Below are 56,165 nucleotides of genomic sequence, written 5' to 3' on the forward strand. Positions count from 1 at the left end.
CGGTCCCGAAGCAGACCAGCCGACCCCGATCTCGAGGTAAACCAGCCGCGAAGGGGCGGGCTGTGTTTTTGGAGCCGCTCCGCGGCTCGAGGGCGGGGCCCTATTAACCCGGTTCTTCACTTCCGGCGCTCAGTCGCTGCGCTCCTTCGCTCTGGTCGCTCCAGAACCGGGCGGGCCCCGCCCGGGAAGGTTGGGTCAGGCGGCATGGTCTAGGAGGGCGTGGACCTGGGGGCGGAGGCGGGTGAGGGCGGTGGGGCCGCCGAGGAGGTCGGTGGTGGTCTGGTTGGGGGCGCGGACGATTGCGAGGAGGATGTGGCCGGTTTCGATGGTCCTTTCCTTGCGTGCCACCGCTTCCCGGAGGGAGAGTTCCACGATTTTCTTGGATTCCCGGCTGAATGGGATATGGCCCAGCCGATAGCGGCGGCCTTGGGGCCGCGAATCTTCCGGAGCCGGCGCGCGATCGAGTGCGTCCGCACCGAAACTCGCGTCCAGACTTTCGCGTACGGCGTCGAGGTCGATCCCGATGGAGCGCAGGGCTTCGGCATCCTCCGGGCCGAGTGGCTCGTCGCGGGCTGCCGCGGTGAGGTCGCGTAGCACCGAATCGAGGGTGACTCCGTGCTGTTCCAGCAGAGTGCGCAGCTCGGGTTCTGCCTCGTCCAGCAGTCCGAGCAGCAGGTGCTCGACCCGGATTTCCGGCGACCGCAGTTCGCGCGCCTGTTCTTGTGCGGTGACGACCACCGACCTGGCGCTCTTGGTGAATCTCTCGAACATCTATCGGTCCCTGCCCTTCCGGTTGTATTTCTGATGCACCGCCTGCTTGCTGACCTCGAGTGCGTCGGCGATGGCTTGCCAGGACCAGCCCTGGTTCCGCGCGTTGCCCACCTGGATCGACTCCAGCCGGTCGAGCAGCCGGCGCAGCGCCAGCACTGCCCGTAGACCCACGGCGGGGTCCGGGCTGCCCGCTGCCGCGGCGAGTGTGGTTGCTTCCGTCATTCGTCAATTTTGATTGACGTCGGCCAGCTTGTCAACAAAAATTGACGAAAGGTGCCGCAATCGCGGTGCAAGAGCCGTGCAAGACAGGCAGGCGACCGTAGGACCTATGACGAATCACGTATCAGCGGCGACGCTCGCCATCGAGGCGACCGACCTGGTCAAGGTGTTCGGCACCCAGCGCGCCGTCGACGGGGTGAGCCTGGCGGTACCGCAGGGCTCCGTCTACGGCGTCCTCGGGCCGAACGGCGCCGGGAAGACCACCACCATCCGTATGCTCGCCACCCTGCTGGGGCCCGACGGCGGGAACGCCCGCGTCTTCGGCCACGATGTGGTCCGCGAGCCCTCCACCGTCCGCTCGCTCATCGGCGTGACGGGCCAGTACGCCTCGGTGGACGAGGATCTGACAGCCACCGAGAACCTGACGATCTTCTCCCGGCTGCTCGGGCTGAGCCGGTCCGCGGCCCGGCGCCGCACCGCCGAGCTACTGGAGGAGTTCGGGCTCACCGAGGCCGCCGCCAAACCGCTGAAGAACTTCTCCGGCGGTATGCGCCGGCGGCTGGATCTGGCGGCGGGCCTCATCGCCACACCCCCGCTGCTGTTCCTCGACGAACCCACCACCGGATTGGATCCACGCACCCGCGCCCAGATGTGGGAAACCATCCGCAAACTGGTGCGCGGCGGTACCACGGTGCTGCTCACGACCCAGTATCTCGACGAGGCCGATCAACTGGCCGACCGGATCGCGGTGATCGACCACGGCCGGGTGATCGCCGACGGCACCGCCGACGAACTCAAATCGTCGATCGGCGGTTCGTCATTGCAGCTGACGCTGGCCCAGCGGTCCCAGCTCGAATCCGCGCGCCGGATCATCGGTGAGGTCCTGGGCACCGAACCGCAGACCACACCGGAGGCCGGGCGGCTCACCGCGGCCCTGCCGGACCCGAACGACACCACCGAACTGCTGGTCAGGTTGCGCGAACAGCGCATCGCGGTGGACGAGATCACCGTGACCAAGCCCAGCCTCGACGAAGTCTTCCTCACACTCACCGGCCACCCGGCCGATACCGATACCGAACGGACGGCGGCATGACCACCACCCTCGTAGAACCACAGACCGCGCCGGCACCCGCACTGCCGCTACCGGCAGCCCGGATCGGCCTGCGCCGGACCGTGGACAACACCTTGACCATGGCCTATCGCGGCCTGCTGAAAATCAAACACAATCCCGAGCAATTGTTCGACGTCGTGATCCAGCCGGTGATCTTCACCCTGATGTTCACCTATATCTTCGGCGGCGCCATCTCCGGCGACGTACAGAGCTATCTGCCGGTGATCATCCCGGGCATTCTGGTGCAAACCGTGGTGATGACCTCGGTGGTCACCGGAGTCCAGCTGAAAGAGGATATGGAGAAAGGAGTTTTCGACCGGTTCAAATCCCTGCCCATAGCCCGGATCTCGGCACTGTCCGGCGCGCTCACCGCCGATATGGTCCGCTACGGTATCGCCTCGGTGCTGACCGTGGTGATGGGCCTGCTCATGGGCTTGCGGCCGAATGCCGCGGGTGTCGTGGGGGCCGTCGCGCTGGTCGTCGTCTGCTCGTTCGCCACCAGCTGGATCTGGGCGTTCTTCGGTGTTATCGCGAACAAGGCCTCCGCGGTGCAGGGCTATTCGATGCTGGTCATGTTCCCGCTGACCTTCGCCTCCCCGGCCTTCGTCCCGAAGGAGACGATGCCCGGCTGGCTGCAGGCGTTCATCGATGTCAATCCGGTCTCGCATCTGGTGTGGGCCTGCCGGGAACTGATGAACACCGGGCACGTCGGCATGCATGTGGTCTGGTCGCTGGTGGGTGCCGCGGTGATCGTCGCGGTCTTCGCGCCGCTGACCGTCCGGGCCTATATGCGCCGGGCGTGAATATCCGCCGGATCCGTTCGCTCGGTAGTGCGCCGCGCGAACGGATCCGGCGTTCGCACGTTCAATTCCCGGACCACCTCCACTATCCGCTCACCCGCCGCCTCGCGGCGCAACCTACTTGCGGCGGCCACGGCCGCCCCGAAGTAGTCGGGCCCGACCCGTTCGCGCCACAAATCGTGATGGCGCTCCCACTGCATCACCGGATAGTCCTGCCGCGGTGAAACCACCGAAGCCAGCGCCAGCAACTCGACCCCGGTCGCCGGCTGCTCGTCCAGCGCCAGCAGGCCCGAGCCGAGCGCGCAGGCCGCCGTACCGAGCTGCGGTAGATCCAGCACGTAGCTCAGCCGGCTCCGCGTGACCTCGATGAGTTCGGGCAGCAGCGCAGCGACCACTTCGGTGCGCTCGAACAGCACATGCGCGTCCAGCGTCGCGGAACCCATCAGGAGCGTGCCCGGTCCCGCCTCCAGGGCGAGACCGGGCCAGCCCTGCAGTTCCAGCGCACGCCGGAAGTGTCCCAGCCCCGCCTCGATATCGCCCTCGGCGAGCTCGATTCCGGCTACTCCCGCGGCGACCATCGCCAGCCGATGATTGCGGCTGATACCGGGATCATCGATCAATTCCGTTCTCGCCGTACCGGATCCGGAAAGTCCGAGAGCGGTGTCCAGTTCGCGCCGGGCTCGGGCCGGGTCGCCGCTCGCGGCCAGCGATACTGCCAGATAGGAGTGCACCTCCAGGCTTTCCTCGTAGGCTCGTATCCGGCCCAGTAATTCGGCCGACTCTTCGTAATGCCCTACCGATTCGCGGTATCGCGCGGTCTGGCCGGCCAGCGAGCCGAGATGCTGAGCCAGCATCGCCCGGCTCCACACCTCGCCATCGGTGAGGTACCTCACGGCAACCACGGCATCCCGGCTGGACCCGTGTATCCGGCCCATGTTCTCCCAGATATTCGCCCGGGCCAGCAAAGCGATGCATCGGGTCAGCCGGTCCGGCGAGCGCGCACCGCGGGCCAGTAACCGGGCGAGCCGGATCGCGTCGGGCGGACAGGACATCAGCAGTCCCATGAACCGGAACGGTTCGCTCATTCCCGTATCGCCGCGCAGCAGCGCGCGGGCCCGGATCCGCACCACGGCGAGCTCGCGCATGCTGCGGGTCATGAACGCGAGATGCAGCGCGATCAGGGAATGTACGAGCATTTCCAGATCGGCGTATACCCCGTGGCTCCGCGGCGGCGGCGCCAGCGCGATCAGCCGGGGAAGCCAGCCCAAGAGCTCCATATTCGCGCCGTGCACCACCCACCGCATCGCCGCCACGGGGAACACCGCGTACATGGTGTCCCGGTCTCCGCACGCGTCGGCCCGGCGTAGCACGGCCGCGAGATTGTCCAGCTCCTCCGCCGTGGTCAGGGCTGGTCCCAGCTGGTCGCCGGCGCGGTATCGCTCCGCCATCCGGACCGCGAATTCCCGCCCCCAGCGGGCCATCCGCGACTCCACCAGATCGATCTCGGATCCCGGCCCGGTATCCACCGCGGCCAGTTCCTGTTCACCGAATTCGCGGACCGTTTCCAGCATCCGGTAGCGCACCCCCAGCCCGGCCCCGGGATCGGCGTTCTCGTCCTCCACCACCGTGAGCAAGGACTGGCTCACCAATCCGTCCACCGCCGCCGCGATATCGGTGACCTCGGGTCCACCCGCCACCGTCTCGGCCGCCGCGAGACCGAAACCCGCCGGGAACCGGCACATCCGGCGCAGGGTGATCTGCTCGGCGGGTTCGAGCAGGTTCCAGCTCCAGGCGATCACCGCGTGCAGGGTGCGATGCCGCTGCGGCGAGGTCCGGTCGCCGGTGCGCAACAGCGCGAAACGCTGGTCCAGCCGCTGCTCGATATCCTCCACGCTCATGGTGCGCACCCGGGCGGCGGCCAGTTCGATCGCCAGCGGTAGCCCGTCCAGGGTCCGGCAGAGCCGGGCCACGACCTCCATATCGAGCCGGACCGACGGTCGTACCGCCCGCGCCCGCGCCGTGAACAGGTCTGTCGCGGGCGATCCGGCGGGGTCGATCGCCAGCGGCGCCAGCGAGTACACCGTCTCAGCGGTGATCGCCAGCGGCGCCCGGCTGGTGGTGAGTACCGTCAACTGCGGACAGTCACCCACCAGATCGGCCACCACCGCCGCCGCGGCATCGATCAGATGCTCGCAATTGTCCAGCACGAGCAGCATCGGGCGGGCCGAGAGCGCGTCACGTAACCGGCGCCCGGTATCCGGGGGCGAGCCCGGTTGTGCCAGCCCACGCTCCCTCCTGACCTCACCGAGTCCCATCGTCGCGGCGATCGACGCCTCGATATCGACAACTGCCTCCGCCGCCACGCCACCGGGCCGCACCGAGGCCAGTTCCACCAGTACGACCGGCTGGGCGCCGGCCACTCGCACGGCGAGCGCATTGGCGACCCTCGTCTTTCCGGTGCCCCCGGGCCCCAGCACGGTGGTGACTCGCGAAACCCGGAGCAGCCGGGCGAGTTCGGTGAGATCCTCGTCGCGTCCGAGCAGCGCATTGGGCGCGGCCCGCACACCGACCGCCGAGGGCAGCGCGGAAGCGGTACCGGGATCCGGCGTGGCCGGAGTGGGACGCGGCGTGAACCGGCCCCGGAGTATCGCGGTGTTCAACTCGGTGATCGCGGCACCAGGGTCGGTCCCCAGTTCGGCGCCGAGCCTCGCGCGCAGAGCCGCGAAAACATCGAGCGCCTCGCTGTCGCGCCCGGCGGTCGCGAGCAGCCGCATCAGGGTCCGGGCCCGGGTTTCGTCCCGGGGACGGGCACGCACCTGACGGCGAGCTATGGCTATGGCCGCGTCGAGGTCGCCGGACGCCTCCCGGGCCGTCCGCTCGATATCGTCGAGTGCCTCGGCCTGCGTCGCGGCCGCGGCAGCCAGTTCGTCGGCGAGACGGCCCGGGGACAGATCGGCTCCCGGCTCACCGGACCACAGCGCACGGGCCCGATCGACCGCCATTTGCGCATCGCCGGCCGCACCGGATTCGAGTGACGTGCGGGCCTCCCGCACAAGCACTTCCACCGCGGTGAGATCGACCTGCTCCCGGCGCACCGCCAACCGGTAGCCGCCGGGCCCGGCCTCGAGCACCCCGTCGGGTAACGCCGCCCGCAGCCGGGAGATCTGGGTGTGCAGGGCGTTCGCCGGAGCCCGTGGCGGATCGTCACCCCATATCTCCTCGATCAGCGCCGTGGCACCGCGAGTACGACCCGGTCGCAGGGCGAGCGCCACCAGCAGCGCCCGCGCGCGAGTACCCGGTAACGCCACCAGCGTGGCGTTCCGGCGCAGGGCGATCCGGCCCAGCAGGGTGACCACGAGCGGGTCGTCCGCCGGTGCCGGAATCACGGGAACACGGCCGTCCGAGCGGCCCGGATCGAGATCCATACCGGAGTCATCGTATGCGTTCGTCCGGTATCGGGATCCGCGTCGCCCGGGTCAGCCGGTCCAGCGGCCGGTGGCGAGGAATTCCTCGAGGACGGCGGTGGGTGATGACAGGTCCCAGCCCTGACCGGTGATCCATTCGTCGCTGAAGTAGGTATCGGCATACCGCTCACCCCCATCGCACAGCAGCGTGACGACGCTGCCGCCGCGCCCGGCGGCCAGCATTTCCGCGATCAGCGCGCACGCACCCCAGAAGTTGGTGCCGGTGGATCCACCGACTCGGCGGCCCAGACCGCGGCCGGCGAACCCCGCGGCCGCGATCGATGCCGGATCCGGCACTTGGATCATCCGGTCCACCACCTCCGGTACGAAGGACGGTTCCATCCGGGGCCGGCCGATCCCTTCGATCCGTGACGGCATACCGGTCGTGTAGTCGCGGCTGCCGGTCTCATAGGCGCCGTAGAACGCGGAATTGTCCGGGTCCACCACTGCCAGGCGCGTCGCGTACCGGCGATAGCGCAGATACCGGCCGATGGTGGCACTGGTACCGCCGGTACCGGCACCGACGACGATCCACTCCGGTACCGGATTGGTTTCCAGCGTGAGCTGGTCGAAGATCGATTCGGCGATATTGTTGTTCCCCCGCCAATCGGTGGCCCGTTCGGCGTTGGTGAATTGATCCAGATAATGCCCACCGCATTCGGCCGCCAGCCGCGCCGCCTCGGCGTACATATCCGGCGGTCGCTCCACGTAGTGGCACCGCCCGCCCTGCGCTTCGATCAGGGCGATCTTCTGCGCGGAGGTGCCCGCCGGAACCACGGCCACGAAATCCAGGCCGAGCAGTTGCGCGAAATACGCCTCGCTCACGGCCGTCGATCCGGACGAGGCCTCCACGATCGTGGTGCCCTCGGTGATCCACCCGTTGCACAACGCGTAGAGGAACAGCGACCGGGCCAGCCGATGTTTCAGGCTCCCGGTGATATGGGTCGATTCGTCCTTGAGATACAGCTGCACATTCCACTCCGCCGGAAGTGGATAGCGCAGCAGATGGGTGTCGGCACTGCGCTGCGCATCCGCATCGATGAGCCGGACCGCGTTATCGGCCCAGGCCCGCGGATTACCGCGAGTACACGACCTCACGCCGTGCCGCCGGAACCACCCGGCTCCTTCGGAGTCGCCTCCCCTTGCGATCGTTCCGCGGTGCCGGGTCCATCCGGGTCGGAGTCGCCCGGCTCCGGATCACGCGATCCGGTATCCCCGGACTCCCCTCCTTGCGGCCCGGATTCCCCTTCTTCGACCGGCTCCGCTTCGCGCGACCCACCGGCTGCGGAGCCGCCGGGGTCGCTCGCGGCCGTATCCCCCCGCAGCCGGGCTCGCAGTTGAGCCTTGTCCTGCCGCCGGCGCTCATCGACCGCGGCGATATCGGAGTTCACCTTCGCACGCAGACCCTTGAAGAGTGTGAGCGAGAGCGGCATGGCGATAACGATGGCGAAGAGGACGGCGACGATCAGCGGCACCTGTACGGATACCAGCCAGGCACCGGCCATGATCACGGCGGTGAGTATCGCGACCAGCACCAGCCGGGCCAGGGTGTAGAGCGCCAGGTTGCGGGCGAGCCGTCGGCCCGGCGATGTGCCGGACGGGGTGGTCGGGTCCTCGGAGGGGTTCGCTTCGCTCACCTGACCAGCGTAAGCGAACCTCCGCCGCCCGCCGCCCGGCGCATCCGATTTGTCCATTACCTCCGCTTTACCAACAGTAGGTGGTTCGAACACCCAGGGGTCGCGGTGCCACTATGTCGGAATCCGATGAGAAAACGTGACGAAACAGAAAGGTTTGCCATGACCGCGATTGCCGTCGGGGCCCAGGAGAACCTGCTGACCCCCGGCCAGGTTGCCGCCCTGTTCCACGTAGACCCCAAGACAGTTACCCGCTGGGCACATGCGGGACGGCTCGGCTCCCTGCGTACCCCGGGCGGACATCGCCGGTTTCGGGAATCCGAGGTGATGAGCCTGCTCGAATCACTCACCACCGAAGCGACCGTGCGCGGCGCCTGATACCGGACTCGCACGGCGTAGTGAGCCGCCCGGGACACCTCGGCCGCACAACGATTGCGCGACCGAGACAGACCCCCTGGCTGTGATACTCGCTTCCGGAGACCGGCGGGTTCACCCACAGTCAGCTCCGGGAGCTAACCTCGATAGAGGAGGTGAGCCACGTGATGTACGTGTTGGCCCTCATCGTGATCGTGGCGATCGCGGTGCTGTGCTGGAAAGCATTCGGCCCGGAACGCCCCATATCCGCTCCGGGACCGGCCCGTAAGCGTGTAGTCGGACCGGACGACGATCCCGATTTCCTCTGGCGCATTTCGCACCAGCAGAAACATACCGACGGCGATCCGGAATCCACCGAACACTGATTACCGGGCACTGACGCTACGACCGGATGGGCGGCGCGTATTGCCCGGCGCCTCGCCCTAGTCGGCCGTGCTGTCGACCTGCGGCAGACCCTCGACCGCACGCAATTTATCGGCGACCCCAGCCAAGCGGTCCAGTGCCTCGGCGGGCAGTCCCACCGCGGTACGCACCAATCTGACCAGGGAATCCGGTTCGAGACCACAGATGAGCGCGGAATTCGCGGTCTCGGACGCACAACAACCGGCGTCGATACCGGTATCCGAACTGAGATTCTCCGAATCCACTACCGTTCTCCTCACTGTTCGACGTGGCTTTATCCACGTGGGGAGGGGAAATGACCCGTTACCCGATTTCCGCAGGATTACCGGGGTTTATCCAGTTCAGCTATTACCCGAACGAAACAATAGCAACTGAGCATTGCGGCCGAGTAACGATCATCAGCGAGTGCGAACGCCGTGTCGGAATCAGGTCAGGCCCGAATAACTGTGCAACCCCGAAACGACCAGATTGATGATGAAGAGGTTGAACAGCATAGCCACGAATCCGGCGATATTGATCCACGCGGCTTTCGTGTCCCGCCAGCCGGAGGTCGCTCGCGCGTGCAGATACGCGGCATAGAGCACCCAGGCGATGAACGAGCAGGTCTCTTTCGGGTCCCAGCCCCAGAACCGCCCCCAGGCCGCCTCGGCCCAGATCGCGCCGAGAATGACGCCCGCGCCGAAGATCGGGAACCCGATGATGGTCGTGCGGTAGGCAAGCCGGTCCAGGGTGCGGGCATCCGGAAGCCGGCGCGCGATCGCGCCGAGAATATTGCCCGATTCCGACCCCTCGGGCTGCCGCAGCCGGTAGAGGAACAGCAGGCTGGCGACACCCGAGACCAGGAAAACACCGCTGCCGATACTGACGATGGTGACGTGCAGCGGCAGCCAGAACGAACGCAACGCGGGCACCACCGGGGCAGCATCGGTGTAGAGCACCGTCCCGGCGAGGAACATCAGGACCATCATCGGTACGAGCAGGAAGGCCCACATCCCGCGATAGCGGTGGTCGCGCATGAAAACGAGACCCACCACCGCGGCGGTCGCCGTCGCCATGCAGACGAACTCGTACATATTGCCCAGGGGGAAACGGCCGGTCGAGAAGCCCCGCAGCACGATCGACGCGATATGCAGGCCGACGGCGACGAAGAGCACCGAGAACGCGATATTGCCGAGCCGCTCGGACAGCGGTGGGCGGGGCGTTTCGCTGATCTTGCCCGGGATATCACTACCCGCGCTGACTCCGCCCGCGGCAACCAGCTCCCGTTCGGTCACCTGCCGGGTGCGCGCGGACGCGTACTGCACGATCAGTAGCACCAGCACCAGCGCGTACACGACGATCGCCGATTTGAAGGCGAGGTCGCTGTAGCCGGCGAGAGTGGCGTCGATCGGCATCATTGTTCTCCCGTGTCGGTACCGCGGTGCCCGGTGGACACCCGCGCCGGCCGTACGCGGCCGGGCACGCTTTCTTCTACTGGCCCCGCGTTCAACGGCCGGACGCGTCCAGCAAACGCTGCCGCAGGCGGTCGAACTCCCCGCCCCAGCCGGCTTGATCGGTGCGGGCCAGCCCACCCATCTCTACTACGACGCGTCGTTGGTCTACGGTACCCTCCGGGGTCACCCGCAGCCAGACCCGCCTCCGGGTAACCAGCAGCGAGACCAGCAGGCCGGCCATCATCACCACGGCGCTCACCAGCACCCACTGCTGTGCGGGATCGTGCGAAACCTGGATATTCGCGAATTCCTTCGCACCGTCGAACCGGACCTCGGCGCCGCTGGGCAGCGTGGTCGACTCGCCGGGCCGCAGATTCACCCGGGCCTCCTTGGCCAGCCGTCCCTGCCGCACCATCTCCTGGTCCAGCGCGAAAATCGACTGCGGCCGGCCGGTGTCCAAGCCCGTATCCCCGCGATAGATATCCACCGCCACCGCCGGATCCGTCATCCCGGGATAGACGGAGGTGAGCAACGACCCGTGGAAACCGGCGGTCGGCGCGAACAGGCCCTCGATCGCTATCTGATTCTGCCGTCGCTCGGCATCGGTGGAGTACATGCCGCCGGGCGGGTCGATTCGCAGCACACCGCTGGACAGGAAGGTGCTCATATCGGTGGGCTGCCACTGCATCGTCTCCGTGCGGGTCTCACCGTTCGGGAAGGTGACGGTGAACGTCGGGGCGTATCCGTGGCCCTGCAGATAAACCCGGTCGCCGCCGACCCGCAGCGGATGGTTCACCTGGATGGTCGTATCCCGCCAGGTGTTCTCGGTCAGGTCCGCGCCCGCCTGGTATGAGATATCGGAGGTGAACATCTCGGCCTGACCGTTGTCGAGATAGTCGGCCCGGAAATTCTTCACCTTCACACACATCGGGGTCATGCCGGTGCCGTCGTTGACGTTCCCGGCACGGAACGAATCGAAAGCCGCCGGGGAAGTGGTGCAGAAGCCGGGGCCGCCGTCTGCGACCACGATCACATTGCCCTCGTAGCCGAACAGCTTGCCCACCGCGATGGCCACCAGCAATCCCACCAGCGCGAGATGGAAAACCAGATTACCCAGTTCGCGAATGTAGCCCTTCTCCGCGGACAGCGTCATCTCACCGGGGTGCTCGCCGGGGCGAACCTCGGTGCGCCAGCGGCGTAACCGCGACCGCGCCCGGTCGGTTATCTCCTCCACGGTCCCGTCGACGACCACGCGATGATGGTGCGGTAACCGGGCCAGATTGCGCGGCACCCGCACCGGCGGGGTCCGCAGCGCGCGGTAATGGTCCACGGTCCGCGGCAGAATGCAGCCCACCAGCGAGATGAACAGCAGAACGTACACCGCGGTGAACCAGAAGCTGGAGAACACGTCGAACAGCTCGAAGCGGTCCATCCACTGGCCGAGCACAGGGCGGTCGGCGATGTATTTGTCGACCTTCTGTTCGTTCAGGCTCCGCTGCGGCAACAGCGCCCCGGGAATCGCGGCCAGCGCCAGCAGGAAGAGCAATACCAGCGCGGTACGCATACTGGTGAGCCCGCGCCAGCCGTTGCGGACAAACGCCCAGGCACGGCCCAACGGAGACTGCCGGGGCGGACGGACTGTCGCCTCGGAATGGTCGGTCACGGTCATATCGGCAACGTCACCTCGGCGACGAAACCGTCGCGCACCCAGCCGATGAACAGGTCCCATGCCCCGGTCACCAGGGCCACACCGACCGCTACGAGCAGAATTCCACCGATCACCTGAATGGTCCGCGAGTTACGCCGCAGCCAGCCCACCCCGCGCAACGCACTGGCCGAACCGAAGGCCAGCACCACGAACGGCAACCCGAGACCGAGGCAGTAGGCCACGATCAGCGCTACCCCGCGCACGGCGGTGGTGCCCTCGGTCCCCGCCGCAACCGCCATCACTCCCGACAGCGTCGGGCCCAGGCACGGCGTCCAGCCCAGCGCGAACACGGCCCCGAGCAGCGGCGCACCGGCGATTCCGGCGAGCCGGCGCGGCTCCATCCGGGTATCACGCTGCAGCGCTGGGATCAGGCCGATGAACGCCAGACCCATCACGATGGTGACCACACCGCCCAGCCGCTGCAGCAGTTCACGATTGACGTTGAGAGTTTGGATCAGTCCGAAAACGGTGGCCGTGGCCAGCACGAAAACCACCGTGAAACCCGCGACGAACAACCCGGCCGCGCCGGCGACCCGCAATCGGCCGGTCTCCGGCGGCGAGGTCACCTCCGCTTCCGTACCGGTGTCGGTGAGTACCGCCGTCCCTGCGCGGGCGGCCGGAACAGTGCGGCCGCGCCGAGCCTGTTCGACCGTCACCGGCGGCGACTGCGCGCCGACCAGGCCGGCCAGATACGACAGATACCCCGGCACCAACGGCACCACGCACGGCGAGGCGAACGATACGAGGCCGGCCAAAAGGCAGGCGCCGAGGGCCAGCAACAGCGGACCGGTGGCCGCTGTCTGCTGGAATGACTCCCCCACTCCTGCCGATACCGTCAACGCGAATTACGCTCCGGTTCCGGCTCGGAGTTGTTCGCGCGCCGATCGTCGGCACGTCCGCCCGGCGCGGTAGAACCGCGCGCGCCGGACGGCCGCGAATTCGAAACCTTCCGGTCGCTACCGGCGGTGGTGGTCGCCGGCTGTAGCTCCCATGAGCCCAGCGACGATTTCACCAGCACCTCGGCACGTACGCCGCGCGGTGGACGGGTCGCCCCGTACCGGCGTACGCCTCGGGACCGAAGACTTCTCATGATGCTCCCTCCGCGGCGATGCGCTGCACCACCGGCATAAGATCCTCTGCGAGTAAGGCGCGCAAGAACACCGCCGCCACTCGATGGTCCCGATCCAGCACCAATGTGGTGGGGACGACGCTGGTCGGGAATTTGCCACCGAGCGCCAGCAATGTGCGCATCGACGGGTCGTAGATCGACGGATAACCGACGTGGTTATCGATAACGAAATCGCGAGCTTTGTCCTGCTGGAAATCCTTGACATTGATCCCGAGGAAAGCGACCCCGAGATCCTTGGTCTGTTCGTAGACCTGCTCGAGCGCGGGCACTTCGGCACGGCACGGGCCACACCACTGTCCCCACAGATTGATGACGACCACCTGTCCAGGGAAATCGTCCACCGAGACCGTTTCATCGTCGTCGGACATCAGATCGGGCCCGGAAAGTTTCCCGATGGTGCCGCGGGTGGACGGGGGATCGTAGAAAATATCGGTCTGCCCACCGGGCGATACGAATTCGAAGGTGCCGCCGCCCGTCGCCACCGCATCGGTACCGGCCGAACAGGCCGGTACCGCGACAAGACACAGCACCGCGGCGAGCGCCGGCAACAGCCGGCCCCCGAATGCCGAGGCAAACTTTCTCATCTACCTGGCCCGCTCATGCGCCGTGCACCGTGGGATCCGAACCGCCCGCGGGCTCGGAGTAGACGATGTCGACCAGGGTGTCACCGCGATAGACCAGTGAAGTCAGCGACGCCAGACCACACTGGCGGCTGCGCGGATCGTGCCAGAGGCGCTGTCCCTGCAGGAATCGGCGCAGCGTCCACACGGGGAGTTGATGTGAAACCAGCACCGCCTCGTGGCCGGCCGACTCCACCCGCGCCTTGTTCACCGCGGCGAGCATGCGATGCGCGATCTGCAGGTACGGCTCACCCCACGACGGAGTGAACGGATCGCGCAGCTTCCACCAGTGCCGGGGTTTGCGCAATGCGCCGTCACCGACCGATACCCGCAGCCCCTCGAAGGTGTTCCCCGCTTCGATGAGGTTCTCGTCGGTGCGCACGGTGATCCCGTGCCGGCCCGCGATCGGCTCCGCGGTCTCCTGCGCGCGTTGCAGCGGGGACGCGATGACCAGGGCGATATCGTGATCGGCCAGAGAGCGCGCGACAGCGCCGGCCTGGGCACGCCCTGCCACGGACAGGCCGAAACCCGGCAGCCGGCCGTACAGGATGCCGCGCGGATTGTGCACCTCTCCGTGGCGCAGCACATGCACGATGGTTTCCACGGGTTCGGGGTCGGCGGCATTCGACGTGGGCGGTTCGGCGGCGACCCGGCCGACGGCGACGGCATCGTCACCGGCCGCCGCGGATACGGCGTGATCGGCGGAATCCGCCGCTTCGGCGCGGGCGTCCGGCGCGGCGGCGCGCTCGGAGTCGGGCCGGCTCACGAGTGTGATCCTTCGGGTGCGGCGCTCGCGGCGGCCGCCGCGGCGGTGGGCAGCGCGGCGGCGATCCGGTCGAATGCGTCGTCGTCGAGGGCCGCGGAGACGAACCAGGACTCGAAAGCGCTGGCCGGGGCGTACACGCCACCGTCCAGCAGCCCGTGGAAGAAGGCGGGGTAGCGCCAGGTCTGGCTGGCTTTGGCGGCGGCGTAATCGAGTACCGGAGTTTCGGCGAAGAACACGCTCACCATATTGCCCGCGAACTGCACCTGGTGCGGAACCCCCGCGCCGGTGAGCGCCTCGGTGATCAGGATGCCGAGCCGTTCGCTGTTACGGTCCAGAGCCGCGTACACCTGATCGTCGGCGGCACGCAGCGTGGCAAGTCCCGCTGCCACCGCCACCGGGTTACCGGAGAGGGTGCCGGCCTGGTAGACCGGGCCGAGCGGAGCGAGCCGGTCCATCACATCGGCCCGGCCGCCGAACGCGGCGGCGGGCAGTCCGCCGCTCATCACCTTCCCGTAGGTGTACAGATCGGCCGCCACCGATTCGATCCCGTACCAGCCCGCGCGGCTGACCCGGAACCCGGTCATCACCTCGTCCATGATGAGCAGGGCGCCGTTATCGGCGGTGATCCGGCGCAAGCCGGCGTTGAAATCGGGCAGCGGCGCGACCGCGCCCATATTCCCGGCGGCAGCCTCGGTGATGACCGCGGCGATCTCGCCCGGATGTTCCTCGAACGCCGCGCGCACGGCCGCCAGATCGTTGTACGGCAGCACGATCGTATCCGCGGCCTGTGCACCGGTGACCCCGGGCGATGTCGGCAACGCGAAGGTCGCGACACCCGAGCCCGCCTCGGCGAGCAGGGCATCGACATGGCCGTGATAGCAGCCGGCGAATTTGATGATCTTGGTGCGCCCGGTGTACCCGCGAGCCAGGCGCACGGCGCTCATAGTTGCCTCGGTCCCGGAGTTCACCAGCCGGACCTTCTGCACCGGAGCGACCCGCTCGACGATCAATTCGGCCAGTTCCACCTCGGCCGCCGTCGGCGCGCCGAAGGACAACCCGTCCCCCGCGACCGCCCGAACAGCCTCGACCACCTCGGGATGCGCGTGCCCGAGGATCATCGGACCCCACGAGCACACCAGGTCGACATAATCGTTACCGTCCACGTCGACCAGGTGGCAGCCGCGGGCAGACGCGATGAACCTCGGCGTGCCGCCCACCGAACCGAAGGCGCGCACCGGGGAATTGACCCCGCCGGGAACAACCGCTTCGGCTCGCTGGAAAAGCTGACTGGAGGCCGGCACCGCCGTACCGGCCACGCGCAGAGAACTCACGGCCTCCAGTTTGGCAGCCTCCTCCGGAGAGGTCGACGACAGGGTACGCATAGGTGATCCACGCCGCCGGACAGTATGAGCGGGGCGGGCCCGGAGGCGGCCACGCCGGATAACCACGCGGGGCCCGTTCGGGCTCGAAACGGCTTCGACACTTGCCGCCCCAAATACACCGGGCGTTCGCCGATAGTGCGTACTGTCTGTTCCGTCGGATCAACCACGTGAATCACCGGCCGGGAGGTCGTTTTGCGAATTGCCATCAGTGGTGCGGCTCTGGCCGTGATCTCGGTCGCGTGCGGCGTCCTGGCCAGCGGCCTCGGAGCGGGTACAGCCGCAGCGGCCGAACCGGTCGTGGATGCCGATAATGCACGCGCCGGTCTCGTGCTGAACCAGGCCGAAACCGCGGCGCTGGCCGCGGGTCCCGTACCGGCTCTGGTAGATCAGATAGTCCCGCCGTCCCGGATCGGGGCGGGCCTGAACAGTGAAACCCGCCTCTACCGCGACGAGCAGGGCGGCGTGCACGCCTCACTCCGTCAGGTGATGCTGGAATCGGTCGACAACGGTGGTTCGGTCATCGTGTTCGCACACGTTCCGGGTGCCCCGCACGGCCGGTTGTTCGATATCTACCAGCAGTGGTAGCGCACCGGCCGCCGGCGGCGGATCAATCCCGCCGGTCCGGCCGGATGAACCGCGCCGCCGCGTCGATAACCGCCAGCCCGGCACCTGCCACCAGCACAGACGCCAGGAACAGCCACGGCGCGACGTACCGGGTCGCGGTGTAGGCGGGGTAGTCGCCACTCGCCGGGAGATCGGTGGTCTGCACCCCGAGTGCCCAGCACAGCGCGGCGAACCCGAGCGCGACAACAGCTACCGCGATATCGACAGCCGGTACGACGAGCGAACGGTTCACAGGTCTCCTATGTCCGCGACAGTGGAACCCCGGATGATCCCGGGTCCGGTGTATCGGTCAGCACGCCGACGCGACAGGGCCTCGCCGTGAACACCCGATGCTGCCCGTGCGGACTCCGATAATCAATCGTCGCGGGCTGTGTCGTCCACCGGACCCGAATTCCGGGCGCCTATCGCTTCCTGCAACGTGGCGCGCAGCGCGCGGTGATCCTTTGCCCATGTGCGCACCAGTTCACCGTCGGTCCTGCGCAGGCCGATCGCGGTACGCCGGCGGGGCACGCCGGTCAATTCCCCCAGAGCCCGGCCGTCTTCCCAGGGCTCGTCGGAATCGGCCGGAAGTACCGCCGCGATGGACCGGACCGGAGTCGTCTCCGCGCCGTTGCGCAGATACTCGCCGGTCAGCTCCACACTCACATGGGTGCGCGCCGCGTACACCTGCAGAACTCCGAATCCGGTGATCAACACCGCACAGAACAGCAGCGCGAACCAGTGCGGGGTGACGCCGGCCGCGAGTTCCGCCCCCAGTAGCAGCAAACAGATGATCGGCCCGTACGCCACCGCACGCCAGCGGGCACCCGGTTCGGAGAACAGCACCGCCGCGGTCTCGGCAGCGGTATCGGTTCGCTCAGGCATACGGCTCAGGCATACGTACGAGAGCCGGAAACGGGAACCACTCGGATCAACCGACGATGCTGGGAATCAGCAATACCGCGACGGTGAGGACACCGAACAGAATCAACAGAGTCAAGACGAGCATATCCCGCCGGATACTCTGTGGCTGCTGGATCACCACTCGCATCGTTGCCTCCGATCCCCGGGAAAACCGGCCCGGGATTTCGTCCTACTGGAGGGGTACCCGCGACCACCGGTTCGCATGTCGTCTGTGACAGCCCTCACCATACATGGCGGAATATCCGGAACAAACTCCACGTTCGTTATGTGGATGCGCCGCCTACCGGTGGCCGGTATCAATCCGCTGGTCAGGAAGCCGGTCGGGAAATTTCACAACTTTCCGGGGTCACCGGGACGACGCGGGACGAACCACTGCGCGGATTCCGGCCGCTGGCACAGGTAGATCGCCCCCGCGGCCAATACCGCCTGAACGATCGACGCCGCCCCCGAGACGAGCGGCCAGATATCCGCCACGGCTCCGATGGAGAACAGGCTGGCCACACCCATGATCACCAGCCAGATCCCGATGAAGGTCAGCAGCGTCCGCGCCCACAGCTTCCCCTTGCCCAGCTGATGGACGACCAGCACGCCCAACGCGGCGATCACCGACCCGAAAACGGCACCGAGCACAGCGCCCAGGGTCACCAGTAGATCGACCGTCGCCGGCGCGAGCTTCGTACCCGCGGTCTGCATCCGCTCCTGGAACTCGGTACTGAACCGCTGCCGGTTCAGTAGCGTATCCGCCAGCGATACGAACAACCGGACGATACTCAAACCTATTACGCCCCACCACAACTGCCGCGCGGTGAGAACATCCGCGGGCGGGTTCACGACGGCATGAGCGTTTCGGACCCGGAGGCGGCAGCGGAGCCCGGCGACGCGGGGCCGGCGCCGGTCCCCGTCGAACGCAGCCAGCGCGCGGCCTCTGTCGCCCAGTAGGTGAGCACGATATCCGCACCCGCGCGGCGGATACCGGTCAGCGATTCGAGTATCGCTTCACGGCGGTCGATCCAGCCTCGCTCGGCGGCCGCGGTGATCATCGAATATTCCCCGGAAATCTGGTACGCGGCGACGGGCACCGGCGAACGGTCCGCGATATCGCGCAGTATGTCGAGATACGCCATGGCCGGTTTGACCATGACGATATCCGCGCCCTGCTCGAGATCCAGCTCCAGCTCTCGGATCGATTCCCGGCGATTGGCGGCATCCTGCTGGTAGGTACGCCGGTCACCTCGCAGCGACGAGGACACTGCCTCCCGGAACGGGCCGTAGAAGGCAGAAGCGTATTTCGCCGCGTACGCCAGGATCGCGGTATCGGTCCGGCCGTCCTCGTCCAGTGCGTCCCGGATCGCCCCGACCTGACCGTCCATCATTCCGCTGGTGCCGAGCAGATCGGCCCCGGCCTCGGCCTGGGCCAGCGCCATCTCCACATAACGGATGAGCGTGGCGTCGTTGTCGACCCCGCCCGCGGCGTCGAGCACCCCGCAATGTCCGTGATCGGTGAATTCGTCCAGACAGGTATCGGCCATCACCACGGTCGCATCACCGACCTCGGCCGCCAGCGCCCGCAACCCCCGATTGAGTATGCCGTCCGGCGCGGCGGCCTGGCTGCCCACCGGATCCTTGTCCTCGGCCTTCGGCACCCCGAACAACATCAGCCCACCGACGCCTGCCTCGACGGCCTCCACCGCGGCCTTGCGCAGCGAATCCAGGGAATGCTGGAACACCCCCGGCATCGAACCGATCTCCCGGGGTTCGGACAACCCGTCCGCGACGAACATCGGCAAAACCAGGTGCCGCGGCTCCAGACTGGTCTCGCCGACCAGCCGCCGCAGGGCCCGCGTACGCCGTAACCGCCGCGGACGCTCGATACCGCTCATGGGTGTCGAGTCTAGGTTGATGCGAGCGGCTCCGGCGCCGCGGGTCAGCGGCTGCGGCGGCTCTTTTTCCGGGGCGGGGGCAGCAGACCCTCGGCGCGCAGCCTCGCGGCATGTTCGGCCAGGGCCTCAACCAGTGGACCGACCTGCGCGACCTCCGGCTGGACGTCGACCCGCAGGCCGAACTCGATCGCCGTTTCCGCCGTTTTCGGACCGATGCAGGCCACGATCGTGCGGGCGTGCGGTTTGCCGGCGATACCCACCAGGTTCCGGACCGTCGAGCTCGACGTGAACAGAACCGCGTCGAAACCGCCGGTTTTGATCATCTCGCGGGTTTCGGCGGGCGGCGGCGAAGCGCGCACGGTGCGGTAGGCCGTTACGTCGTCGATCTCCCAGCCGCGTTCGCGCAACCCCTCCGCGAGGGTTTCGGTCGCGATATCGGCGCGCGGCAGCAGCACCCGGTTCACCGGGTCGAAGACATCGTCGTAGGGCGGGAAGTCGGCGAGCAGGCCGAGCGAGGACTGTTCCCCGCTGGGCAGCAGTTCCGGGTTGATACCGAACGAACGGACCCGCTCCGCGGTGGCCTCACCGACGCAGGCGATCTTCACACCGGAGAACGCCCGGGCGTCGAGACCGAATTCGGCGAACTTCTCCCAGACGGCGCGTACCGCGTTGGTGGAGGTGAACACCACCCACTGGTACCGGCCGTCGACCAAACCCTTGACCGCACGCTCCATCTGCGCGGGGCTGCGCGGCGGCTCGACCGCGATGGTCGGGACTTCCTTCGGGATGGCACCGTGGGTGACCAGCCGTTCGCTCATCTCCCCGGCCTGATCCTTGGTGCGCGGCACCAGGACGGTCCAGCCGTAGAGCGCCCGGGATTCCCACCAGGACATCTTCGACCGCTGCCCGACCGCCTTGCCGATCGTCACGACCAGCGGACCGACCAGTTCGGAAGCAGCGCTGTTCAACGTGGCCAGGGTCGCCTCGATGGTGCGCTGCTGGCGAGTGGTGCCGCGGACCGTGACCGCGACCGGGGTCTGCGGTGCCATACCGTGTTCGACCAGCGCGCTCGCCGTTTCGGCCAGGTGCCCGGACGTCGCGTGCAGTACCAGCGGACCGGGGGCGGCGGCCAGCGCCGGCCAATCGACCTCGCCCCGTACATCGGCTTCGGTATGCCCGGAGCCCAGTGCGATACCGGCGTAGCTGGGCACCGCCGATCCGGAGGGCAGACCGGGTAGCACCTCGAAAACAATATGTGACCGGGTGACCGTGGTGACCTCGGCGATCACCGCGTCGCTGGTGAGCGGGTCACCGGAGACCACGCGCACCACATCGTGGCCGGCTTTGGCCTCGGCGATCAAGGTTTTGGCGACCTCGGCGGGATCTCCGAGTGCGGGCCGGACGTCCACGGGACGCTCCCCGTCGGGTTCGGCTTCCACGTCGGCGCCGATCAGGGCGAGTACTCCGGCGTCCACGTCGGGGTCGGTGAACGCGAGGGTGGCCCGGCACAGCACTTCGCGGGATCGGGTGGTCAGCAATGCCGGGTCCCCCGGGCCCGACCCTACGAACAGGATCCGCCCCGGATGCTTCTTGCTGGCTCGACTCATCGGTTGTTCTCCATGGGACTGGGTTCGGTGAAGTCCGTGGCGGTGCTCGTTCCCGCTGCGGCGGTGCCGCCCGAGTGCGCGGTCGCGGTGCTCGACTCCGCGACGGCGGTGCCGCCCGACTCCGCTGCGGCGGTGGTGCTCGTTCCCACCTGGGTGGCGTTGTTATCGGCTACCGCGGCCGGTGCGGCCGCAGTACCGGGTTCGGCGACGAGTAGCTCGCGGGCGCCCAGATCCAGCAGCTCGCGGGCCAATGCGCGGCCGAGTTCCGCGGCCTGCGCCGGTGCTCCCACCGTCGAGGCCCGTATCACATCGGAACCGTCGAACGCGGCGGCACAGCCGCGCAACGACAATTCCTCGACGATGCGCCCGTCGTCGTCCAACGATTCGACGATTTCGGCGATCGCTCCGACGGGCGCCGTGCAGCCCGCCTCGAGTTCGGCGAGCAGGGCCCGTTCGGCGGTCACGGCGGTTCTGGTGCCGTGATCGTCGAGGCCGGCCAGCAGCTCGATCAGTTCTGTATCCCCGGCCCGGCATTCCACTGCCAGCGCCCCCTGGGCGGGGGCGGGCAGCATCTGCACGGGTTCCAGGGCTTCGGTGACGGCGTCCAACCGGCCGATCCGGGCGAGGCCGGCGCGGGCGACGACCACCGCGTCCAGCTCCTTCTCGGCGACCTTGCGCAGCCGGGTGTCCAGGTTGCCGCGTAGCGGCTGGATATCGAGACCCAGCCCCAGCGCGAGCAGTTGCGCGACCCGGCGCGGGGCGGATGTACCGACCACCGAGCCCGGGGGTAGTTCGCCCAGCACCATGCCGTCCCGGGCGACCAGGGCGTCACGCGGATCCTGGCGCGCGGGCACAGCGGCGAGAACGAAACGTTCGTCGCCGGCGGTGGGCAGATCCTTGTACGAATGCACCGCGATATCGATATTTCCGGCGGCCAGTTCGGCGCGCAACGCGCTGGTGAACACTCCGACACCGATATCTTCGACCGGTTCGGTGGACAGATCGCCCGGTGTTTCGATCACCACGAGTTCCGCGGGACGCCCCGCCGCGATGAGTGCGTCCCGCACATCACCGGCCTGGGTACGAGCGAGCAGGCTGCCCCGCGTACCGATCCGCCATACCGGCACACCACCGGCCCCGGGTTCGGCGGCCGGCACCGCTCCTTCGCCGTGCAGGATTGTCATGTCGACTGCTCCTGTTCGTCGTCGACACCGCCGGGGGTGAAATCGTCGGCGAGGGCCACCTCGCCGTCCAGACCCATCCAGCCGGCACCGTTGTGTTCGGCACGGCTGATCTCCATCGGCGCCGCCACGGCCTGGGCCGCACCGGGTTTCAGTTCGAACAGTTCGCGCAGGGCCTCCGCATAGCTGTCGCCGCCCGGAGTGGTGGCCAACTGCTTGACCCGCACCGTCGGCGCGTGCAGCAGTTTGTCCACAACCCGGCGCACCGTCCGGGCCACCTCGTCACGGGCAGGGTCGGCCAGACCCGGCAGGCGGGAGTCCAGCCGGAGCAGTTCGGCCTCGACCACTTCAGCGGCACGCTGCCGCAGCGCGGCGACGGTCGGCGTGACCTCGGCCATCCGCTGGCCGGCCAGATATTTGGCGAGTTCGTCGGCCACGATCGCGCGGGCCGCGGCGGTATCGTCGGCTGCCGCGCCCGCGGCCGGATCATGCTGCAGAGTTTCGATATCGATCACTGTGACGCCGGGCAGCCCGGCTACCGCGTGATCGACATCGCGCGGTAGCCCGAGATCGCAGAACACCAGCGGCTGCCCGGTGAGGCGTTCCCGGTCGGAGAGCGCGTTGTGCGCGTCGGCGAGGGTCACCACCGAACCCACCGCACCCGTACAGGTGATCACCACATCGGCCGCCGACAGCGCCTCGGTGAGCCGGGAGAGTTCGTAGGCCTGCGCCGCCACACCGTGCGACTCCGCGGTCGCGGCCAAGCGTTCGGCGCGTTCGATCGTGCGGTTTACCACCAGGATCCGGTCGATACCGGCCCGCGACAGATGCGCGACCGCCAGTCCGCCCATCGCACCGGCGCCGATCACCGCCGCCGTCCGGCCGGCCAGCGGCCCGAGTACCGAAGTCGCCCGGTCCAGCGCCACCGACACCACCGACGCGCCGGCGCGGTCGATACCGGTCTCCGAGTGCACCCGCTTGCCGACCCGGAGGGCCTGCTGGGAAAGCTCGTGCAAGGTACGCCCGACGGCCTGCTGGGCGTCGGCGGTGGTGTAGGCGCTGCGGATCTGGCTGAGTACCTGCTGTTCGCCGACAACCATCGAATCGAGCCCGCTGGCGACCGCGAACAAGTGCTCGGCGGCGGCCTCGCTGTAGCGGACGTAGGCGTGGCGAGTCAGTTCGGGCATCGGCAGACCGGAGTGGGCGGTCAGCAGTTCACCGACATCGGCGAGACCGCCGTGGAATGCGTCGACCACCGCGTAGATCTCCACCCGGTTGCAGGTCGAGACGATCATCGCTTCGGAAATATGACTCGAGGCCAGCATGCGATCGATCAGTTTGGGCCGATCGGCATCGGTGATCGCCACCTTCTCCAGCATCGCAACAGGCGCGCTGCGATGGGAGATCCCGACGAGAAGAACGCTCATGGTGTGACCACCGATCCCTTGCTGGTTGGCTCCGTTGCCGTATGCGAGGTCGTCTGGGCGACCTGTGCCGCGCAGTGGGACAGCCCGGCAGCGCCCGGCGTCGGGTGCGCAGGCCCCCGGCGGGCGATCCGGCCGGAGCCGTTCAAGGGGCGGGCGGCCGGTACGGCACTGTTCGGTAGAACGCCGCCGCCACCGGTTTCATTCGCCGATCCGGGCGCGGTCTCCGCCACATCCGCGCTGCGCGCCGCACCGGCGGGCTCGTCGGAATCGGCGTTGCGGACCCGCTCGAACGAGAGCATCTGCATCTCCACCGCGAGATCCACTCGCCGTAGCTCGACCCCCGCGGGCGCGGTCAAAGGGCACAGCGCGAAACTCAGGATGGATTGCACACCGGCCGCGACCAGGTCGTCGCACACCCGCTGCGCACTGTCGTCGGGCACCGCGATCACCGCGATGGTGGGGCGCAGCAGCTCGACCCCGGCGGCCAGATCGGCGGCGTCGCGCACCCGCAGCCCCTCGACCTCTCGGCCGAGCAGTTCGGGGTCGTTGTCGAAGATCCCCACCACGGCGAAACCCCGGCGCCGGAATCCGCGATACCCGACCAGCGCGCGACCCAGATTGCCCGCGCCGACCAATATCACCCGATGTCCACCGGACAGGCCCAGAACATCTTCGATCCGGGCCCGTAACCGGGCCACGTCGTAGCCGACGCCGCGAACCCCGTTGGGGCCCAGGAAGGACAGATCCTTGCGCAGTTTGGCCGAATTGACACCCGCCGCGACAGCCAGCTCTTCACTCGATACGATGGCCACACCGTCATCGGTCAGCAGGGCGAGCACCCGGAGATAGGTGGCGAGGCGGGCCACCGTAGCCTGGGGGATGTCCTTCTGCGGTGTCCGAGTAGTGACGTTGGGAGCATCGCCGGAGACGTCGCGCGTCTCATGCTGCTCTGTCACGTCCTCGGCTCCTCGTCCGGACCGCCAGACGGCCCGGGTGGTCGGCGACCTCCGCCATAATTCACGCGCCGGGGGTCGGATATCGGGTTGGATTCACCTGCTACCGGCGGCCGGATACTCGCCCCGGCCTGCGGTTCGCGTGCCACCACCGTAACTGCTTGTGAACCCATGCACAAAGTCGGTGAAATTCGCCTCATTTTGTGTCGCGGCCCGGCCTTGTACGATCACCGGCCGCAATTCCACATGAGCGAGTCAGGCCCGGGGGCGGCCGAGGTCGCCGCGCAAACGCGTCTCGTCGACATCGAAATAGCTGTGCTCCCGGCCGTCGAGCAGGACGACGGGGAGCCGGTCGCCGTATTCCGCGCGCAGGGCAGGCTCGGTGGCGGCCGCGATATCCACGTCCACAACGCCGGGCGCGAGATCGAATTCCGCGCATATGGTCCGCAGCTGCTCCAGGGCCTGGTCGCACAGCGCGCAGCCGGCCCGAGTAAGCAGTGTCACTTCATGAGTCGTCGGGTTGGTCATAACTGATATTCAACCCGCCCCGCCGAACGCTACGTGCCACTGCGGTGCGTCCAGGAGCGCCCGTCCGGTTAGTGTGGACGTGATTCGCGCGAACAGGCGGAGGTGCTGGTGCCGGAACGATCGAAGGTGGGGAAATCCGGGTTCATCGCGGGCCGGTTCGGGGAACTTCCGGTCCGCTGGAATCTGGGACCGCTCGGACAGGGCCTCTCCGAGCAGCTGGCGCGCATATCGCGCAGCCCGTTCGGGCCCAGCGAGGAGGAGGTACGCGCCAACGTCGCCGGTGAAGCGAGCGCCGACGCCGCATTGGCCCTACAGGATGCCGAACGGGCCGGTGGCGCCGAGACCGGGACCCCCGAGGTGCCGCGCGACCTCACCGCCGCGGCGTTCTTCGACGTGGACAACACCATGGTGCAGGGCGCTTCGATCGTGCATTTCGCCCGCGGCCTGGCGGCCCGAAAATACTTCCGCAGCGCCGACCTGATGGATATCGCCTGGAAACAGGTGAAGTTCCGGATCACGGGCAAAGAGAACAGCACCGATATGGCCACCGGTAAAGAGAAGGCCCTGGAATTCATCGCCGGCCGTTCCACGGCCGAATTGGCGGCCCTCGGTGAAGAAATCTACGACGAGATCATCGCCGACAAGATCTGGCCCGGAACACGCGCGCTGGCGCAGATGCACCTGGACGCCGGCCAGCAGGTCTGGCTGGTCACCGCGACCCCGGTCGAACTCGCCCAGGTGATCGCCAAACGACTCGGCTTGACGGGCGCCCTCGGCACCGTCGCCGAAAGTGTCGACGGAAATTTCACCGGCCGCCTGGTCGGCGATATTCTGCACGGCCTCGGTAAAGCGCACGCGGTCCGCGCGCTGGCCATTCGTGAGGGACTCAATCTCAAACGCTGCACCGCCTACTCCGACAGCCACAACGATGTGCCGATGCTCTCTCTCACCGGCACCGCGGTCGCCATCAACCCGGATTCCGACCTGCGCGAAGTCGCCAAGGCCCGGGGCTGGGAGATCCGCGATTTCCGCACCGGCCGCAAGGCCGCGAAAATCGGTGTCCCCACCGCCCTGGCGCTGGGCGCGGCCGGCGGCGCGGTCGCGGCGGCGGTTACCCGCCGCCGCAACCACTGAGCCCACACGCCGACCGGCCCGGACCGCACAGGACCGCGTTCAGCCCCGTTCGTCACCATCGCGGTTCGACGCGCCGAATTGCGGCGCCGGTCGGCGAGAATTCATCCCATGAAGGTGTTGCGGCGCCTGATCAGTAGTTTGTACAGAGTCTGCTGGATGGTCTCGCGGACCTGATCGGTCACCTCGAACATGAGCATCGGGTCGTCCGCATCCTCGGACTCGTAGTCGGTGGTCGTGATCGGAGTACCGAATTCGATGTACCACTTCGAGGGGAGCGGGATCGCGCCGAGCGGGCCGAGATGCGGGAAGGTCGGGGTCACCGGGAAGTAGGGCAGGCCCAGCAGCCGGGCCAGCGGCTTGAGATCGGCGAGTTTCGGATAGATCTCCTCCGATCCGACGATCGAGCACGGGATGATCGGCACCCCCGTGCGCACGGCGGCCGCCACGAATCCGCCGCGGCCGAAGCGCTGGAGTTTGTAGCGGTCGGCGTACTGTTTGCCGACCCCTTTGAAGCCCTCCGGGAAGACCCCGGTGATCTCACCCGAACGCAGCAGGCGTTCGGCGTCGGGCCGGCAGGCCAGAGTGTGCCCGGCTTTACGGGCGAGCGAGCCCACCATCGGCATCTCGAAGACCAGATCGGCCGCCAGCAGGCGTAGCGCCCGCTGTTTGGGGTGATGATCGTGGACCGCGAGTTGCAGCATGAGCCCGTCCAGCGGGACGGTGCCGGCATGGTTGGCCACGATCAGCGCACCACCGGCCTCCGGGATGTTTTCCATACCGTTCACCTGGACGCGGAACCAGTTCTCGGCGAGCGGTCGCATGGCGGGTAGCAGCACCGATTCGAGGAGGTGCTCGTCGAAGCCGAATTCGTCGACCTGGTAATCGCCGGTGAGACGGCGGCGGGCGAACTCGGCGGTGCGCCCGATCTGTTTGCCGACGGCGTCGCGCATCAGATCGCCGAGGGAACGCGGCGCCGGTGGAGTGGGCGGAGTCAGCCGATCGGTCAACGAGGTGACCGCCCTTTCCGCGGAACCGGTCCAGCCCCGTGCCGGGGGCCGTGGCCGCGGCACGGTGGAAAGATCTTGCAGCCGAATAACTTTGGCGACGTCGTTCATGTATGTGCTCCCGTACCGACCCTCAGCAGGCCGAGCAGTTTGTTTTCTGCGGCGTCGATCCACGCTGGATCGACTACGGGCCGCAACGCTGCGCCCCCGGTGAAGTCGTCGAACGCCTGTACCGTCGTCCAGCGCGGCTCGAATTCGAGTTCGGCGCGCATACGCGTCGTGTCCAGACCACAACCGAAAAGGAAATAGTCGAGCTGTTCGGAGCTGAAATCGCGCATCACCGGACCCATCAGGGACCGGCCGACGGTTCGGAACACTGACCACGGTACCGGCATCGCGACCCGGCCCGCACGGCGTACCGCCTGAGAGAGGGAGAGGGCACCGTCTCCGGCGACGTTGTACGTCCCGCCCGGCCCTGCCCCGGTGGCGTGCACCAATGCGGCGACCGCGTCTTCTTCGTGCAGGAACTGCATCCGCGCATCCCGGCCGAGCACGGTGGGAGTGATCGGCGAACGCAGCAGCTGCGCGGCGCGCCCGCCCAGGCCGGGGCCGATTATCGGCGCCAGCCGCAATGTTATGGCATTGATATCCGGGCGGCGCCGGGCCAGGCCGCGCGCGAAACCTTCGACCTCGATCATGTCCCGGGCGAACCAGCCGCCCGGCGGCGTGCGCGCGCTCATTTCTTCGGTGAACTTCGCTGGATCCTTCGCACTGCCGCCGTATACCCCGGAACTCGAACGCAACACCACCCGGCGCACAGTCGATGATTTCTGGCAGACCGCGAACAACTGCATCGCCCCGAGGACGTTCATATCTTTCATCGCCGCCCGGCCGCCCCCGGACGGCGGTTGCGACAAAATCGCGGTATGTACCACGGTATCGACTCGGTGACGTTCGATGACTTTACGAATCAGCGGATTCCGAATATCGGCGCGCACGAATTCGGCGCGACCCATCCGGCGGCGCAGCGGCGGGCTGGGGGTCAGTACATCGACTGCGACAATCCGTTCGATATCGGGATCGTCGACCAGCCTGCACACGACATTTCCACCGAAGTAACGGCTGGCACCGGTAACCAGCACAACCTTCGGTTTGTATCTGCCGTTCGTGTCAGCGTCCACCTGCACCGGACCGTCCCACCTCGAGCATCGGACCCCCGCTGAATGTTCCATGTACCAGACTAGCGACCGAAACCGCGGCCCCCGCCGTCATTAACGAGGACCTAACCCCAACTTCAATAGACCGAAACGCAACGAAAAACCCGCCACCGAATGGTAGCGGGTTTTCCTGAATACGAGGCGCGCTCGCGCTTACTTGCCGAGTTTGCGCCGCTGCACGCGGGTACGACGAAGCAGCTTGCGGTGCTTCTTCTTCGACATGCGCTTGCGGCGCTTCTTGATCACAGAACCCATAGGGTGTCCTCGCGTTCTCTCCTCGGCGCGTTCACGCGCTCGCTTACGTCATCTGTCCGGTCGTTGGCCCGGTTGCTCGCGGCTGAACACTCAGCCCTGGAGGCGGCGGCCGGACACGACCGCCCGCGGGCAGGTCGAGAGCCGCCGATCCAACACAGCGAGCGTTGATGTTACCGGCCCGCCGAACGGGGCCGGTAACCGCCTTCACCCGGCGTCGAAGTAGGACGTCTCGAGATATTCGTGCACCGCCTTGGCGTGCACCCGGAACGATCTCCCGACGCGGACCGCCGGTAGCTCTCCCGAGTGCACCAGCCGGTACACCGTCATCTTCGATACTCGCATCAGATTTGCCACCTCGGCGACGGTGAGAAATTGCGTACCGCCACCGAGTATCGATTGTCCGGGTGACGAACCACCGCCGCCACTAGCGGACATCTTGTTAGAAGACATCATCGCACCACTGACCTCCGGCACGTCCGCGCCGCCGGCTTCCCCACCGGCGGAACAGACACGCACGTGCTCCTTGAAGCTTAGCGGGACCAGTGGGATTACTGCGACGGGAGTGAGAAAACAGGTTCATACGCTGGGAGTCGTCCGGTCATTCTGAGGACGCGCCCTGTTCCACGGAGCGCTGCTTCGCCGCGTGCAGGGCTTCCATGAAGGCCGAACGCAGCCCCGACCGCTCGAGCTCACGCAGAGCCGCCGCTGTCGTCCCGGCCGGCGAAGTGACCGCCGCCCGCAGATCCACCGCGCTCTGCCCCGACTCCGCAAGCATGGCCGCGGAACCGAGCATGGTCTGGGTGACGAGCTGCGTGGCGACATCCCGGGTCAACCCGAGCCCGACGCCCGCCTCGACCATCGCCTCGACCACGAGGAAGAAGTAGGCAGGTCCCGAACCGGATACCGCGGTCACGGCGTCCATCTGCGTTTCGGGCACCACACACACCTGGCCCACCGAGCTCAGCAGCTCGGTCACGAGGTCGAGCTGCTCTCGTTTCGCGTACCGGCCCGCCGCGAGCACACTCATTCCCTCACCGACGAGCATGGGGGTGTTCGGCATAACCCGCACCACGGGGAAGCCCGCGGGCAGTTTGCTCTCCAGCCGGGCGGTCGGGACGCCGGCCGCCAACGACACCAGGATCTGATCCCGATCACCGTCGAGGTCCGCTTTACCCAGCTCGGTGAGCACCGCATCGATATCAACCGGTTTCACCGCGACCACCAACAGATCGGCGCCCACGGCCGCATCGGCGACCGTATCGGTCACCCGCACGCCGAACCGGCCGGCGAGCAGTTCCGCCCGATCGGTATGAGTTTCGACGACAACCAGGTCTTTGACGGCCCGACCCGCCTCCAGAAGGCCGGCGATCAAGGCTTCCCCGATCCGGCCCCCGCCGATAACCGCAATTCGTGTCATGAGGACATTGTCGATTGCGCGCATGCGGGGAAACGAGGCGGGTGTCGCATGCGGACACACGGGCGGTAGGGGATCAAACGCCCCGGGGCGACGGCGAGACCAGCGGGCCTTGGAAGGTCTGGGTGGGGTGGACCGGAGGTGGCAAGCAGAGGCAGTTCGTGAAGGTGCTGTGTTTTTGGCGCCGCCTCCGGCGTCGCAGGGTTCGGGGCCCCCTTGGTCTCGTTCTTCACTCCCGACGCTCAGTCGCTGCGCTCCTTCGCTCTGGTCGCTCCAGAACGAGACGGGCCCCGAACCACCAAGGCGGACCGACCGCATGCGGGAAACGAGGTGGGCAGGGGTGGATAGACGGGCGGTAGGTGGATCAAATGCGCCCGGGGCGGCGGAGTTCGGGTGGGTGGGCAGGTTCGGAGAGGTGGGGCGCGGATTTGCGCCAAGGTGGCTCACTCACCGTGGGGTGGGGTGTGTTTTTGGGGAGCTGGACCGCGAAGGTGGGAAGCGGGGCAGTCCGTGAAGGTGCTGTGTTTTTGGCGCCGCCTCCGGCGTCGCAGGGTTCGGGGCCCCCTTGGTCTCGTTCTTCACTCCCGACGGTCGGTCGCTGCGCTCCCTCCCTCTGGTCGCTCCAGAACGAGACGGGCCCCGAACCACCAAGGCCGACCGGCCGCATGCGGAGAAACGGGGTGGGTCGCATGCGGACAGATGGGCGGTAGGGAACAAACGCGCCGGGGGCGGCGGCGGGGGCGGTGATGGCGCGGAGTCCGCGGAAGTTCTGGGCATTCCGAGTTCGAACGTGCTCAGGCGGCGAGTTCGGTGATGATGCCGGGTTCGGGGGTTGGGCCGGCTGGGGACCGCTGAAGAAGGCGGGGGCGGGTGAGCGGATCGAGGCGGGGTCTAGCGCTTGGGGGACGGGAGGAGGGCGAGCTGGCGGCTCTGGGCCACCAGGGCGCCGGTGGAGTCGACGACGATCTGGTCCGAATCGAACATTCCGCCGCCGACCTCGTGTGTGGTGGCGATGATGCGCAACCAGCCGGGGGCGGGGCGGCGGCGTAGGTAGGTGGTCATCTGGACGGTCGGGGACCAGCCGAAATAGCCCAGGTTGGTAGGTACCGGGGGGCACATGTCCGCGGCCATCATGGCGATGTACGACGCGACCTCCGGATCGGCCTGGTCCTTCGGCCGCGGGCGCAGCCACATGCGCAAACGGGGCTCGCCGTACTCGTTATCGATGAAGGGCGCCCATTCGCGGTCGAGGAATGCGTCCATACCGCGAGCCACGTGCACGATCCGGCCCATCGACGAACCAGGTTCGTATCCGATGGCGTCCGCGCCAGGCTCGACCGGAAGGTCGGTGAGTGCGGGGGCGTGCAGCGGAACCCGGTCCGGGCCGTCCAGGTGACCGAACGTGAACGCGGTACGCACCAGCGGGCGCTTCCGCTGGATCAGCATCACATCCACCAGACAGATCTGCCGGCCCACTTTGCGGATGGACACCTCGTAAAGGACCTCACCGGGCTCCGGCGCCCCCAGGAAATCGGTGCTGCCGGACAGCGGCGCCATTGCGGCCCGGTCCGGTTCCACAGTGCGCAACCAGCGGGTCGCGGCCGCGGCCGACCCGGCGACGATCGTTCCGCCGTGCACCTTCGGCCCGATGGTCCAGATATCGTCGATGACCCCGCGGTATCGTCCGGCACCCGGTTCGTCCGCGGCCAGTTCGGTCAGAGCACAGACACGGCTGAACGGCGCCTCCGACTGCGCCAGGTCGATACCGGCGCCCAGCTCCGTCTCCGTTGTCATCGGTACTCCTGTGTTTTCTGGCACCGCCTGCGGCGTCGCGGGTTTCGGCCCCCTTTGGGCCCTGCTTTCAGCAGTCGAGACTCGTGGCTGCGCCGCATGCGCTTCGAGTGCTGCAAGCAGGGCCGGGCCAAAACCGCCAAGGGCCTCGTAAGACTCGGCACCGCCGCTGGGCACGTTGGATCGGGGTTATGAGACCTCCAAGGGCCTCGTTGCAAATCGGCGGCGTCGCTTTGGTGCGTTCGACCGGGGTTGTGAGACCTGCGAGGGCCTCGTGAGACGAGGCGGTGTCGCTGGGTGCGTTCGATCGGGGTCATGGGGCCGCTGAGGGCAGCGTAGAACTCGGCGGCGCCGCGGGGCACGTTCGGTTGGATACGCCAGGACCTCCAAAAGGTTCTCGGGGCTCGGTACCGGGGTGGTGCCGGGTTTTCCTGGAGGGCCAGCCTACGGGTTGTCTGTGGAGGGCGGGCAGAAGGTTCTTCCGGGACCCTCGCAGGCCGTGACGTCGTCAACACACCGTGACCGCCGGGTTCAGGTGGGTGCGGGCGAAATCCAGGGTACGGGTCAGCATCTCCGCGCGGGCAATGGTGGTGCGGGCTTCCTGGGTGTTGATCTCCGCGACCGCGTGCCCGGCGAAACCGTTGCCGACCAGTGCGGCGCAGACCTCCGCACACGGCTGGGTGCCTTCGCCGGGGACCAGGTGTTCGTCGTGCGCGGCACCTCGGCCGTCGGCCAAGTGCAGGTGTATCAGGCCGGCGCCCATACGTTCGGCCAGAGTCAGCGGGTCGGTGCCCGCGGTGGCGGTGTGCGAGAGGTCGAGGGTGTAGTGCTGGAAACCGGTATCGGTGGGGTCGTAGGTGGGGCTGAACGCGGTCAGCGACAGGCCCGGGCCGCCGCGGCGCTCCAGGCGCCGGATATCGCCGGCCCGGCGGCCGAACAACCGGTCGGCGCGCATGGGGAACATGTTCTCGACAGCCACGGATACCGAGCTCTGCCGCTCCAGTTCCGATACTTGTTCGGCGAATCCCTCGGCGTACCGGCGCTGCCATCGGAACGGTGGATGCACTACAACGGTGTCGGCGCCGAGAATTTCGGCGCTGCGCACACTGCGGGCCAGTTTCGCGATCGGATCCGCACCCCAGACCCGCTGCGAGATCAGCAGGCACGGGGCGTGTACCGCGAGCACGGGTATCGAATACTTGCGCGCGTAACCACGCACAGTGTCGATGTTCTGGCTGGCCGGCTCGGCCCACACCATCAATTCGATGCCGTCGTAACCCAGTTCGGCCGCATAGCGGAAGGCCGCCTCGGTGTTCTGCGGATAGACCGAGGCCGTGGAGAGACCGACCTTGATCCCCCGGGACCGCCCGCCGTCCCGCGAACCGGCCGCGGGGGAATTGCCTGCCATCGCTGCCTCGTTCAGCCCGTACTGAGTAGAAATGCCAACGGTCCCAGTGTGACGAACACACCGACGACCACAGCGATCACGGTACTGAGAATATCGTCGGTGCGGCGCAGGATCCGCACCAATGCCACGAGTCCGAGGATCACCACGACGGCCAGTGCGAGGGCAACCAGTGGCTGCATCTCCCACAGCATCTCGAATCCCTTGAACATCAGCATGCCGGCAACGGCCGCACCGGCGCTCTGGGCACCCAGAATGATCCATTGCCTGCGCGGGTCCGATACCTCCTCGTCGTCCCGCTTGCGACCGGCGGCGCCGACCCGGGAACGGGTCGCGGCGAGTTTCCCTGTCGCGGCGCCGAACCGGCCGGTGAGCGCCGAACGGCTACCGCGTTTACGGGGCTCGGCGGCGGGCTCGTCCTCGGGGACGGCATAGAAATCGGAATCCGGTTCGAAGTCGCCCGTTTCGGGCCCGTACTCACCCGGTATGGGCGGCGGCGCCGGCAGCATGGGGCCGTAGACATCCGTCTCATACATATCGGTATTACGGAAACCCTTGTCGGCATCGTAATCCGCGGGTGGCGGGCCGGGCTCGGCGAAGCCCGGGTCGGCCGGCGGGGCGGCGCCGAGCGGGCCGGAGCGCGGCAGCTGATTCTGATCCGCCAGTTGCCACACGACAGTGGCCTGATTCGCGTTCGCTACTTCGCCGGGCGGCTGCGGTGGGTCGGGCCAGGGCGCCGGATCGGGCAGCGGACGGGCGCCGCGCCGGCGGCGCTCCAATTTGGGTCGCGAATCCGCGGGAGGTGCGTGCCACGCCTCGGTAGCGGGCGCCGGTGGGCCCGATGGGGACGGCCCGCCGTCCGCATTCGGCCAGGGCGGGCCCATATCGGGCCCTCCGAATTCCGGCGGCCCGGGCGGCGCCGGAGCAGGGAACGGATCGAATCCGTTCCTTTCCGGCGGCAGGCCGTAATCCCTGGGCGCTTCGGGCGCGTACCCCCCGGACGCCTCCGGCAGGTACCCGGTGGGTGCCTCCGGTGGGGCCGCTTCCGCCGCGGCCGCGGCTTCGGCAGCTTCGGCCGCGCGTCTGCGTGCGGCCCGGCCGCCGCCGGGTGACGGCGGCCCGGTCTCCCAGGGTTGACCGTCCGGGCTCCACGCCGCCGGATCGGGGGCCGGGTAGTCGTCGACCGCGATTTCGTCGTCCGGATCGGGTCGTCGGCGCCGGCCACCCCGCGACGGGGATTCCGGATCACCCAGCCGCGCGGGCGGGCCGTCCGCGGGCGTATCGGACTGGTACGGGGCCAGCGGGTTGTACACCGTGATCGGCCCGGACATCGGTGAGTGGCTCGGCTCGCCCGGCTCCGGAAACTGTTCGCCCGCATAGGCTTGCGGGCCGTAGCCGTTCTCGGCGGGGCCGGGTCGATACCCATCGGATGCGTCGGCCGGCTCCTCGGTGTCCTCAGGAGCGGCGTGCGCGGAGCCACCGTCGACGACCGGTAGATCACCGGTCAGTTCGGATACCGAAACCCCGCGCCCGCCGCGCCGTCTACGCCCGCCACCGCTGGATGCCGGTTCCTGGCCGTTGCGGGCCAGAAGTTCGGCCACAGACAGCTGATTGGAATTCCTGCTCATGAAGGCACCGTTTCGACCGAGCCCGCCGACGCGCTGCTACCCGTCGCCGAACCGTTAGCGGTCGCCGCGTTCGGAGCATTCGTTGTCAGTGGTCCACCATTCATATCGGTATCCAGTTTGCGCAGAATCAGCCCTTCGCGCAGCGCCCATGGACAAATTTCCAGCGTATCCAGGGATAGCGCGCGCATCGCGGCCTCCGCGACGAGCGCACCTGCCACCAATTGCTGGGACCGATCGGCGCTGACCCCTTCCAGTTCCGCGCGGTCGGCCGCCGTCATCCGGGAGATGAACGCGATCAGCTGCCGCAGTCCCGAACTCGTCAACGTCCGCCGTACCCGCGGGCCGGCGCCCGAGGGGGCGGCCCCGGTCAGCCGGGCCAGTGACCGGAAGGTCTTGGAGGTGGCCACCGCGAGATCAGGTTTTCCGGCGTCGGACAACTGTTTGGCCGGAGCCACCAGTTCGGCGGACAGCCAATCGCGCAGGATGCCGATACGTCGCTTGCTGGGCGGGTCCTCGGGCAGCCATTTGCGGGTCAACCGGCCCGCACCCAACTGCAGCGACAGCGCGACATCGGGTTCCTCGTCGACGCCGCTGCTCACCTCCAGCGAACCACCGCCGATATCCAGATTGACGATCCGGCCGGCGCTCCAGCCGTACCAGCGCCGGACGGCCAGGAAGGTCAGCCGCGCCTCGTCCGCCCCGGCCAGCACCCGCAGATCCACTCCGGTCTCCGCGCGTACGCGGGCCAGCACCTCGTCGGAATTGGTCGCTTCGCGCACCGCCGAGGTAGCGAACGCCATAAGTTCCGCGCAGCCGGAGGTCGCGGCCAGGTTCGCGAGATCGGCCACCGTATCGACGAGTTTCTGCGCGCCCTCGGCCGTGATCCGGCCGGCGTCGTCCATGCTCTCGGACAGCCGCAACGACTCCTTGGTGGAGCTCATCGGCATGGGATGACCACCCCTGTGTGCGTCCACCACCAGTAGGTGAACGGTGTTGCTGCCGACATCGAGGACACCTAGACGCACACGAACACGGTACTTGGTCCACCTGAACAGCGATCGACCTGGTAGTGGTGTTAGCGTTAGGGGTTGTGACGTCTGGCGCAGCCACGAACGACTCCCTCCCCGCTCCGACCGATCTTCCGATGCCGAAGATGCGGCCGAGCCGGGAGGTGCCGCTCGACTTCCCTCGAGAGTGGCTGGAGTTCGTCGATCCCGCCGACGACGAACATCTGATCGCCGCGGACCTCACCTGGCTGACTTCCCATTGGACCTGCGTTTTCGGTACTCCGGCCTGTCAGGGGATCCTGTCCGAACAACCCGACGCCGGATGCTGCACACACGGCGCGTTCCTCTCCGACGACGACGATCGCAAACGCCTGCGCAAGGCGGTCAAACTGCTCACCCCACAGGAATGGCAGTCGATGGACGAGGCGCGCGACAAAGAAGGCAAGATCACCCGTAAGGGCTACCTGGAAACCGACGAACTGGACGGCGAACCCGCGGTTCGTACCCGCCGGGTCGACGGTGCGTGCATATTCCACAACCGGCCGGATTTCCCGGGCGGCTCCGGATGCGCACTGCACATCATGGCCGAGCACCGGGGTGTGGAACCGCATACGGTCAAACCCGATGTGTGCTGGCAGCTCCCGATACGCCGGACCCAGGAGTGGATCACCCGGCCGGACGGCGTCGAGATCCTGCGGACGATGATCACCGAGTACGACCGTCGCGGCTGGGGCCCCGGCGGTATCGACCTCGACTGGTACTGCTCCGGGTCGCCCGACGCGCATATCGGGGAGCGCCCGGTCTGGCAGTCCTACCGCGCCGAACTCATCGAGTTACTGGGCGAACCCGCCTACCAGGAACTCGAACGGCAGCTACTCCGCCGAGAGGGTACGCCGAACGCCGCCGAACATCCCGCGACGACGCGAGCCCAGCGCAAAGCCCGGGCGCGCCAGCACGGAAATCCGCCCGGGCCCGATAGGATTCTGGGACTCGACCTGCGATAACACAGTTCGCCGCCCGTCTCGGGTCTGGAGCGGAGGAGCGCAGAAGTGAAGAGCCCACCAGTCCCCGAAATCCCGCGCCCCCGAGGCGACGCGATAGACCGGCCCACCATCACCCGCCCGGCGCAGAGCAGCCCGCCACTGCGACCGACTGTCCCGTGCCTCTCCGAACGGCGCACCTCCGCGGTTCGGAGCCCGTCTCGGATCTGGACTGACGGAGCGAAGGAGCACAGTGGCCGAGCGCAGGAGGGAAGATTCGAGACCAAGAGGGCCCCGAACCCGCGCCGCCGGAGGCGGCGCCAGATAAGCACAGCGCTGATCGCAATTGCCGTGACACTGGCCGCGCCGGGAGTCGCGATCGCGCAGCCCGCCGCGGACCCGGATCAGTTCTCCGACCGCACCGCCGAGTTCATCGCGCTCGGCGCGCCCAACGCGCTGGCGGCCCGGGACTCGGGTAAGCAACTTGTACTCAGCCCGCACGGGACCCGGCGCAGCATCGTCTGCCGCGGTAACGGGGTCACCGTGGCGCTCTACGACTGCAGCCAGGAAGACGGCTTGGGCTGGGCACCCCTACACCGGACCGATACACCGGTCGGCGAGGTCTGGGTCTACTTTCCCTGATCGGGCCCGACTCGCTCAGGCTCTGCCCATCCAGCCCGAGCGAGGGCCCTACGTGGTTACGCTGCGCTGCCACCTCCGGGCCTGACTCGCTCAGGCTCTGCCCATCCAGCCCGAGCGAGGGCCCTACGTGGTTACACTGCGCTGCCACCTCCGGGCCTGACTCGCTCAGGCTTCGAGCTTGTATCCCAGGCCGCGCACCGTCACCAAGTGCTCCGGCCGGGCCGGATCGGATTCGATCTTCGAGCGCAGCCGTTTGACGTGCACATCGAGGGTTTTCGTATCGCCGACATAGTCCGCGCCCCACACCCGGTCGATCAGCTGACCGCGGGTGAGGACCCGGCCCGAATTGCGCAGCAGGTATTCGAGCAGATCGAACTCCTTCAGCGGCAGGGTCACCGGGCTACCGTTCACCAGGACCGTGTGCCGGTCCACGTCCATCCGGACCGGACCGGCTTCCAGAACGCCGTTTTCGCTGCTGGAGTCCAGCTCGTCACCGGCTCCGCGGCGCAGCACCGCCCGGATCCGGGCGATCAGTTCCCGCGCCGAATACGGTTTGGTGACGTAGTCGTCGGCGCCCAGTTCCAGCCCGACCACCTTGTCGATCTCGCTGTCCCGCGCGGTGACCATGATCACCGGCACCCCACTGCGGGTGCGCAGCTGTTTGCAGACATCGGTACCGCTCATCCCGGGCAGCATCAGATCCAGCAGGACGATATCGGCCCCGGAGCGGTCGAACTCGGCGAGCGCCGAGGGCCCGTCACCGGCGATCGTGACCTCGAATCCTTCCTTGCGCAGCAAGAAGGCGAGCGGATCGGCCAGCGATTCCTCATCCTCGACGATCAACACACTCGTCATCTGCGTGCCTCCACACCATTCGTTCGGCCCGTGCCGGTCGGCCGCGGGCTGGGTTCTCTTTTCGTCAACGCGGAAAGACCGGCGGCGCCGTTACCGTCGGCCTCCTGGTGCGCGGGTATGCGCAGGGTGAATGTCGAGCCGGTGCCGAGCTTGCTCCACAGCGTGATCTCACCGTTGTGGTTGGCGGCCACATGTTTCACGATAGCCAGGCCGAGGCCGGTGCCACCGGTGGCGCGGGACCGCGCTTTATCGGACCGGAAGAAACGTTCGAATACGCGTTCCTGATCATCTTTGGCGATACCGATACCGCGGTCGGTGACGGCCATCGCGACGTAGGAGCCGCGGACCGACCGGCTGACCGAGACATGCGAGCCGCGCGGCGAGTAGGCGATGGCGTTCTCCACCAGGTTCGACAGCGCGGTGATGAGCAGCGTTTCGTCCCCGCGAACCTCGAGCCCGCTGGGGCGGTCGGTACTGACCGTGATTCCGGCGGCTTCGGCAGCTGTCCGGGACCGGTCCACGGCCTGATTGACCACCGTATCGACGTCGACGACCTCGAGTTCGGGCAGTTTCTCCGCGCCCTGCAATCGCGACAGCGCGATCAGTTCGGTGACCATCTTCCCGAGGCGGCTGGATTCGGCCAGTACCCGTTCGCCGAAATGCCGGACCGCTTCGGGATCGTCGGCCGATTCCAGCAGCGCCTCTGCCAGCAGGCTCATCGCCCCGACCGGTGTCTTCAACTCGTGGCTCACATTGGCGACGAAATCGCGGCGGGTGGCTTCCATCCGGGCCTGCTCGGAATCGTCGTCGGCGAACAGGACCGTGAAACTGGTCTCTTCGGGCGAGAGCGGCCGGGCCAGACCCCGGACCGCGATCCGGCCGCGCCCGGGGGTGGGCTTTTCCGCGGTGAGATCGAATTCCGCCGATTCGCCGGTCGCCAGCACCTTCTCGACCGCCGCCCACGCGCGCTCGTCGAGCAACCGGTTGCGCACCAGCCCGAGCTCTTCGGCTCGCGGATTCACCAGAACGGCATCGCGGTACTCGTCCACGACGGCGATACCGCTTTCCGAGGCCAGGACGATCAGGTCGAGAACCTGGGACATGGTGAGACCGGAGTCGGCCTGACGGCGCTGCGCCGTCCGGGCGTTCACATAGGGAATCACCAGGGCGCCGACGGCCAGTCCGACGACAGCCGCCAGGACTGCCAGTAGTACGGCCTGGGGAACGCTCACATCAAGAATCGTACGGTCGACGACGCGCAAACAAACCCGGGGTCGGTGAAGTTTCGTGCAGGTCACGGCCGATTCCGGCGGTGTTAGCCCGGCGTTTACGCATTGTTCGGCAGTGGCCGGGTTTCGGATTGCCCCCGGGCGTGTTCGGCTCCTCGACGCCAACAAACCCCGTTGTGTCTGGGACACAACGGGGTTCGCTCGATCCACTCTTCTGCCGGAGTCGGTTCACCAACCCGGGTTTCCGCGGACCGGCACGTTCACGAAGCTCGGCCGGTTCGGGTCGAGTTGCACGTGCTGCGGCTTCAGTCCGGTGTCGATGAGCATCGGCAGCGGCGGTACTCCCTTCGGCGGATTCCCGGCGTAGACATCCACCCGCAACCGGTGCCCCGGCTCCAGCCTCGCCTCGATCGCGGGAACCGCGATATCGAGGGTGGTGACCTCACCGGGCACGGTGAGCCGCCGGTTCTCGATCGTGACGTACGGACGCGGATCGGTGTAGTCGCCGTTGGCCGACCGGCTGCTCTGCGATTCGTCGATCTCCCGCAGGGAGGCCATCAGCTGACCCGACGACAGCACCCGGGACTGACCGTCGGGCGCCACATCGTTGACTGTCACCGACCAGTAGCCGTCGGCCGCATCGTGCACGGTCTCCAGGTGCACCGCGATCGGCCCGGAGACGTCGACCGCTTCGCCGACCGGTGCGCTGGTGAAGGTCAGCCCGTTGGATTCGTGGATCCGGGAGTCCGCACCGCACGCGTTGATGATCGCGATGACCCCGGCGGTCGCCTGCGCGGCATCGTTCGAACACACCCCGGTGAGCCCCGGGGCGACAGTCAGTCGCGCGGAGCTGTCGGCCGCCGTGGTCAGCGATCCGTCGTGCACACTGTGGCCGCCGGTCCCGCTGGGCGCCGCGGAAAGATACATCCGCCGGTGCTCGGCCTGCTGATCGGGCGGAGCGCTCTCCCCGAAGCCGTCGTGGGTGACCCAGCCCCCGCCCTGCTGCCGCAGCGTCACCGGGCCGTACTGGTCGATACCGTTGTCGATGCCCTTGAGCCACTTGTCGAACCAGGCGCGCTGCAGCACGTCCAGGCGCGGCGGCAGCCCCGGCTTACCGGATTCACTGCCGGAATTGATGTGATATGTATCGCCCATGAGCAGCTGCTTCTGCCCGGCCGGCACCGATATCTGGTTGTAGATCTGCGATTCCGAGTAGGTGAACAGATCGTGCCAGCCACCCGTCACGAAGGTCGGCACATCGATCTTCGCGGGGTCACCCAGCCAGGCCTGCCGATCCGGGCTGTCCCCCCGGATCATCTCCTGCAATCGCGGATCCAGATCCTCGACCCGCGGAGTGGTGTAGGCGTTCAGGAACACATCGAGATAGGTGAACGGCGAGGAGAGCCGGTCGTGCAGCCATCGCTGATCGAATGTGCCGTTGACCATGGATTGCACATCGGGCATCCATTTCGTCGCGTTGATCAGCGACATCCAGAGCGGAATGAAATTGAACCCGAAACCGCCACCGGGCATGAGCACATCCTGGGCCAGATCACTACCCGGCACCACGGGGAAGAGGGCTTTCAGCGCGGGCGGATGCTGTTCGGCGGCCTGCAACTGGTTGATACCCGAATACGACATCCCGGTCATCCCGACCTTGCCGTCGGACCACGACTGGCGCGAAGCCCAATCGATCACCTCGGTGGTGTCGAGCTGTTCGCGCTGCCGCAGCATGTCCCATACACCCTGCGAGAACCCGGTACCCCGGACATCCACGACGACCTGGACGTAGCCGCTCTTCACCAGCTGCCGGTCGACGGCGAAGTTCCGCATCGCACCGCCGCCCAGCGCCTTGGTGAGGTCGGTGAGCCCTGACAGCGGGGTCCCGGTCATATCGATATCCCGGGCCAACTGGGTGGCGGCATCCGATATCCCGGGCACGGAACCCATGTGGTCGATCAGATTGGTCGCCAATTTGGTGTACGGGGTCATATTCACGAGTACGGGCGTACGGGTGTCGACAGGCCGGGATGCGGCGTCGGCGGGCCGGTACACATTGGCCTTCAGCACGGTGCCGTCACTCATGGTGATCGGCACATCCCAAGTGATGTTGATATTCGGGTATTGCTGCGGCCCGTCGTGCGTCGTCGCCCACTGCGCGCCGGCCGCTCCCCCATCCGGTCCCGTAGCCACCGGTGCCGCCGCGGCACCGCCACCCAGTATCGGCGCCAGCAGTACTGCGGCAGCGATCGCCACCGTGGCGCGTAGCACGATCTTCATCGGCCGTGATCCACCTCTCGAACTGGTCGGACGATCGAGAGCATACACAGCGTTACTGGCGAGTAATGAGAATCTCGGAGCGGATTTCGACGAATTATGTTCTTCGGCGAGAATTTTGGGACTCCCCCACAAGAAGAATCACCGACCACCGTGCCGCTTCACAATGTCAATGGCGCCGCCGCCGGGAGGCGCGGGATCGTGACCCTGTCAACCGCGCTCTCGGCGTAAACCATCCGTGAAGGGGCGGGCTGTAATTTTGGAGCCGCTCCGCGGCTCGAGGGCGGGGCCCTATTAACCCCGCGTCTTCACTCCGGCGCTCAGTCGCTGCGCTCCTTCGCTCTGTCGCTGCAGACGCGGGGCGGGCCCCGCCCGCAAAGGCTGGTCAACCTCGGAACGGAAAGCGGGAGGGCTCGTAGCGGTGGGCTTCACCCCCGAACCCACGCATACACAAATCGATTCGCTCCACATTCCGGGGCGGGGCCCGCCCGGTTCTGGAGCGACCAGAGGAAGGGAGCGCAGCGACCGCCCGGCGGGAGTGAAGAACCGGGTTAACAGGGCCCCGCCCTCGAGACGCGGAGCGTCTCCAATAACACAGCCCGCCCCTTCACGGATGGTCTACCTCGTACCCCTTCACGATGGTCTACCTCGCGCCCCTTCACGATGGTCTACCTCGCGCCCCTTCACGATGGTCTACCTCGCGCCCCTTCACGATGGTCTACCTCGTACCCCTTCACGATGGTCTACCTCGGAAGCAGCGTTAACAGGCCCCGCCCCCGCGCCACCGGAGGCGCCCCAGAAATACAGCTACCGGCCACCCTGGTTGGCGACAGCAGCAGCGCCGGCTGCGGCGGCTTCCGGGTCCAGGTACTCACGCGGCCGCACCGGACGCAGATCTTCGTCCAGTTCGTAGCGCAGCGGGATACCGGTGGGAATGTTCAGTCCGGCGATCTCGTCGTCGGATATCTGGTCGAGGTGTTTGACCAGCGCGCGCAGGGAATTGCCGTGTGCGGCCACCAGGACCGTCTTACCGGTGAGCAACTCCCGGGAAATCGTCGACTCCCAGTAGGGAACCATCCGGTTCACCACATCGAGCAGGCATTCGGTGCGCGGGACCTCGATATCGGCGTAGCGCGGATCGCCTGCCTGGCTGTATTCGTCGTCGAGTTCGATCGGCGGCGGCGGGGTGTCGTAGCTGCGGCGCCACAGCATGAACTGTTCCTCGCCGTATTCGTCGCGGATCTGCGCCTTGTTCTTACCCTGCAGGGCACCGTAGTGGCGCTCGTTGAGCCGCCAATCCCGGATAACCGGAATCCAGTGCCGGTCGGCCGCGTCGAGCGCGATATTCGCGGTCGAGATCGCGCGCCGCAGCAGCGAGGTGTAGACGATATCGGGCAGGATGTCGTGCTCGGCCAGCAGTTCACCGGCCCGTTTACCCTCGGCGACGCCCTTGTCGGTGAGATGCACGTCCACCCAGCCGGTGAACAGGTTCAGGGCGTTCCATTCGCTCTCGCCGTGGCGCAGCAAAACGAGGGTGTAGGTCATGCGGGTCATCCTGCCATGGGCCGGTCCCGGTCTTGCGTGGGCCCGGATCGCTCATCGGGCGTATGTGCCCGCCCGTCGCCACCGCCGGTAGCTCGGCGGCACCACCGGTACCCGGCCACGGACCGTCGATTGCGGGTAGGCCGGGAACAACTCACTCTTCCGGAAATCCGCTCGTCGCGGTTGCGAACGGGTCCGTATCCGAGCACGCGAGGACCGCGGCCCCGACCAGGGTGGCCCCCTCGTCGAGCCGGGACAGTTCCACTCGCAGACCTCGCAGGAAACCGAGTCCGGCATGCCGGTCGACCGCCACCCGCAGCGGACCCCAGAGCGGTTCACCGGAGTGGGCGAAACCTCCGCCGATCACCACAGTGTCGATATCCAGCAATGCCGCCGCGGAACTGATCGCCTGACCGAGCGCGGTTCCGGCCCGCGCCAGTGCCGATACCGCGATCGGATCGCCGGCCCGGGCCGCCCGGGCCAGCTCGGCACCGGTCTCCCCCGGCCAGCCCTGCTCCCGCGCCCAGCGCGCCGAGGACATTCCGCTCGCCACCGCCTCGACACAGCCCACACCGCCGCAGGCACACCGCACATCCCATCCCGGGACCACGATATGACCGATATGCCCGGCATTACCGGTGCGCCCCAGTGATACTCGGCCGTCGACGATTATCCCGCCACCGATCCCCGACGATACGGTCATCGCCAGTGCGTTGCGTACACCGTGCAAGGCGCCCGAATGCTGTTCCGCGAGAGCCAGGCACGCACCGTCCATCGCGAAACGTACAGCGGCGCCCGGGAACAACTCCCGCACTGCCGCCACGATCGGGAACCCGTCCCGCCATTCGGGAATATTCAGCGGTTTCGTGATCCCGGCCGGCTCATCCACGGGGCCCGCCGATCCGATGCCGATCGCCGACACCGCGGCGCCGTCCGCGACCGAGACCAGCAGTTCCCGGCAGACATCCCATACTCCCCGGACCGGTACCGGAGCCCGGCGAACCGCGGTCACCGCGCCGGCGGCATCGACCACTCCCGCGGCGAACTTGGTCGCCCCGATATCCAGCGCCAGAATCGCCACCGCACCTCCTGATGATCAGATCCGCCGATTGTCCCCCACCTGTATCTCGGCCGTTCCGATGAGGTCCGGGGCTCGATCAGTTGACCTCGGGAGTGTCCACGAGATGCTCGAAAGCCCGCAGGTTCTGCAGTGATTCGCCGCGCGACACCCGCCACTTCCATTCCTTCCGAATGGATTCGGCGAAACCGAGTTCGAGCAGAGTGTTGAAATCGCCGTCCACCGCCTCGAGGATCTGGCCGAAGATACGGTCCAGTTCCTCGGCCGTCACCGAATGCGTGGCGGCCCGGCCGACCAGATAGATATCGCCCAGCTTGTCCAGGGTGTAGGCCACACCGTAGAGGCGGCGGTTGCGCCGCAGCAGGAATTTGTAGACGCCTTCGAAGTTCTCGTCGGGTTTGCGGCATACGAAGGATTCGTAGCGCACCCCGTGCCCGCCCACGGTGAGCATCACCGCGGTCTTCAATTTCCGCTCCCCGGGCAGTATCGCGACGAACACACCGTCGCCGGGGTGGGTGTACTCGATCTCGCGGTCCCGCAGGGTTTCCTCGACGACCCGCGCGGTGTCCGGTATCTCGCTCATCGGAGCACTCCCGTCCGGCGCCGCCACAGCGCCCGCGATCTGGCCTGGTTCTCGCCGAGGATAGCGGGGCCGCGGCCGTAGCCCGACAATGCGGCGGTATAGCTGTCGAGCAGTTTCTCCGCGGTATGCGCCCACGAGAAATCCGCCGCGTGCGCTACCGCGTTCTCGCCCATCTCGGCCAGCCGAGCCGGAGCGTCCAGCAGGTACTCCAGGGCCCCGCCCCAGTCAGGTGTGCGATGTCCCGCCACCAGTAGCCCACTGTGCTCGTGCCGGACCGCGGTACCCAGCCCGCCGACCGCGGCCGCGAGCACCGGCGTACCGCTGGCCTGCGCCTCCAATGCGACGAGCCCGAAGGATTCGTTGTAGCTCGGCACGGCCACCAGATTCGCCGCCCGGTACACCTGCACCAAACGGTCGGGCGGCTGCGGCGGCAGGAAGGTGACGTGTTCGGAGATTCCGAGCTGATCGGCCAGCTCGATGAGCGCATCCGGTCGCTCCAGGCCGGTACCCGACGGCCCGCCGACGATCAGGGCCCGCAATCTCCGGCCCGGCCGGCGCCGCAACGCCTCGGCGACGGCACGGACCAGCACATCCGGCGCCTTCAAGGGCTGGATCCGGCCGACGAACGCGACGATCTCCTCATCGGCGGGCAATCCGAGCTCGGCCCGGGCGGCCGCCCTGTCACCGGGACGGTAGCGCGTCAGGTCCGCACCCGGCGGCACGATATCGATATTTCCGGGCAACGCTCCGTACAGCTCCACCAGCTGCCGGGCTTCGCGCGCGGTATTCGCGGTGAGCCGGTCGGCTTCGGCGATCACCTGTTTCTCGCCGATCTCCCGGGTCGCCGGTTCGGGCGCATCGCCCTCCGCGAGTGCCGCGTTCTTCACCGCGGCCAGGGTGTGCGCGGTATGCACCAACGGCACCCGCCAGCGGTCCCGCGCCAGCCAGCCGACCTGGCCGGACAGCCAGTAATGCGAATGCACGAGGTCGTAATATCCGGGGACCTGCCGGGCCTCCTGCCGCAGCACCTCGGCGGTGAACGGACACAGCTGGGTCGGCAGATCGTGTTTGTCCAGACCCTCGAACGGCCCCGCCACCACATTGCGCACCAGCACCCCGGGGGCGGCTTCCTGCACCGGCGGCAGATTCGACGAGGTCGCCCGAGTGAAGATCTCCACCTCGGTCCCCCGCTGCGCCAGCTGTTCGGCGGTCTGCAGCACGTAGACGTTCATCCCACCCGCATCCCCGGTACCGGGCTGAGCCAGTGGTGAGGTGTGCACCGTCAGTACGGCGATACGGTTCGGCCGTCGGTCCGGGCGTTCACTCACGATGTCCATATTGCACGGTGCAACGCGGCAGCCCCGCGGCTGCTTCCCACCGGGTGAAAGTCATCACACCTACCCGATTCCGCCCATCCCAGCGCACCCCGAACCCCACTCAACCCCCCACGCGACACTCCTGTACGAACTGACGCACCTCGGTACCGAACCGATCCGGATCTTCGATGAACAGCCCGTGCTGCGCACCGTCCCAGATCGACGCCCGCCCCCGCGGGGCGGTTTCCGCGATATAGCGCCCGTCGGCGACCGGTACGACCGGATCATCCGAACCGTGCAACACCAGTACCGGCACCTCGAGCCCGCGCAAAGTCCCGGTGTTGTCCACCGACCGATAGAACAGCGCCTTCCGTACGAACGGCGGCGTCGCCAGACTCGCGCCGAACAACCGCTGCGCGTCCGCCCCCTTGTCCCGACCGGACCCGGTGTTGGCATTGCCGAACGCGGAGAATCCACGCACCGCCCGCCCCGGACTCTCCTCGAAAACGCCCGGGATGGCCTGCTGCATCGCCTCGCCGACCTCGGCACCCGGCACACCCCGCCCGATATTGGCCATCGCCCCGGTGAAGATCACCCCGGCGACCGCGCCGCTGCCGTACTCGGCGAGATAATCACTGACCACGATCCCGCCGTAGGACCACCCCAGCAGAACCGCGCCCGATTCGATCGATTCGGCCGCCAGTACCGCCGCGATATCTCCCGCCCAGTTCTTCGGCTCGTCGTAACCCGAATCCGGCGCCCCGGAGTACCCGTGGCCACGCAGGTCGACCGCGATAACCCGGAAATCCGCGGCGAGATCCTCGAAAACCCGCCCCCAGCAGCGCAGGTCCGCCGACCATCCGTGCACCAGCAATACCGGCGGCGCTTCCACGGCCCCACCTGTGCGGTAAACGATGCTGGTCCCGTCGATACTGCGCACTTCCTGGATAGCCATGAGCGCATCATAGGATCGGGTCCATGAGCACACGCACCGCTGTTGTCACCGGCGCCAGCTCGGGTATCGGGGAAGCCACCGCCCGGGAACTCGCGAAGCAGGGCTACCACGTGTACGTGGGTGCCCGGCGAGTCGACCGGCTGGAGGGGCTGGCCGCGGAGATCGGCGGAACCGCGCTCCCGCTCGACGTCACCTCCGACGAATCGGTCCAGGCTTTCGCCGACGCGATCGAGAGCGCGAACGTGCTGGTCAACAATGCCGGCGGCGCCAAGGGCCTGGCCACGGTCGCCGACGCCGACCTCGACGATTGGCGCTGGATGTGGGAGACCAATGTGCTGGGCACCCTCCGGATGACCAAGGCGTTGCTGCCGAAATTGATCGCTTCCGGCGACGGCCTGATCGTCACCATCACCTCGGTCGCGGCGTTCCACGCCTACGACAACGGCTCCGGCTACACCTCCGCCAAACACGCCCAGGCCGTACTGCACCGCACTCTGCGCGGCGAGTTGCTGGGGCAGCCGGTGCGGCTCACCGAGATCGCTCCCGGCGCGGTGGAAACGGAGTTCTCGCTGGTCCGATTCGACGGCGACGCCGATCGGGCCGCCAAGGTCTACGAGGGTATCGATCCGCTGGTAGCCCAGGACATCGCCGAAATCGTCGGCTTCGTGGCGAACCGCCCGCCGCATGTGAATCTCGACCAGATCATCGTCAAACCGCGTGACCAGGCAGACCCGGGCCGTTTCGCCCGGCGCGGCTGACCGGCACGTCGCGCTCCGCGCGGCAGACGGGCGTCAGAGCTCGACACCCACGGTGACCGGTTCCGGTGTCAGCACGATGCCGAACCGGTCGGCTACCCCGTCGCGCACTGTGCGCGCCAGCTCGACGATATCGGCGGCCGTGGCGGCGCCCCGGTTGGTGAGCGCCAGGGTGTGTTTGGTGGACAGCCGGGCGGCGGCATCCGGACCGGGGAAACCCTTGCCGAAACCAGCGCGTTCGATCAACCAGCCGGCGGAGAATTTCACACCGGAGGCGGCAGGGAATTCGGGGAATGTCACATCGCCGAGCTGCGCTCGAACAGCCGCGCGGACTCGGTCGACCTGGTCGGCGGGGACGACCGGGTTGGTGAAGAACGATCCGGCGCTCCAGGTGTCGTGGTCGGCGGAATCGAGCACCATCCCCTTACCCGCGCGCAAACCGAGAACCGTCTCACGCACCGCGGCGGCCGGGCGGCTTTCGCCTTCGGCGGCACCCAGACGATCCGCGAGCTCACGGTAGGCCAGCGGGGCGCTCGCACCGGACGGGTCGAGTGCGAACTCCACCGCGAGCACTACCGCGTCGGAGCGGTGTTTGAGCCGGCTCGTCCGATAGCCGAACGCGAGGTCGGCCGGAGCCACCCAATGGGTTTCCCCGGTCGCGCGGTCCAGCAGCTGGACCCGGCGCAGCAGGTCGGCGACCTCCACCCCGTAGGCGCCCACGTTCTGTACGGGTGTCGCTCCCGCGGACCCGGGGATCCCGGACAGGCATTCGAGCCCGCCGAACCCCGCACGCACTGTTTTCGCGACCACCGCGTCCCAGTTCGCGCCCGCTTCCGCTGTCACCGTATCGGCGCCCAGCTCGACCCCCTCGGTGGCGATCCGGACCACGACGGCGGGAACATCATCGTCGGCGATCAGCAGATTGGAGCCCCCGGCCAGCAACAGCACCGGCACCGCGGCGGCGTCCAGGGCGCGCACCGTCGCGACCAGGGCTTCGGTGGTGGCGCAATCGGCGACGGTCGCTTTGCCGCCGACCCGCAGCGTGGTCAGCTCCGACATGGCTACCGCGGACCGCACCCGCGCGCCCGTACCGGCCAGCAGTCGTCGCAGTTCGTCCGCCGGGACAACCCGAGAAGTTCGCACGCCCAGACGGTAGCGTGTCCGGTCATGGCAACAGCGCTGGCGTATACGGCTCACTACTCTCATCCCGTCGCCGCGGTGCGCGAAGCGTTCTGCACGGAGAAGTACTGGAAGGACCGTATCGCCGCGGTGGGCGGGCCGAGCGCTCGTTTCGTCTCGCTGGATGTGGACGGGGAACAGGTGCGCATCGAGGTGGTGCAGTCCATCCCGGCCGATCTCCTGCCGCCCGCCATCACCGCCGTACATCCCGGCGATCTGATCATCCCGCGGACCGAGACCTGGTCCGGGATCACCGGTAGTTTCGAGGCCCGGGTCGAGGGTGCGCCCGCGGAAGTCCGCGGAACCATCACCGCCACCGACGAACCCACCGGCGCCGTCGCCGAGATCTCCGGGTCGATCGAGGTGAAGGTTCCGCTGTTCGGTCGCAAGATCGAGGAGGCCATCGGCGAGCGGCTCACCGAACTGCTGGCCGAAGAGACCGAGTTCACCAACGGCTGGATCGCCGAACAGCCGTAGCGCCCCGGCCCCGGATGTACAGGTCCGGGACCATCCGGCGGCCCGGCGGCACGCAACCGGGCGGTAACCTACCGCGCATGGCTCGCCGACTGGACTATTCCGCCCGCTACCCGCTGCACACCACCAAGGAGTTGTACGCGGCGCTGACGAACCGGGATTACTGGGAAGCCCGGATGGTCGAAATGCGGAAATACTCGCCCAACGAAGTGATCAGCATCGACGTCAGCGAGGACGGCATCGACGTGGTGCTGCACCACATCCTGCCGCGCGATGTGCTGCCCGAGGTCGCCCAGTCGGTGATGCGCAAGGATATGGTCATCACCCGCAAAGAGAGTTTCGGGCCGTTCGGTCCGGAAGTCGAGGGCAAGTACTCGGCCTCGATCCCCGCCGGTCCCGGCAGCCTGACCGGCACCACGCGCCTGTTCCCCACCGATACCGGCTGCACCATGCGGATGTCCTCGGAGGCCAAGGTCTTCATCCCGATGGTGGGACCCCGGCTCGAACAGCTCATGCTGGTGAATCTGGTCGACCTGTTCCGCGCCGAGGCCGAAGTGACCCAGAAATGGCTCGACGAACAAAAGCCCAGCAGCTGAGCCTCCCGCTCGGTACCCCGACCCGAGGGACCACGGGAACCAACCGGCTGCGCCGCAGCGACCGCAGACTCGTCCACGACCCGCGGATCGCCGGAGTACTGCGCCGCGCCGCGGACCCGCTGGTGGTCGATCTCGGTTACGGCGCACAACCGTGGACGACCCTGGAACTGGCCGCGCGCTTGCGTACGGTCCGCCCGGACGTCCGGGTAGTAGGACTGGAAATCGATCCGGCGCGGGTCGTGCCCGACCGCGACGGGGTGCGCTTCGCCCGCGGCGGATTCGAGTTGGCGGGGCTGCGACCGATTCTGGTACGCGCGTTCAATGTGCTGCGGCAGTATCCGGAGTCCGCCGTCGCCGATGCGTGGGCCACGATCCTGGCCGGCCTGGCCCAGGACGGCCTGCTGATCGAGGGCACCTGCGACGAACTGGGACGCCGCTGCTCATGGGTGGCCCTCGATCGTTCCGGCCCACGGACCTTCACCCTGGCCTGGGACCCGTTCACCGTCGAACGCCCTTCCGATCTGGCCGAACGACTCCCCAAATCGCTGATCCACCGCAATATCCCCGGCGAACGCATCCACACTCTGCTGTCGGCGGCCGACCGTGCCTGGGCACATTCCGCGCCGTTGGCGGTATACGGACCCCGGGTGCGCTGGCGCGCGGCACTGGAACTACTGCGCGAACAGGGCTGGCCGATCCACGATGCTCGCCGCCGGGTGCGCGATAACGTTCTGACCGTCCCGTGGACCACGGTCGCGCCCGAATGACATGCGGACTCGACTTGTGTCCCATCTCACAAATTCGGGTGCCCGACCACCGCTGACGTCGCCACGTTCACCACGTGCCCATACTCCGGCCTCATAGCCGGCACAGAAATATGCGGAAGAATCGCCTGCATGCCCACCAAGACCCTGTCGGTACCGAAGGTCAGTCGCCGCACCGCGACGATCGCCGTGATCACCGCGGTCGTGCTGGTGGCCGCCGCGCTGATCGGCGGTGAAGCCTACGCACGACACCGGATCGCGAGTTGTATCAGCACTCAGTTCGAGCAGGAGATGGGCTCGAAGATCGATGTCGGCTTCGGCGCCAAACCGCTACTGATCACCATGATCGACGGGAAGGTCTCCCGGATGAACGTGGACAGCGAAGGCGCCGAATTCGGCCCCGCGGTCGATATGCAGGTGCATGCGCAGTTCCACGACCTCCAGATGCCGGACGGCAGTAACAGCGCCAGCACGGTCGGCAGTTCGGACGCCGACGTCAGCTGGAGCAACGAGGGCATCTCCCAGACGCTGAAGGGTCTGGTCAGCGAGGTGCAGTCGGACCCCGGCACGGGACAGCTCACCATGCAGGTACTGGGCGGTTTCGGCGAGCTCCAGCTGACTCCGCAGGTCGTGGACGGCAAGGTGCAACTACAGGTCGCGCAGGCGCAGTTCCTGGGTATCGGGGTACCCGACGATCTGGCCGAAGGGGTGGTGAACATGATGACGGAGAGCATGCAGCAGTACCCGATGGGCCTGCAGCCGACCGATCTGAGGGTCACCGATAACGGAATCGAGCTGGACTTGCACGGTGAGCGAGCGGAATTGCCGCCGCCGGCCGAGGGAAGCACGTCCTGTTGAGTTGTCGTTTTTCGGCGGCGCCCCGGCGCCGCGGGTTCGGGGGCGGGGAGGTCCGGAGGGGGTGAGCGCGGGGATCGGGGGCCAAGGTTGGCTCACCGCGAAGGTTGCTGTGTTTTTGGCGCGCTGGCGCGCGCGGGTTCGGGGCCCCCTTGGTCTCGTTCTTCACTCCGCCGCTCCTCCGCTTCGCTCCCCCGCTCTGTCGCTCCAGAACGAGACGGGCCCCGAACCACCAACGCTGACCGGCCGCATGCGGAGAAACGGGGCTGGGTCGCATGCGGACAAACTGGCGGTAGGGGGATCAAACGCGCCGGGGGCGACGGCAAGTTCGGGTGGATGAGGCGGTGCGGGACCACGGATCTTGCGGAGTCGGGTTCGCCCATGGCTGAGGAGCCGTGGTTATCGGTGGCGCCGGCGGCGGCGTGGAGGTGGGCGCGGAGGCCGTGCCTACTCGGGGAAGGCGTCGAGGACCGCGCGGCTGCGGGAGAGGCCGAGGCGGGTGGCGCCGGCGGTGATCATCTGGGCTGCCGCCTCGGCGGTGCGTATCCCGCCGCTGGCCTTGACGCCGAGCCGGCCGCCGACGGTATCGGCCATCAAACGCACGGCATGGGGGTCGGCGCCGCCGGCTGGATGGAAACCGGTGGAGGTCTTCACGAAATCCGCACCGGCCTGTTCGGCTGCCCGGCAGGCCTGCACGATCGCTTCATCGGAGAGCGCGGCCGATTCGATGATCACCTTCAGGAGGGCGCGCTGTTCGATCGCCTCCCGTACCACGATGATATCGGCGAGCACGGCGGAGAAATCGCCTGCGACGGCGGCACCGATATCGATGACCATATCGACCTCCGCCGCGCCCTGGTCCACCGCGAGCCGGGCCTCGGCGCCCTTCACCAGCGAATGATGTTTCCCGGACGGGAATCCCGCGACGGTCGCGACCACCACGCCGGGTGCCCGCACCGGCAGCATGGCCGGCGAAACGCAGATCGCGTAAACCCCGAGCTCCCGGGCCTCGGCCACCAGGGCGGTAACATCCGCGCTGGTCGCCTCCGGGGCCAGCAGTGTGTGGTCGATCATTTCGGCCACCTGGGACCTGGTGAACGCTACGGAATCGGCCATGGCACGAGAGTCTGGCATACCCGGGGCGAATTCCGTTGCGGGCCTCCGGTTCGTCCGGAACACTCGTCCGCGGTCACCGAGTGAACTCGCCACCGGCTACCCAGTGAACTCACTATCGGCTACCGAGGAAAGGACGACGTTGCTGATCCGCCGCGAACGTTTCGCCGACAACAACGCTGTAGCGGCGGTACACCGGAGCGCGTTCGCCGCCCATTACGCGGCGTCGAGTCCGGGTGTCGAACAGGATCCACCCGAGGTCGCGCTCATGGGACAGTTGCGCAGCGATCCCGGCTGGATCCCGACGCTGTCCATGGTCGCGGTGGCCGACGAGACGGTCGTGGGCCATGTCTGTGTCACCCGCGCCACGGTGGGGCCGTTCCCGGTCCTCGCACTGGGGCCGATCGGGGTACTCGCGGACCGGCAGCGGGGCGGTATCGGATCGGCGCTGATGCACGCTGTGATCGGGGCGGCGGACGCGCTCGACGAACCACTCATCGGACTGCTCGGCAGTCTCGACTACTACCCGCGTTTCGGCTTTCAACGGGCCGAACGGCTGGGGATAGTCCCGGACGAGCCCGATTGGGCGAGTCATTTCCAGGTCCGGCCATTGACGGCATACGACTCTCAGATCCTGGGCGAGTTTCGGTATGCGGGGCCTTTCTATACGCTCTGAGCTGTGTTTTTGGCGCGCTGGCGCGCGCGGGTTCGGGGCCCCCTTGGTCTCGTTCTTCACTCCCGGCGCTCAGTCGCTGCGCTCCTTCGCTCTGGTCGCTCCAGAACGAGACGGGCCCCGAACCACCGAGGTCGGCCGGTCGCATGCGGGAAACGAGGTGGGATTGCATGCGGACAGACTGGCTATAGGGAAACAAACGCGCCCGGGGGCGGCGGCGAGTACGGGCGGGTGGCGGGGTCGGATGTGAACGGACCGGCGGCAGGGGAATCGAACGTGCCCAGGGGCGACGGCGGATCCGTGCTGGTTGGGCCGAGGTGTACGCGGGTGGTCGATGTCTGGAGTCGGTGGTGGGGAGGTGGGGACTGCGGCTGCGGCATAGGATTTCATCCGCGATCGATAGGATTATCAATGTCTCGAACCACTGCGGAAATACTTGTGCCGGCTGCCGCGAAACCCGATGACGAAGACAACCGGTACCTTCTGAAGTTCAAATCGTCGCTGGTCAAGCGCTGGTCGCATACCCGGATGGCCGAGCTGTACGAGATCGTGGACCTGTCGGTTTACCTGTGGGCGGTGGATCGGTCCGATGAGGCGCTCGCTGTCTTGCGTTCGGTTACCTCGGTGATCACCGAACCGCCGCGGACACGGGACGGTGTGGTCGATTACAACGTCTGGTGTCCTGTGGCGGCGGCCAACGCGCTCGAGGGCCGGCTGCTGCGGGGTCGCGGTGACGCCGCGGTGGAGGTCCCGGTAGCCCGGATAACCGGCGATCCGGGCTTGGCCGATAATCCGGACTTCATCAGGGAACAGGTGGCGGTCGCAGCGGAGAAGATGGCCGCGGCGGCGGCCGAGGGCTCGGTGAAGCGGGCCTGCCATCGGCTGTCCCGGACTCTGATCGGTCTGCTGTTACTTGCCGAACTCGCTGCCGCGGGGCACCCGTACGCCGACTACTACAACGCGGCCGAGGTGGCGGAACTGATCGAAACCGGCCGCGAGCTGCTCCGCACCCGCCTCATGGCGGCCGCCTGATATCGAGGCCGGGCAGTCCGCGGATGAACACGGCGGCCGAACCTGCCGCGCGCGGGCGCGCCAAATATGCTGACCGGATGGTTTCCGCCGTTCCCGTCTCCGACGATCGCCGATACGTGCTCACCCTGGGCTGTCGCGACCGTCCCGGCATCATCGCGGCCATCACCACGTTCATCGCCGAATTCGGGGGCTCCATCCTGGAGGCCGGTTACCATTCCGATCTCGAGACCGGCTGGTTCTTCACTCGGCAGTCCATCAAGGCATCGACCGTGCCGTTCGGTGTGGACGAGCTGCGAACCGGTTTCCAGCGGATCGCCGCCGAACTCGGCCCGGAGACCGAATGGCAGGTGCACGATTCGGGGATCCGCCGGCGGGCGGTGGTGCTGGTCAGCAAGGAGGGGCACTGCCTGCACGATCTGCTCGGCCGGGCGAGCTCGGGGGAATTGCCGGCCACGATCGAGGCGGTGATCGGCAACCATCTGGATCTGGCCGGGATCACCGAGGCGCACGGGATCCCTTTCCACCATGTGCCGTTTTCCAAGGACCCGGCCGAACGCGGGCCGGCTTTCGAGCGGGTTCGTGAACTGGTCGACAAACACGACCCGCATGCGGTGGTGCTGGCCCGGTTCATGCAGGTGCTACCGCAGCGGTTGTGCGAACACTGGGCTGGGCGGGCGATCAATATCCACCACAGTTTTCTGCCGTCCTTCGTCGGCGCCCGGCCCTATCATCAGGCGTTCGCTCGTGGTGTCAAACTCATCGGCGCCACCTGTCACTACGTGACGGCGGAACTGGACGCGGGCCCGATCATCGAACAGGACGTCATCCGGGTCGATCATGCCGACGAGGTCAGCGATATGGTCCGCCAGGGCCGCGACATCGAACGGGTTGTGCTGGCGCGCGGTTTGCGCTGGCATCTGGAGAGCCGGGTCCTGGTGCACGGGAAACGCACCGTGGTGTTCTCCTGAGCGGAGCCCGGCCTCAGCCCACGGCTTCGGCCGGTGCTCGCACCGAGACGAGCACCTCGCCGAGAATCTCGTTGAAGCGATCGATCTCCTCCAGATTGCCCAGATGGCCGGTGGGCAGCAGCACGAACCGGGCGAGATTCCCCGACTCCCGCAGCCATTCCGCGATCTGCTCGGCATGCACGGCCGGAGTCATATCGTCGGCGGTACCCGCAATCACAGTGGTCGGCACCGCGAGGTGGCGGGCGGCGTCGCCGAGATCCATCTCGGCCAGCAGCCGGCCGAACTCCGAGCGGACCCAGGAGCGGCAGGAACGGGCGATATTCATCCCGAACTCGATCACTTCGGGATCGGCGGCCAGAGTCATGATCTGCCGCGCGAATATCCACCGGACGGGCGCTACCGGCGGAAAGACGATCCGTGCGCTCAAACCGCCGCGACCGAGCCACATCGGCAGCGGCCAGACCCGGTTCAGCAGCGCCAGCCGCCGGTTGAAGAAGGGCACAACCGTGGTCTCGGCGACCAGCGAA

At 67.5% G+C, this 56,165-nt stretch carries 57 protein-coding genes and 1 pseudogene (1 of these 58 running past the window's edge); 16 read left to right on the forward strand and 42 right to left on the reverse strand.

Annotation, left to right across the window (positions count from 1 at the left end):
• Window positions 1–195: 195 nt before the first annotated feature.
• Both ABZ827_RS16790 and ABZ827_RS16795 read right to left on the reverse strand, forming a co-directional pair.
• Window positions 196–771: a Clp protease N-terminal domain-containing protein gene (locus ABZ827_RS16790; protein WP_357237665.1), complete on the reverse strand. Its 576-nt coding sequence runs from the start codon at window positions 769–771 to the stop codon at window positions 196–198.
• Complete coding sequence (locus tag ABZ827_RS16795) at window positions 772–993, reverse strand: helix-turn-helix domain-containing protein (RefSeq protein WP_357237666.1); 222 nt, start codon at window positions 991–993, stop codon at window positions 772–774.
• Between the two features lie 106 nt (window positions 994–1,099).
• On the opposite strand from ABZ827_RS16795, the gene ABZ827_RS16800 reads away from it, so the two are divergent.
• Window positions 1,100–2,083, forward strand: coding sequence for an ATP-binding cassette domain-containing protein (locus tag ABZ827_RS16800; RefSeq protein ID WP_357237667.1), 984 nt, complete (start codon window positions 1,100–1,102; stop codon window positions 2,081–2,083).
• Entirely contained in the window at window positions 2,080–2,904 is an 825-nt protein-coding gene (locus ABZ827_RS16805; protein ID WP_357237668.1) for an ABC transporter permease, read from the forward strand. The genes ABZ827_RS16800 and ABZ827_RS16805 overlap by 4 nt, the downstream gene beginning before the upstream one ends.
• Here ABZ827_RS16805 and ABZ827_RS16810 read toward each other — a convergent pair.
• Genes ABZ827_RS16810 through ABZ827_RS16820 form a run of 3 tightly spaced genes read right to left on the reverse strand, consistent with a single transcriptional unit; the run spans window position 2,886 to window position 8,002 of the window.
• Complete coding sequence (locus ABZ827_RS16810) at window positions 2,886–6,326, reverse strand: BTAD domain-containing putative transcriptional regulator (RefSeq protein WP_357237669.1); 3,441 nt, start codon at window positions 6,324–6,326, stop codon at window positions 2,886–2,888. The two genes, ABZ827_RS16805 and ABZ827_RS16810, sit on opposite strands and share 19 nt — an antisense overlap.
• Before the next feature lie 51 nt (window positions 6,327–6,377).
• Window positions 6,378–7,463, reverse strand: coding sequence for a PLP-dependent cysteine synthase family protein (locus ABZ827_RS16815; RefSeq protein ID WP_357237670.1), 1,086 nt, complete (start codon window positions 7,461–7,463; stop codon window positions 6,378–6,380).
• Window positions 7,460–8,002 (reverse strand): DUF4229 domain-containing protein, encoded by a 543-nt coding sequence (locus ABZ827_RS16820; RefSeq protein ID WP_357237671.1) that lies wholly within the window; start codon window positions 8,000–8,002, stop codon window positions 7,460–7,462. The genes ABZ827_RS16815 and ABZ827_RS16820 overlap by 4 nt, the downstream gene beginning before the upstream one ends.
• 159 nt (window positions 8,003–8,161) lie before the next feature.
• On the opposite strand from ABZ827_RS16820, the gene ABZ827_RS16825 reads away from it, so the two are divergent.
• Together ABZ827_RS16825 and ABZ827_RS16830 are read left to right on the forward strand one after the other, a co-directional pair.
• Entirely contained in the window at window positions 8,162–8,377 is a 216-nt protein-coding gene (locus ABZ827_RS16825; RefSeq protein WP_357237672.1) for a BldC family transcriptional regulator, read from the forward strand.
• Window positions 8,378–8,538: 161 nt separating this feature from the next.
• Window positions 8,539–8,739, forward strand: coding sequence for a hypothetical protein (locus tag ABZ827_RS16830; RefSeq protein ID WP_357237673.1), 201 nt, complete (start codon window positions 8,539–8,541; stop codon window positions 8,737–8,739).
• A gap of 57 nt (window positions 8,740–8,796) precedes the next feature.
• On the opposite strand, the gene ABZ827_RS16835 is transcribed toward ABZ827_RS16830, so the two are convergent.
• From ABZ827_RS16835 to hemL, 8 genes are all read right to left on the reverse strand, one after another.
• Window positions 8,797–9,021 (reverse strand): hypothetical protein, encoded by a 225-nt coding sequence (locus tag ABZ827_RS16835; RefSeq protein WP_357237674.1) that lies wholly within the window; start codon window positions 9,019–9,021, stop codon window positions 8,797–8,799.
• Between the two features lie 180 nt (window positions 9,022–9,201).
• Complete coding sequence (gene ccsB, locus ABZ827_RS16840) at window positions 9,202–10,170, reverse strand: c-type cytochrome biogenesis protein CcsB (RefSeq protein ID WP_357237675.1); 969 nt, start codon at window positions 10,168–10,170, stop codon at window positions 9,202–9,204.
• Between the two features lie 91 nt (window positions 10,171–10,261).
• Entirely contained in the window at window positions 10,262–11,878 is a 1,617-nt protein-coding gene (locus tag ABZ827_RS16845; protein WP_357237676.1) for a cytochrome c biogenesis protein ResB, read from the reverse strand.
• Complete coding sequence (locus ABZ827_RS16850) at window positions 11,875–12,756, reverse strand: cytochrome c biogenesis CcdA family protein (RefSeq protein ID WP_357237677.1); 882 nt, start codon at window positions 12,754–12,756, stop codon at window positions 11,875–11,877. The genes ABZ827_RS16845 and ABZ827_RS16850 overlap by 4 nt, the downstream gene beginning before the upstream one ends.
• The gene (locus ABZ827_RS16855; RefSeq protein ID WP_357237678.1) at window positions 12,753–13,007 is read right to left on the reverse strand and encodes a hypothetical protein; all 255 of its coding nucleotides are present in this window, start codon (window positions 13,005–13,007) and stop codon (window positions 12,753–12,755) included. Before ABZ827_RS16855 ends, ABZ827_RS16850 begins: the two co-directional genes overlap by 4 nt.
• Window positions 13,004–13,630, reverse strand: a complete 627-nt coding sequence (locus ABZ827_RS16860; RefSeq protein ID WP_357237679.1) for a TlpA disulfide reductase family protein — start codon at window positions 13,628–13,630, stop codon at window positions 13,004–13,006. The genes ABZ827_RS16855 and ABZ827_RS16860 overlap by 4 nt, the downstream gene beginning before the upstream one ends.
• A gap of 13 nt (window positions 13,631–13,643) precedes the next feature.
• Window positions 13,644–14,270 carry a histidine phosphatase family protein gene (locus tag ABZ827_RS16865; protein ID WP_357237732.1) on the reverse strand — a complete coding sequence of 209 codons (627 nt, stop codon included), beginning with the start codon at window positions 14,268–14,270 and terminating at the stop codon, window positions 13,644–13,646.
• 158 nt (window positions 14,271–14,428) lie between these two features.
• Entirely contained in the window at window positions 14,429–15,754 is a 1,326-nt protein-coding gene (hemL, locus tag ABZ827_RS16870) for a glutamate-1-semialdehyde 2,1-aminomutase (protein WP_357237733.1), read from the reverse strand.
• Between the two features lie 252 nt (window positions 15,755–16,006).
• On the opposite strand from hemL, the gene ABZ827_RS16875 reads away from it, so the two are divergent.
• Complete coding sequence (locus ABZ827_RS16875; RefSeq protein WP_357237680.1) at window positions 16,007–16,399, forward strand: hypothetical protein; 393 nt, start codon at window positions 16,007–16,009, stop codon at window positions 16,397–16,399.
• 22 nt (window positions 16,400–16,421) lie between these two features.
• Here ABZ827_RS16875 and ABZ827_RS16880 read toward each other — a convergent pair whose 3' ends face one another.
• The 9 genes and pseudogenes from ABZ827_RS16880 to ABZ827_RS16920 form a co-directional block, all read right to left on the reverse strand.
• Window positions 16,422–16,670, reverse strand: coding sequence for a hypothetical protein (locus ABZ827_RS16880; RefSeq protein ID WP_357237681.1), 249 nt, complete (start codon window positions 16,668–16,670; stop codon window positions 16,422–16,424).
• A 122-nt stretch (window positions 16,671–16,792) separates the two neighbouring features.
• Window positions 16,793–17,302, reverse strand: a complete 510-nt coding sequence (locus ABZ827_RS16885; protein WP_357237682.1) for a hypothetical protein — start codon at window positions 17,300–17,302, stop codon at window positions 16,793–16,795.
• Window positions 17,303–17,671: 369 nt separating this feature from the next.
• On the reverse strand, window positions 17,672–18,172 hold the full coding sequence (locus ABZ827_RS16890) for a hypothetical protein (RefSeq protein ID WP_357237683.1): 501 nt from the start codon (window positions 18,170–18,172) through the stop codon (window positions 17,672–17,674).
• Between the two features lie 77 nt (window positions 18,173–18,249).
• Window positions 18,250–19,221, reverse strand: a pseudogene (gene hemB, locus ABZ827_RS16895) (porphobilinogen synthase); the annotation flags it as partial.
• Between the two features lie 44 nt (window positions 19,222–19,265).
• A complete protein-coding gene (locus tag ABZ827_RS16900; RefSeq protein ID WP_357237684.1) occupies window positions 19,266–20,828 on the reverse strand; it encodes a bifunctional uroporphyrinogen-III C-methyltransferase/uroporphyrinogen-III synthase in 1,563 nt (520 codons plus the stop codon).
• Window positions 20,825–22,012 carry a hydroxymethylbilane synthase gene (gene hemC, locus ABZ827_RS16905; RefSeq protein WP_357237685.1) on the reverse strand — a complete coding sequence of 396 codons (1,188 nt, stop codon included), beginning with the start codon at window positions 22,010–22,012 and terminating at the stop codon, window positions 20,825–20,827. Before hemC ends, ABZ827_RS16900 begins: the two co-directional genes overlap by 4 nt.
• Window positions 22,009–23,436 carry a glutamyl-tRNA reductase gene (locus ABZ827_RS16910; RefSeq protein ID WP_357237686.1) on the reverse strand — a complete coding sequence of 476 codons (1,428 nt, stop codon included), beginning with the start codon at window positions 23,434–23,436 and terminating at the stop codon, window positions 22,009–22,011. The genes hemC and ABZ827_RS16910 overlap by 4 nt, the downstream gene beginning before the upstream one ends.
• A complete protein-coding gene (locus tag ABZ827_RS16915; protein WP_357237687.1) occupies window positions 23,433–24,392 on the reverse strand; it encodes a redox-sensing transcriptional repressor Rex in 960 nt (319 codons plus the stop codon). The genes ABZ827_RS16910 and ABZ827_RS16915 overlap by 4 nt, the downstream gene beginning before the upstream one ends.
• A gap of 252 nt (window positions 24,393–24,644) precedes the next feature.
• Window positions 24,645–24,917: a glutaredoxin family protein gene (locus ABZ827_RS16920; RefSeq protein WP_357237688.1), complete on the reverse strand. Its 273-nt coding sequence runs from the start codon at window positions 24,915–24,917 to the stop codon at window positions 24,645–24,647.
• A 183-nt stretch (window positions 24,918–25,100) separates the two neighbouring features.
• On the opposite strand from ABZ827_RS16920, the gene ABZ827_RS16925 reads away from it, so the two are divergent.
• The gene (locus ABZ827_RS16925) at window positions 25,101–26,051 is read left to right on the forward strand and encodes an HAD-IB family hydrolase (protein ID WP_357237734.1); all 951 of its coding nucleotides are present in this window, start codon (window positions 25,101–25,103) and stop codon (window positions 26,049–26,051) included.
• Between the two features lie 101 nt (window positions 26,052–26,152).
• Here ABZ827_RS16925 and ABZ827_RS16930 read toward each other — a convergent pair whose 3' ends face one another.
• The 9 genes from ABZ827_RS16930 to ABZ827_RS16970 all read right to left on the reverse strand — a co-directional run bounded on the left by ABZ827_RS16930 (window position 26,153) and on the right by ABZ827_RS16970 (window position 35,790).
• Window positions 26,153–27,166, reverse strand: a complete 1,014-nt coding sequence (locus ABZ827_RS16930) for a lysophospholipid acyltransferase family protein (RefSeq protein WP_357237689.1) — start codon at window positions 27,164–27,166, stop codon at window positions 26,153–26,155.
• A complete protein-coding gene (locus tag ABZ827_RS16935) occupies window positions 27,163–28,236 on the reverse strand; it encodes an NAD-dependent epimerase/dehydratase family protein (protein WP_357237690.1) in 1,074 nt (357 codons plus the stop codon). Before ABZ827_RS16935 ends, ABZ827_RS16930 begins: the two co-directional genes overlap by 4 nt.
• Before the next feature lie 189 nt (window positions 28,237–28,425).
• Window positions 28,426–28,527, reverse strand: coding sequence for an AURKAIP1/COX24 domain-containing protein (locus ABZ827_RS16940; RefSeq protein ID WP_003402602.1), 102 nt, complete (start codon window positions 28,525–28,527; stop codon window positions 28,426–28,428).
• 204 nt (window positions 28,528–28,731) lie between these two features.
• A complete protein-coding gene (locus ABZ827_RS16945) occupies window positions 28,732–28,962 on the reverse strand; it encodes a helix-turn-helix domain-containing protein (protein WP_357237691.1) in 231 nt (76 codons plus the stop codon).
• A 163-nt stretch (window positions 28,963–29,125) separates the two neighbouring features.
• On the reverse strand, window positions 29,126–29,944 hold the full coding sequence (gene proC, locus ABZ827_RS16950) for a pyrroline-5-carboxylate reductase (protein WP_357237692.1): 819 nt from the start codon (window positions 29,942–29,944) through the stop codon (window positions 29,126–29,128).
• A gap of 888 nt (window positions 29,945–30,832) precedes the next feature.
• Window positions 30,833–31,735, reverse strand: coding sequence for a thioesterase family protein (locus ABZ827_RS16955; protein ID WP_357237693.1), 903 nt, complete (start codon window positions 31,733–31,735; stop codon window positions 30,833–30,835).
• Between the two features lie 505 nt (window positions 31,736–32,240).
• Window positions 32,241–33,140 carry a sugar phosphate isomerase/epimerase gene (locus tag ABZ827_RS16960; protein ID WP_357237694.1) on the reverse strand — a complete coding sequence of 300 codons (900 nt, stop codon included), beginning with the start codon at window positions 33,138–33,140 and terminating at the stop codon, window positions 32,241–32,243.
• Between the two features lie 11 nt (window positions 33,141–33,151).
• Complete coding sequence (locus tag ABZ827_RS16965) at window positions 33,152–34,765, reverse strand: hypothetical protein (RefSeq protein ID WP_357237695.1); 1,614 nt, start codon at window positions 34,763–34,765, stop codon at window positions 33,152–33,154.
• Window positions 34,762–35,790, reverse strand: a complete 1,029-nt coding sequence (locus ABZ827_RS16970; RefSeq protein WP_357237696.1) for a Ppx/GppA phosphatase family protein — start codon at window positions 35,788–35,790, stop codon at window positions 34,762–34,764. The genes ABZ827_RS16965 and ABZ827_RS16970 overlap by 4 nt, the downstream gene beginning before the upstream one ends.
• A gap of 128 nt (window positions 35,791–35,918) precedes the next feature.
• Between ABZ827_RS16970 and ABZ827_RS16975 the strand changes: the two genes are divergently transcribed.
• Together ABZ827_RS16975 and ABZ827_RS16980 are read left to right on the forward strand one after the other, a co-directional pair.
• Window positions 35,919–36,776: a hypothetical protein gene (locus ABZ827_RS16975; RefSeq protein WP_357237735.1), complete on the forward strand. Its 858-nt coding sequence runs from the start codon at window positions 35,919–35,921 to the stop codon at window positions 36,774–36,776.
• Window positions 36,777–37,103: 327 nt separating this feature from the next.
• Window positions 37,104–37,394, forward strand: coding sequence for a hypothetical protein (locus ABZ827_RS16980; protein ID WP_357237697.1), 291 nt, complete (start codon window positions 37,104–37,106; stop codon window positions 37,392–37,394).
• A 165-nt stretch (window positions 37,395–37,559) separates the two neighbouring features.
• Here ABZ827_RS16980 and ABZ827_RS16985 read toward each other — a convergent pair whose 3' ends face one another.
• From ABZ827_RS16985 to ABZ827_RS17020, 8 genes are all read right to left on the reverse strand, one after another.
• Window positions 37,560–38,249, reverse strand: coding sequence for a response regulator transcription factor (locus tag ABZ827_RS16985; RefSeq protein WP_357237698.1), 690 nt, complete (start codon window positions 38,247–38,249; stop codon window positions 37,560–37,562).
• Window positions 38,246–39,481, reverse strand: coding sequence for an ATP-binding protein (locus tag ABZ827_RS16990; protein WP_357237699.1), 1,236 nt, complete (start codon window positions 39,479–39,481; stop codon window positions 38,246–38,248). Before ABZ827_RS16990 ends, ABZ827_RS16985 begins: the two co-directional genes overlap by 4 nt.
• A gap of 225 nt (window positions 39,482–39,706) precedes the next feature.
• The gene (locus ABZ827_RS16995; protein ID WP_357237700.1) at window positions 39,707–41,758 is read right to left on the reverse strand and encodes a CocE/NonD family hydrolase; all 2,052 of its coding nucleotides are present in this window, start codon (window positions 41,756–41,758) and stop codon (window positions 39,707–39,709) included.
• A gap of 804 nt (window positions 41,759–42,562) precedes the next feature.
• Window positions 42,563–43,300, reverse strand: coding sequence for a phosphoglyceromutase (locus tag ABZ827_RS17000; protein ID WP_357237701.1), 738 nt, complete (start codon window positions 43,298–43,300; stop codon window positions 42,563–42,565).
• 151 nt (window positions 43,301–43,451) lie between these two features.
• The gene (locus tag ABZ827_RS17005) at window positions 43,452–44,378 is read right to left on the reverse strand and encodes an ROK family protein (RefSeq protein ID WP_357237702.1); all 927 of its coding nucleotides are present in this window, start codon (window positions 44,376–44,378) and stop codon (window positions 43,452–43,454) included.
• A 76-nt stretch (window positions 44,379–44,454) separates the two neighbouring features.
• On the reverse strand, window positions 44,455–44,958 hold the full coding sequence (locus ABZ827_RS17010; RefSeq protein WP_357237703.1) for a YbjN domain-containing protein: 504 nt from the start codon (window positions 44,956–44,958) through the stop codon (window positions 44,455–44,457).
• On the reverse strand, window positions 44,955–46,295 hold the full coding sequence (gene mshA, locus ABZ827_RS17015) for a D-inositol-3-phosphate glycosyltransferase (protein WP_357237704.1): 1,341 nt from the start codon (window positions 46,293–46,295) through the stop codon (window positions 44,955–44,957). The genes ABZ827_RS17010 and mshA overlap by 4 nt, the downstream gene beginning before the upstream one ends.
• 100 nt (window positions 46,296–46,395) lie before the next feature.
• A complete protein-coding gene (locus ABZ827_RS17020) occupies window positions 46,396–47,229 on the reverse strand; it encodes an alpha/beta hydrolase (RefSeq protein ID WP_357237705.1) in 834 nt (277 codons plus the stop codon).
• 23 nt (window positions 47,230–47,252) lie between these two features.
• Here ABZ827_RS17020 and ABZ827_RS17025 point away from each other — a divergent pair, with 23 nt between their 5' ends.
• Entirely contained in the window at window positions 47,253–47,987 is a 735-nt protein-coding gene (locus ABZ827_RS17025) for an SDR family NAD(P)-dependent oxidoreductase (protein WP_357237706.1), read from the forward strand.
• A 33-nt stretch (window positions 47,988–48,020) separates the two neighbouring features.
• Here ABZ827_RS17025 and ABZ827_RS17030 read toward each other — a convergent pair whose 3' ends face one another.
• The gene (locus ABZ827_RS17030) at window positions 48,021–49,061 is read right to left on the reverse strand and encodes a UDP-N-acetylmuramate dehydrogenase (RefSeq protein WP_357237736.1); all 1,041 of its coding nucleotides are present in this window, start codon (window positions 49,059–49,061) and stop codon (window positions 48,021–48,023) included.
• A gap of 90 nt (window positions 49,062–49,151) precedes the next feature.
• On the opposite strand from ABZ827_RS17030, the gene ABZ827_RS17035 reads away from it, so the two are divergent.
• The 4 genes from ABZ827_RS17035 to ABZ827_RS17050 all read left to right on the forward strand — a co-directional run bounded on the left by ABZ827_RS17035 (window position 49,152) and on the right by ABZ827_RS17050 (window position 51,855).
• On the forward strand, window positions 49,152–49,640 hold the full coding sequence (locus tag ABZ827_RS17035; RefSeq protein WP_357237707.1) for a DUF2505 domain-containing protein: 489 nt from the start codon (window positions 49,152–49,154) through the stop codon (window positions 49,638–49,640).
• Window positions 49,641–49,717: 77 nt separating this feature from the next.
• Complete coding sequence (locus tag ABZ827_RS17040; RefSeq protein ID WP_357237708.1) at window positions 49,718–50,233, forward strand: DUF2505 domain-containing protein; 516 nt, start codon at window positions 49,718–49,720, stop codon at window positions 50,231–50,233.
• The gene (locus ABZ827_RS17045; RefSeq protein ID WP_357237709.1) at window positions 50,203–51,000 is read left to right on the forward strand and encodes a class I SAM-dependent methyltransferase; all 798 of its coding nucleotides are present in this window, start codon (window positions 50,203–50,205) and stop codon (window positions 50,998–51,000) included. Before ABZ827_RS17040 ends, ABZ827_RS17045 begins: the two co-directional genes overlap by 31 nt.
• Before the next feature lie 129 nt (window positions 51,001–51,129).
• Window positions 51,130–51,855 carry a DUF2993 domain-containing protein gene (locus tag ABZ827_RS17050; RefSeq protein WP_357237710.1) on the forward strand — a complete coding sequence of 242 codons (726 nt, stop codon included), beginning with the start codon at window positions 51,130–51,132 and terminating at the stop codon, window positions 51,853–51,855.
• Window positions 51,856–52,299: 444 nt separating this feature from the next.
• Here ABZ827_RS17050 and deoC read toward each other — a convergent pair whose 3' ends face one another.
• Complete coding sequence (gene deoC / locus ABZ827_RS17055) at window positions 52,300–52,968, reverse strand: deoxyribose-phosphate aldolase (RefSeq protein ID WP_357237711.1); 669 nt, start codon at window positions 52,966–52,968, stop codon at window positions 52,300–52,302.
• A gap of 139 nt (window positions 52,969–53,107) precedes the next feature.
• On the opposite strand from deoC, the gene ABZ827_RS17060 reads away from it, so the two are divergent.
• The 3 genes from ABZ827_RS17060 to purU all read left to right on the forward strand — a co-directional run bounded on the left by ABZ827_RS17060 (window position 53,108) and on the right by purU (window position 55,638).
• Window positions 53,108–53,641 (forward strand): N-acetyltransferase, encoded by a 534-nt coding sequence (locus ABZ827_RS17060; protein WP_357237737.1) that lies wholly within the window; start codon window positions 53,108–53,110, stop codon window positions 53,639–53,641.
• A 408-nt stretch (window positions 53,642–54,049) separates the two neighbouring features.
• Complete coding sequence (locus ABZ827_RS17065) at window positions 54,050–54,670, forward strand: hypothetical protein (protein ID WP_357237712.1); 621 nt, start codon at window positions 54,050–54,052, stop codon at window positions 54,668–54,670.
• 77 nt (window positions 54,671–54,747) lie between these two features.
• The gene (gene purU / locus ABZ827_RS17070) at window positions 54,748–55,638 is read left to right on the forward strand and encodes a formyltetrahydrofolate deformylase (protein WP_357237713.1); all 891 of its coding nucleotides are present in this window, start codon (window positions 54,748–54,750) and stop codon (window positions 55,636–55,638) included.
• A 13-nt stretch (window positions 55,639–55,651) separates the two neighbouring features.
• Here purU and ABZ827_RS17075 read toward each other — a convergent pair whose 3' ends face one another.
• On the reverse strand, window positions 55,652–56,165 hold the end of the coding sequence (locus tag ABZ827_RS17075; protein WP_357237714.1) for an alpha/beta hydrolase. Its footprint extends 530 nt past the window's final position; 514 of the gene's 1,044 nt are visible here — the last part of the coding sequence; its start codon lies off the right edge, out of view; the stop codon is at window positions 55,652–55,654.

The sequence above is a fragment of the Nocardia sp. NPDC019395 genome (assembly GCF_040632335.1).
Classification (GTDB): Bacteria; Actinomycetota; Actinomycetes; order Mycobacteriales; family Mycobacteriaceae; genus Nocardia.

Excerpts from the sequence above, each read along its gene's own strand:
- ABZ827_RS16790 (WP_357237665.1), bottom strand. The coding sequence starts at position 771 with ATGTTCGAGAGATTCACCAAGAGCGCCAGGTCGGTGGTCGTCACCGCA.
- ABZ827_RS16795 (WP_357237666.1), bottom strand. The coding sequence starts at position 993 with ATGACGGAAGCAACCACACTCGCCGCGGCAGCGGGCAGCCCGGACCCC.
- ABZ827_RS16800 (WP_357237667.1), top strand. The coding sequence starts at position 1,100 with ATGACGAATCACGTATCAGCGGCGACGCTCGCCATCGAGGCGACCGAC.
- ABZ827_RS16805 (WP_357237668.1), top strand. The coding sequence starts at position 2,080 with ATGACCACCACCCTCGTAGAACCACAGACCGCGCCGGCACCCGCACTG.
- ABZ827_RS16810 (WP_357237669.1), bottom strand. The coding sequence starts at position 6,326 with ATGGATCTCGATCCGGGCCGCTCGGACGGCCGTGTTCCCGTGATTCCG.
- ABZ827_RS16825 (WP_357237672.1), top strand. The coding sequence starts at position 8,162 with ATGACCGCGATTGCCGTCGGGGCCCAGGAGAACCTGCTGACCCCCGGC.
- ccsB (WP_357237675.1), bottom strand. The coding sequence starts at position 10,170 with ATGCCGATCGACGCCACTCTCGCCGGCTACAGCGACCTCGCCTTCAAA.
- ABZ827_RS16845 (WP_357237676.1), bottom strand. The coding sequence starts at position 11,878 with ATGACCGTGACCGACCATTCCGAGGCGACAGTCCGTCCGCCCCGGCAG.
- ABZ827_RS16855 (WP_357237678.1), bottom strand. The coding sequence starts at position 13,007 with ATGAGAAGTCTTCGGTCCCGAGGCGTACGCCGGTACGGGGCGACCCGT.
- ABZ827_RS16860 (WP_357237679.1), bottom strand. The coding sequence starts at position 13,630 with ATGAGAAAGTTTGCCTCGGCATTCGGGGGCCGGCTGTTGCCGGCGCTC.
- ABZ827_RS16885 (WP_357237682.1), bottom strand. The coding sequence starts at position 17,302 with ATGCCTGAGCGAACCGATACCGCTGCCGAGACCGCGGCGGTGCTGTTC.
- ABZ827_RS16900 (WP_357237684.1), bottom strand. The coding sequence starts at position 20,828 with ATGAGTCGAGCCAGCAAGAAGCATCCGGGGCGGATCCTGTTCGTAGGG.
- hemC (WP_357237685.1), bottom strand. The coding sequence starts at position 22,012 with ATGACAATCCTGCACGGCGAAGGAGCGGTGCCGGCCGCCGAACCCGGG.
- ABZ827_RS16910 (WP_357237686.1), bottom strand. The coding sequence starts at position 23,436 with ATGAGCGTTCTTCTCGTCGGGATCTCCCATCGCAGCGCGCCTGTTGCG.
- ABZ827_RS16920 (WP_357237688.1), bottom strand. The coding sequence starts at position 24,917 with ATGACCAACCCGACGACTCATGAAGTGACACTGCTTACTCGGGCCGGC.
- ABZ827_RS16930 (WP_357237689.1), bottom strand. The coding sequence starts at position 27,166 with ATGAACGACGTCGCCAAAGTTATTCGGCTGCAAGATCTTTCCACCGTG.
- ABZ827_RS16940 (WP_003402602.1), bottom strand. The coding sequence starts at position 28,527 with ATGGGTTCTGTGATCAAGAAGCGCCGCAAGCGCATGTCGAAGAAGAAG.
- ABZ827_RS16945 (WP_357237691.1), bottom strand. The coding sequence starts at position 28,962 with ATGTCCGCTAGTGGCGGCGGTGGTTCGTCACCCGGACAATCGATACTC.
- proC (WP_357237692.1), bottom strand. The coding sequence starts at position 29,944 with ATGACACGAATTGCGGTTATCGGCGGGGGCCGGATCGGGGAAGCCTTG.
- ABZ827_RS16955 (WP_357237693.1), bottom strand. The coding sequence starts at position 31,735 with ATGACAACGGAGACGGAGCTGGGCGCCGGTATCGACCTGGCGCAGTCG.
- ABZ827_RS16960 (WP_357237694.1), bottom strand. The coding sequence starts at position 33,140 with ATGGCAGGCAATTCCCCCGCGGCCGGTTCGCGGGACGGCGGGCGGTCC.
- ABZ827_RS16965 (WP_357237695.1), bottom strand. The coding sequence starts at position 34,765 with ATGAGCAGGAATTCCAATCAGCTGTCTGTGGCCGAACTTCTGGCCCGC.
- ABZ827_RS16975 (WP_357237735.1), top strand. The coding sequence starts at position 35,919 with ATGCGGCCGAGCCGGGAGGTGCCGCTCGACTTCCCTCGAGAGTGGCTG.
- ABZ827_RS16985 (WP_357237698.1), bottom strand. The coding sequence starts at position 38,249 with ATGACGAGTGTGTTGATCGTCGAGGATGAGGAATCGCTGGCCGATCCG.
- ABZ827_RS16995 (WP_357237700.1), bottom strand. The coding sequence starts at position 41,758 with ATGAAGATCGTGCTACGCGCCACGGTGGCGATCGCTGCCGCAGTACTG.
- ABZ827_RS17000 (WP_357237701.1), bottom strand. The coding sequence starts at position 43,300 with ATGACCTACACCCTCGTTTTGCTGCGCCACGGCGAGAGCGAATGGAAC.
- ABZ827_RS17010 (WP_357237703.1), bottom strand. The coding sequence starts at position 44,958 with ATGAGCGAGATACCGGACACCGCGCGGGTCGTCGAGGAAACCCTGCGG.
- mshA (WP_357237704.1), bottom strand. The coding sequence starts at position 46,295 with ATGGACATCGTGAGTGAACGCCCGGACCGACGGCCGAACCGTATCGCC.
- ABZ827_RS17020 (WP_357237705.1), bottom strand. The coding sequence starts at position 47,229 with ATGGCTATCCAGGAAGTGCGCAGTATCGACGGGACCAGCATCGTTTAC.
- ABZ827_RS17025 (WP_357237706.1), top strand. The coding sequence starts at position 47,253 with ATGAGCACACGCACCGCTGTTGTCACCGGCGCCAGCTCGGGTATCGGG.
- ABZ827_RS17035 (WP_357237707.1), top strand. The coding sequence starts at position 49,152 with ATGGCAACAGCGCTGGCGTATACGGCTCACTACTCTCATCCCGTCGCC.
- ABZ827_RS17040 (WP_357237708.1), top strand. The coding sequence starts at position 49,718 with ATGGCTCGCCGACTGGACTATTCCGCCCGCTACCCGCTGCACACCACC.
- ABZ827_RS17045 (WP_357237709.1), top strand. The coding sequence starts at position 50,203 with ATGGCTCGACGAACAAAAGCCCAGCAGCTGAGCCTCCCGCTCGGTACC.
- ABZ827_RS17050 (WP_357237710.1), top strand. The coding sequence starts at position 51,130 with ATGCCCACCAAGACCCTGTCGGTACCGAAGGTCAGTCGCCGCACCGCG.
- deoC (WP_357237711.1), bottom strand. The coding sequence starts at position 52,968 with ATGGCCGATTCCGTAGCGTTCACCAGGTCCCAGGTGGCCGAAATGATC.
- ABZ827_RS17065 (WP_357237712.1), top strand. The coding sequence starts at position 54,050 with ATGTCTCGAACCACTGCGGAAATACTTGTGCCGGCTGCCGCGAAACCC.
- purU (WP_357237713.1), top strand. The coding sequence starts at position 54,748 with ATGGTTTCCGCCGTTCCCGTCTCCGACGATCGCCGATACGTGCTCACC.